Raw genomic sequence first — 47,412 nt, forward strand, 5'->3', positions numbered from 1 at the left:
TTTGTATGGAGAATCAGCCAGTATTCTAATCCCTCGACATGCTGAAGGTGTTGAGATTGTGGATGACTGGAATGGTTTTGGTCAAATTCTTACAGCAAGTGGTACTACTAAGTTCACTGATGTTGTTGTGAATCAACAAGATGTCATCGGAGACCAACAGCGCTTTAAATATTCAGCAGCATTCTATCAACTGATTCAATTGGCAATTATTTCAGGGCTTACAAGAGCAGCAAGCTATGAAGTATCAGCTGAGGTTTATAAACGTGAAAGAAATTATACGCATGCCAATGCTTCCTTCGTCCGTAATGATGCTCAAATCCTACAAGTGGTGGGTCAAATTCGTGGTGTCGCCTACACCACTGCAGCAATTATTGGAAAAAATGCACAGGCTATACAACGTGCTTTTGAAGCTGGGTTGAATGATAATGAACAACTCGAAGCAGATCAAAATGCCATAGCAGAATTAGAGGTTGCTCAATCTCAAACCATTATCACTACACTTGCATTAAATGCTTCGACCATCATTTTTGATGCTCTAGGAGCATCAGCCACTGATAAAAACTTAGCTTTAGATCGTTTCTGGCGAAATATTCGTACGCTCGCATCTCACAACCCAAGAATTTATAAAGATCGAATTGTCGGAGACTTTAGCGTAAATGGTGCATTACCCCCTTATCAATGGCGTATCGGTAAAGTTGATGAATCAGGGCTTCTGCAAACAGATAAGGCTTCTTAAGCTCGCTTTAAATCGTTAAGACACTATTCTTTAGTGTCTTTTTTAGTGTTTTTTAAAGTGATCTATCTAAATCGCTTAGGCTATTAGACTCTTATTTAAGAACCTAGTAAAAAGGTCCTTAACAGGACCTTCTTAGCAGCATCATCGAAATTACATCAATTAAGCCACTTGAGCTTTCAAGTGTTTCGCCAAAGGACTATTACCAATTTGCCATACAAATGGCAATTCAGTTTGATTCACGACAAAAGCACCCACCACTTTCTCCTTATAAATAATCGGATTATGTGAGGATACAACTCTTGCATTACGCCAGAAACGATCTAACTGCTTCGATGAAGCGCTGGTTGAAGCACCCAAACTATTGAATAGTTTAGTTGTTAAATCAAGTACAAGATCTGAAATGACTACCTGCCCTTGAGCAGATTCTAGTTCCGCAATTTGGTTAATCTCATGATCTTTTTCAGATGAAGCATTAAAGTGACTTAAATATGCATCATCCAGTGCTGCAGCTGTTTTTAAAGTAATGGATTGACTGGCAAATGCTTGGGAAGATGCCTTACCAATCACTTGTAGAATCTGAGCATCATCACGGACAAGATCAGCATTCCCGTGGCTAAAGATTCGAGTACGCTTACGCACTTCCTCACTAAAGGTCTCCACCGCAGAAAATGCGATGCCGGTCAGTGTTGCTAGATGTACAACTTGATAAAAAGCTGTTTGATATTTAAAACGCTGATCAAACGGGTAAATATGATCTCGTTCAATCGACACTTGGTTGATTTTTAGCGTCCCGCTTCCAGTGGTTTTTTGACCAAATCCATCCCAATCATCATGTACTTTAATTCCATTAGCTTTAGTTGAGACCGCTGCAATCACATGCTGATCAGTGGTCTCATCATAGGCAAAAAGATCAATCCAATCGGCAAAAATAGTACCTGTAGAATAGAACTTTTCTCCTGAAACTTCATATTCGCCTTGTTGATTTTGTTTCACTCGGGTAATGACGTCGCCTATCTCAACATTACCGACTTCTGTCCAAGCGTTTCCTGCGATTTCACCATTTACAAATCGCTTAAACCAAAACGCTTGTGATTGATCTTTATGCGCCACTAAACGGTCTTCGACAAATGCAAAATGTCCACGTAAAGCTTGCACAATATTTGAATCCGCTGTCGCCAACTCGATTAAGATTTGGAAAAGTTGCTGCTGGGTAAAACCTGCACCGCCATATTTTTTTGGCACACGTAATGCACCAAAACATGCATCGTTTAAACATTTAATTTGTTCATGAGGCAAATCACGATCGGTTTCTCGTTGAACGGCCCCTTCTGCAATCCGCTTAAAAATCGGTCGAAACTTTGCTGCAACCTCTTCATAGTTGGCACCAAGTGAAAGTTCTTCATTCTGATTTAATATAGTCATAATAAATTTCTCCTTAGCTCCATGGATGACGTGGTGGTGGGACATCATTTAGAAAATAATTTCCTACAATGTTGTATTTCCAACGCACGGGATCATGCAAAGTGTGTGTTCTGGCATTGCGCCAATAACGATCTAAATTTAATTCTGATAAGGTCGAACGCGTGCCAGAAAGCTCAAATAATTTATTCGCTGCTAAAATCGCAATGTCAGTCGTTAAGACTTTTGCTTCAGCCACGAGCAATGTTGCTTCATTAATATGATCTTCGGTCGGTTCAGCAAGTGCTAAATCAATCGCTAATCCTGCCAAATCCAGAACGGCTTCAGCAGCACGCAGCTTAATTTTCAATTCACCAATATTGGCAATGGTATATGGATCTGAACTTGCTTTATCTAAACCTGAATCAATCCATGGACGTGCAAAGTTACGAACGTAATGAATCGTTTCTTGAATCGCACCACGTGCAATCCCAGCATCTACAGCAGCTTGAATAAATTGAGAAATTGCTCCAGCTGCTGTCGGTCTTACAAAAGCTTGATAAATTGGAACGATATATTTTGCATCTACTTTAACGTTGTTTAATTCGACTGATCCACTGACCGTTGTACGCTGACCAAACCCACTCCAATCATTGGTAATTTTTACACCTTCTGTCCCTTGTGGCACGATTGCAGCAAATGGTTTTCCTTCAGCATCAATCGCAACAACTGGAATGCGGTGTGCCAGTAAAGCTCCAGTTGCAAAGAATTTTTGTCCATTCACAATCCCATTGCCAGAAGCATCAAATTCTATTTTTGTGGTGAGATCGGCAACCGTCTTAGACCCTTTTTCTGAGAAAGCATTCCCCAAACGCTCTCCACCCAGTACTGCTTTAAAAAAGAATTGTTTTTGTTCTTCGGTGGCATCTAAACGGATATGCTCTAGAAACACCCAATGATTTTGTGCGATTTGACCTAGTGATGGATCAGCGCTAGAAATGGTTTTAACAACTTCAGCGAGAGTCTTGTAGCTCGCTCCTGCACCGCCATATTGCTTTGGAATGTTAATTGCCCAAAGCCCTGATTGAGAGTACTTGTTAATTTCACTCAAAGGTAAACGGCGTTCATGATCACGAATGGAGGCTTCCTTTGCAAAATCTTCAGCGAGCTGTTGTGCGATTTGAATCGCTTCTTGATCTGTCTTAATCACATGCGCTGGCTGATGAATTTGGTAGAATTCTTTTGAAATTTCAGCTTCATGCAATTTTATATCTATTTGTGCGGTCATTTTATTCTCTTCAAAAAAATTGAATAAAATTAAATTAGCACTAATTATTTTAATTTTTTATACGATTATTTTATTTACTAATCTGATTTCAAACATAATCAAATCATTTATTTTTTTATTATGTATATTGCAGTTTTTCTCATTAAATAATAAGTATGATATTTCATATAATCAGAATATCAACATTTAATTATTTTATATTTTCATTATGAATAAACATATACGATTTAATGCTTTTGAAATGAATTGCATTGCACATCAGTCCCCAGGCTTATGGCGTCATCCGCTCGATCGCTCTACAGAATATAAAGATTTGGAATATTGGACTGATTTAGCAAAAATATTAGAAAAAGGTATTTTTGACGGTATTTTTCTTGCAGATGTTTTGGGTATTTATGATGTGTATCATCAATCGGCTCAACATGCTTTAAATGGTGCTGTTCAAGTTCCTGTGAATGATCCAATTCAGATTGTTCCAGCAATGGCAGCAGTCACCCAACATTTAGGCTTTGGCGTAACCACCTCTATTTCATTCGAACATCCTTATCCCTTCGCACGACGTATGAGCACGTTGGATCATCTCACCAAAGGTCGCGCGGGTTGGAATATTGTGACTTCATATCTAGAAAGCGGATCCAAAAACTTAGGTTTAAAAACCCAAGTAAGTCACGACAATCGTTATGATATTGCAGACGAGTATCTGGAAGTTCTATATAAACTCTGGGAAGGCTCTTGGGAAAATGATGCGGTACGACGCGACAAAGCTGCTGGTATTTTTGCGGATCACACCAAAGTTCATCCAATCCTTCATGAAGGTACATATTTTAGCGTGCCAGGTATTCATATCTGTGAACCTTCTCCGCAACGCACACCTGTATTATACCAAGCTGGTGCATCAAAGCGTGGACAGAAATTTGCCAGTCAAAATGCAGAGTGCGTATTTATATCTGCACCAACGAAAGTTGCTGTAAAAAAGTTAGCACAAGGAATTCGTCAGAATCTTATTGAGGAAGGTAAAGATCCAAATGCAGTTCTAATTTATACGATGCTTGCGATTGTGGTCGATGAAACTGATGAAAAAGCACAGGCTAAATTTGCAGAGTATCAATCTTACGGTAGTTATGATGGTGGATTAACACTCGCTTCAGGGTGGTCTGGTGTAGATTTTTCACAATTCAAAGCTACAGACCAGGTTGAATATATTCATACCAATGCCATTCAGTCTATGTTGCAATCTTACGTAGAAGCAGATCCAGATAAAGTTTGGACCATTGAAGAAATTGCAAAATGGACCAGTGTAGGTGGAAACGGCCCCGTGATTGTCGGCTCACCAAGCACAGTAGCCGATCGTCTTCAAGAATGGGTGGATGAAACTGGCATTGATGGATTCAATTTGGCTTATATTTTGGCACATCAATCTTTTGAAGACGTGGTCGAATACGTCGTTCCTGAGTTACAACGTCGCGGTGTTTACCCTACAGAATATACCAAGGGGACACTGAGAGAAAAGTTGTTTGGTCATGGACCATTACTTCCAGATGATCATCGTGGTGCTCAATACCGTAAGTCATCAACGAATGGGCTGCACACTTCAACCCAAACCGCAACACTTGAATCTGTGTAGATCAATTTAAATTCTCTATATGTAAAAAAGCGCTTTTCGGGGCTTTTTTTAATGCTGATGTTCTAGTTCATGGTGATATGCATCATCTTCTATCTGCAAGGTCATTTCAGTAATATGGTGATCATGACTTAACATTTCAAAAGCTTGTTGATGTAAACGTTTAGGATCGACATTCGGTGCAACCAAATGAACTGTGAGCATGACTTTTTTGGATGTGATCGCCCAAACTTTGAGTTGGTGAATGTCCTTAACTCCTTCAAGCGATAATAAATCTGTACGGAGCTTTTCAATATCAATCTCATCAGGTACACCTTCAAGTAGGATATTTACACTTTGCTTGGCGAGAATCCAAGCACGTGGTAAGACCCAAAATCCGATCAGGACTGCGATAATCGTGTCAATAAGTACCCAGCCTGTAAAATAAATAATCACAGCACCGATGATCACACCTACAGAACCAAGTGCATCACTTAATACTTCTAGATATGCACCTTTGACATTGAGGCTATCTTTACTACTCGAAAAAAGAATCTTCATCGAAATTAAATTAATGATTAAGCCAATGACGGCGACTATCATCATTCCAACACTCTGAATTTCAGGAGGATTACTTAATCGATGAATCGCTTCTATCAAAATATAAATTGCAACGATAAATAACATCACCGCATTAAATAGAGCTGCCAAAATTTCAAATCGCTGGTAACCAAAAGTTCGCTTATTGTCTGCAGGCTTTTGACCAATCTTAATTGCAACCAACGCGATGGCTAGAGCAGCAGCATCAGTAAACATATGTGCAGCATCTGACAGCAAAGCTAAACTTTGAGTAATAAATGCAGCAACAACTTCAATAATTAAAAATGTCGTGGTTAAGGCTAAAGCAAAAGTTAGTTTCTTTGCGTTGTCTTTACTGACTTCCACATGACTGTGATCATGATTATGCGAACTACCCATTTTATACTCCTCATCAGAAGCCTCACTTAAAATAAAGTGAGGCTTCTGATTCATATACATAATGTTATTGTTTAATTTATTGTTCTGCTTTTGCTTGATTCATCCACCTATACAATACAGGTAAAAGTAGTAGCGTCAGTATGGTGGATGAAATAATTCCACCGATAACCACTGTCGCAAGCGGTCGCTGTACTTCAGCACCCGTACCCGTAGCAAGCGCCATTGGAACAAATCCTAAAGACGCCACAAAAGCAGTCATCAGCACAGGACGTAATCGCAACATTGCACCTTGCCAAATGGCATCTTTTAAACTGTATTCACTTCTTAGCTCCTTAATAAAGGTCAACATAACCAGTCCATTCAGAACAGCGACACCTGATAAAGCGATAAAACCAATACCCGCAGACATTGAGATGGGAATATCACGTAACCATAAAAATAAGACTCCCCCCGTGAGAGCAAAGGGTACGCCCGTGAAGACCAATAAACTTTCTCTTATATTTTTGAATACAGCCATCAGCAGGATAAAAATCGTAATCAAAGCCAATGGAATCACGATAGTCATTCTAGCTTTGGCAGATGCCAAATTCTCAAACTGTCCACCATACTCAATCCAATAGCCACTCGGTAATGCATATGTCGTGAGGCTAGATTGCAACTCTTGGACAAATGAACCCAGATCTCGCCCTTCAACATTTGCCGTCACAATAATCCTACGCTTGCCATTTTCACGACTCACCTGATTCATACCATCAATATTTGAAACTGTAGCCACATCTGCCAGTCTTACTGTCCCACCATTGGGGAGTTGTATGGGTAATTGTGCAATCCCCATGACTGTCCGATCTTGATCAGTAAGTCGAATAACAAAATCAAAACGGCGGTCGCCTTGTAGAATTTCACCGACTTGTTGACCACCGATACTTGAAGCGACTAAATTTTGTATCTCACGAACCGAAAGACCATATTGCGCTGCTAAAGAACGATTTACGTCTATATTTAATAAGGGTAAACCTGAAGTCTGTTCTACTTTGACTGCGGTACTGCCACTGATTTTTTGCACAATCTTGGCAATTTTGGCAGCTTCATCGTTTAACACCTGCATATCATCGCCAAAAATTTTTATACCTATGTCACTGCGGACTCCAGAAATGAGCTCATTAAAACGCAATTCAATGGGTTGAGAAAATTCACTATTGTTGCCAGGCAAAGTCTCCAAAAAAGTTTCAATACGTGACCTTAAATCATCTAAGCTTTCTTTGGGATTCGGCCACTCTTGACGAGGTTTCAACATAATGAATCCATCTGAGATATTGGGTGGCATCACATCTGTCGCCACTTCAGCAGTACCCGTTCGTGCGAAAACATTTTTAATTTCTGGAAAATTTTGAAGCAAAAGTTTCTCAGTCATTTCCTGCATTCTTAATGATTCTTCTAAGCTGGTACTGGGTGAACGCATTTGTTGAATAGCAAAATCACCTTCGCTTAATTGCGGTGCGAATTCACTTCCTAGACGTGTCGCCAACAACCCTGTTAAAACCAAAATACTAACTGCGAGCGTTAACATGACCGTTCGATATAAATAAGTCATATCTAATGCTTTTAGATATTTTTTCTTTAACCATAACATCCATCTACTTTCAGTTTCTTTGACTTCACCTGTTACAAATAAAGCCACTGCAGCAGGAACAAAAGTAATGGATAAAATGATCGCAGCAATAAGAGCTAATACTACGGTGAGTGCCATAGGGTGAAACATTTTTGCTTCAACACCACTTAAAGCAAATATGGGCAAGTACACCACTAAAATAATCGTTTGACCAAAAATTAAAGGACGGCGCGCTTGACGAGCGGCAAGGAATACTTCTTTAAATCTCTCTGAACGTGTTAAAGGTCGTCTTAACTGTTCTTGGGCATGAGCTAATCGGCGAATACAGTTTTCGACAATTACCACTGCCCCATCTACAATAATTCCGAAATCTAGCGCACCTAAACTCATAAGGTTGGCACTAATCTTTTGCTGTGCCATACCTGATAATGTAAATAACATCGAAAGTGGAATCACGCATGCTGTAATTAAAGCCGCTCGAATATTTCCCAAGAAAATGAATAAAATCACAATCACCAAAATCGCCCCTTCGACTAAGTTCTTTTGAACTGTCTTAATGGCTTTCTCGACTAAGGTGGTACGATCGTAAACAGTTTCAATTTTTACGCTTTCGGGCAGTGTGGTTTGAATTTCTTGAATTTTTTGATCAACAGCTTGTGCAACACTACGGCTGTTTTCACCCATCATCATCATGGCGATGCCGAGTACGGTTTCTTCTCCGTTATAGGTCGCTCCGCCTGTTCTAAGATCATGTCCAATCGACACTGAAGCAATATCTGAAACACGGACAGGATTTCCATTTAAGGTAACCACCGTTGTATTTTCAATATCCTGTATCGTATTCAGTGTTCCAGGAACTCGTACTGTCAGTTGTTGACCTCCATCTTCAATAAATCCTGCTCCACGATTTTCATTGTTCTCAGTAAGAACTTGTTGAAGTTGCGTCAAACTGACTTGTAGTTGTTGCATACGATTCAAGTCTGGCGAAACAACATATGTTTTATTGAATCCTCCAATACTATTCACCTCAGCAACGCCTTTTACGCGTTGCAATTGTGGACGCACGATCCAATCTTGAATTTCGCGTAAATCCATTGCTGTGTATGAAGAACCATCAGGTTTTTTAGCCTTTGGCTCAGCTTTTAGTACCCATTGATAAATTTCACCCAGCCCCGTAGATACTGGAGACATGGTAGGTGCGATATCATCAGGTAATTCGGATTGAACCTCTTGCACACGCTGATTGATTTGTTGACGTGCCCAGTAAATATCTGTGCCATCTTTGAAGACAATAGTGACCTGAGATAAACCATACCTAGAGATCGAACGTGTTAATTCAAGATCTGGTATCCCCGCCATGGCATTTTCAATTGGATACGTAATGCGTTGCTCAACTTCGAGCGCAGTAAATCCATTAGCTTGGGTATTAATTTGAACCTGTGTATTGGTAATGTCTGGAACTGCATCAATTGGCAATTTTTGATAACTATAAACTCCAACAGCAATCCAAGCACAGGCAAACAGCATGACCCAAATCGCATGTTGAATTGAAAACTGAATAATTCGCTCAAATAGCCCTTCAGCCTTCGGCATGTCATGATTAGTGCCCATGGTCAGCTTCTCCTTTTTCTAACTCCGATTTCAGTAAGAAGCTGCCTTGATTGACATATTTTTGCCCCGCTTGAAGACCAGACTTAATTTCTGCCCATTGACCATCTGAAGACATTTCACCTACTTCAATGGGTTGTGCTTTAAAGTGGAGTTTTCCATTTTTTTGTTCTGTAACAATAAATATTGCTGATTTACCTTCGATTTGTTGCACTGCATTTTTTGCAACGCGTAATACATTGGATGCATCGGGACTTTGAAGTTCAACATTTACCATCAAATTTGGTCTTAACTCACTTGCCTTTCCTTGAACTTTAGCGCGAACAATCAAACGACCAGTCTGCGCATCTGCTTGCGACGTTAACGATTGCACAACTGCTGTATACGTCTGACCTGATTGTAAAGATTTGAATTGAATATTTTGTTGTGCACGAATTTGATTACTCGCATCTGCAGGTAGCACAAATTCGAGCCATAAATCTTCTAATTGTTCGATGATGAAAATCTGATCTGCAAGTTGCACATTTTCACCTACCACGATGTCTTTTTGGCTGATCACGCCCGAGATAGGCGAACGAATAGTAAAACGACCATTCGAACCTGCTGAAGCTCCCAAAGCTTGTAAACGTGCATTGGCACTTTGCACTGTGATTTGTGCTTGACGATATGCATTTTCAGCACGTTGCAAATCCTGTTTTGCGGAGATCCCCTGCGACCACATCCGTTGTTCACGTTGCAAATCTTGGCGTGCCAAATCTAAATTGGATTGCTCCATTCTCAAATTCGCTTGTTGGTCAATGAGCTCTGGGACACTTAATACTGCAAGTACTTGACCTTTAGTTACTTCTTGTCCCAGTGCTACATTCACTTGTTCAACATGACCAGCAAAATTAGGGGAAATATGCGCTTGTTGATCTGTATTTACCATCAATTTTGCAGGCAAGTTTGTGTATCGCGGAATTGCACCTAATTGAGCTGATTCTATTTTTATACTATGTTCGACTAGCTGTTTAGATGTGAGTTCAATCTCATCTTCTTCTGCATGCTCAGCTTCTGCGCCATTCGACGTTTCAGCTTGCTCTTCACTCTCAACAATTGCTGTTTTCTTATTATCTTTGAAAAAAATCCAAATCCCGATAACTATCGTCACCCCAATAATCAGGGCGATGAGGAATGCTTGGTTTATTTTTCCTTGTTGTATAGATCTCATTTTATTCTGCCCCTATATTGATGAAATTTTCTGACTGTGACACAGCCTCTTTGAGTAATTGGGTATAGGCATCTGAACGACTAATTTGTTCATAACTAATACCGATACTTAATGCCTCAGCAGCTAGTGCGGTTTGCCATGCCTCTCTTAAGAGCTGAATTTGACTGAGCCGAATATTTTGTAATTGTGTCGTTGCTTGTTGCACCTCAGTGATTGAAAGTTTTCCATTTTTAAAACCAAGCAAAGAGCGCATCTGTACTTTTTCAGACAAGTCTTTTTGTCTCAGTACAGCGTCATACTGCAGTTTTAAGCCACGCACCTGATGAAATGAGTTTGCAATCTCTAAAATTTGTTGTTTGAGTTCTCTTTGTTGTTGACGCTCAAGTAGAGATTGCTGACGTTGTGCAAGCGGAATTTGGTATTGCTGACGATTAAAAATATTGAACGGAATATCGACACCCACAGATAAACTCGTATCGTTTGTCTCATTGGGCGCTTTTGTTCGCGTCATCCCTACATTCAAATTTGGATTTGGTTTTGCTTTTACTTTAAGTTGCTCAATTCGTTGATTAGCCTGTACAACATTGAGTGCATAAAGCTTTTCTAAATAACCTGCAGAAATATAATTTTGAACATTCTGTTCAACTTGGTCAGGCCAATAAATCCGATTTGAATCAACCTTCACCTCTGCTTCAGTTTCTCCCCAGAGATTAGAAAGATTACGTTTTGCAATTTCCTTATTTAAAATGGCTTGCTGATAATTGCGTTCATTTTCTGCCGCTTCAATCTGCGCTCGTTCATACTCAACCAAAGCTATGCTTCCTGCCTGATATCGTTTTTTAGCGCTGTCTAAAGTTTCACGACTGACTTGCAGTTGAGACTTTTGAATTTGTGCTTCAGATTGCGAAATTAAAAACTGTGACCAAGCATACTTCACGATTAATTGGCTTTGTGCTTCCCACAACTTTTCTTGCAATTCATTTTGTTGCCCAGCCAAACGCGCTATATTTTTTTGAATCCGTCTTTGACCAAAAATGTCGATCGGCTGAATAATACCAAGACTCAATTCTTGATCTTGACTCGAACCAAAACCATCTCGAGAGAGATTGATAGTCGGGTTTTGCCAAAGTCCACTTTGCTTGACTGCAAGTTCTGACATTTGTTGTCGTTGCTGCCAAATCTGTTCTGATTGTTGATATTGAGACACTTGAACGAGTGCTTGTTCAAGCGAATTGACTGTCATTGCTTGAGCATTTGCACCCAAACTAAGCGAACCTAAAACCAGCCATAATCGAATAGAATGTTTTAATTTAAAAGACATGTGAATTTCCCACTAATTTAAAAATAAGTGGTGGGAAATTTTTAGGCTACCCCACCAATAGCGGGGTTAATTCAGGAGGCGGAGGGATTTTACCTAAATGAGGCGATTGATAGGCATTAATCCAAAGAAAGTGATTTTGGTAAATCTTTTCGATGTGTTGTGATGAAGGCAAATTCTCGTTTACAGCAAGAATAAACTGAGACATTGACGGCAGATGATCTTGATGATCCAAAACATCGATTTGCGCTTTTTCTTCTAGCGTCACGCTTTGATCATCACCAAGCACGAAGCCTTTTTCAATTTGGGACTTCGGACTTTTATTTGAAAGATCGGCTTGGCAAAGTACAGGTTGATGATGACCAAAGTGAAAACTTTGTGTCGATGTTGAGTCGCTTTCATGAACACAAAAAGCCGCCGCCACATTCCAAAGGCTTTGGAACATGAACATACATGCTAAGAATGTCACAAATTTAGCCGATCTCATTTAAGCAGGCTCTCATCATTTCTATCTGCATTTAAAACGTGATAGTGATCACCATCAAGTGAAGAGTTGTAATTCTCCATCATATTTTGATGATCGAAACCTTGATATTGAAGATATTGAAAGAATGTACATAAGAAAAATGAATGAAAACTTAAAAATTTAGCGCTTTTAAAGCACGCTTCGAAAATGGCATCGATTTTGCAACCTAATCATACGAATTTTATTTTTTGTATTACTGAGGTGGCAACGATGAGCTATGTTGCACGAGAATTGAGTCAAAAGCATAAATTTTTGCTTGGTTTTGGATCGTTTTTAATTCCAATTTTAATCTGGTGTGCAGTGAGTTATTTGCCTTTTATTTGGCATCCCCAAGTTCAAATCACAGATTCTGGTAGCACAACATTTTTACAAGTCGATAGCCGTGTCAGTAGAGAAGTTTATTATGCTGAAGCGAAATTGGCAGTCGATCAAGGACTGCCACCACCTCGGGGAATTTTGGTTAATCCCATTTACCTACCCGCACCAGATGAAGTCGCTACAGCCTTAGTGACCGCATTTACAACACCACCCGCTCAAGCGAATGCACCATGGTTTCATGAAAGTTTATGGCACAGCATTAAACTGGTGTTTACCGCATTTTTTATTTCTTCTTTGATTGGTATTCCTTTGGGTATTCTTTGCGGTTTTTCTCATAAAATTTCTCAATTAACTGAACCTTTTGTAGAGTTCTTTCGCTATCTGCCTGCACCAGCCTTTGGCGCTCTTGCTGTTGCGATTTTGGGCATTAATGACGCACCTAAAATTGCCATTATTGTGATTGGTACCTTATTCCAACAAATTCTGATTATTGCCAATACCACCCGTCTGGTCGACCGCAGTCTTATTGAAGCTGGATTCACCTTAGGAACCAACAAAATCAAAAGTTTATTTTATGTAGTCATCCCTGCTGCACTCCCAGAAATTTATCGAAACCTTCGTGTACTTTTAGGTTGGGCTTGGACCTATTTAATCGTTGCAGAACTCATAGGAAGTACATCCGGTATCACGTGGTTCATCACTCAACAAGCTCGCTATCAAAACTTTGACAATGTTTTCGCCGCAATTTTGATTATCGGTTTGATTGGTCTGATTTGCGACGTGATTTTAATGAAACTTGGACAGCAATTATTTAAATGGAAAACGGGAGTTCGCTAATGTCTTCAGCACTTCAACCCTCAGATTTTGATGCCCGCGCTTACTTTGACAAAATTTACGCTCGTCCCGTCATTTTAGAAGCAAAAAATCTCACCCAAAAGTTTAGCCACGGAAAAACTGAGCGCACCATTTTAAATGCTTTAGATTTAAAAATTCATAAACGTGAATTTATCTGTGTTATTGGTCCTTCAGGATGCGGTAAATCTACCTTTAGCCGTATTGTGGCAGGTCTTGATCCATATACCAGTGGTGAATTACTGGTAGACGGTGAAACCATCACAGGACCGAGTCCAGAGCGTGGCATGGTTTTCCAAGGCTACACACTGTTTCCATGGAAAACGGTAAAAGAAAATGTCATGTTTGGTCCACTCATGCGAGGTGCCAGCAATGCTACAGCTGAGGCGCAAGCCCGTGAATGGATCAACATTATCGGACTTGAAAAATTTGAGCAGCAATACCCTCATGAACTTTCTGGAGGGATGAAACAACGCGTTGCCATCGCTCGCGCGCTCGTGAATCAGCCAAAAATTCTCTTAATGGATGAACCCTTTGGGGCTTTAGATCCTCATACGCGTCAAAAAATGCAAAAGCATCTGATCGATCTTTGGGCCAATATTGATATCACGATTATTTTTGTGACACACGATATGGACGAGGCGATTTTACTGGCCGATCGGATTGTGGCATTGAAGGCCAATCCTGGCGAAATTAAGGAAATCATTGAGGTTGATCTACCAAGACCACGTCAGCATGAATTGATGCTCACTGAAAAATTTAAATCGTTAAGACAACGTGTAGATGCTTTGGTACATGCTGAAGAAGATGAACTTGATCCAGCACTCGCCGACTTACCTAAAATTCCAAGAATGACCAAGGTCAGTCATTCTAAATAAGTCGCTATATCCTGATCACACAAACGGTCAGGATAAAGCATACAACATCAATCCTTTTGACCACACCATTTTAAATGCAGCCTTGGTTTAATCACGACATCATTTCATCACGTTCAATTCGCCCATCTACCAATTGAATGGTTCGATCACATGTAGCGGATAATCGTGGATCATGGGTCACTAACAATACCGCACAATTTTGTTGCTCATTTACTTCACGAAACAGCTCAAAGACTTCGCTCGCTGTTTGACTGTCTAGATTACCTGTAGGTTCATCAGCGAGGAGTAAAGCAGGCTGAGTGATTAAAGCTCTGGCGATTGCGACACGTTGTTGTTGCCCACCAGAAAGTTGACTGGCTTTTCGTTGTGCAAATTGACTCAATCCTACCGCTTTTAACAAATCATGTGCCCGATCTAAAGCTTGCTGATTGGGTTTGCCATGCGCCAACATTAGAGGCATCAAAACATTCTCAATAACGGTGAACGCTTGAATCAAATGATGAAACTGAAACACAAATCCAATGCTCTTCCCACGCAATTCCGTTCTTTGTTGATCTTCCATTTGACTGGTTGGTTGACCAAGTAAATAAATTTCACCACTGGTGGGTTGATCGAGTAAACCTAAAATATTTAATAACGTACTTTTACCTGAACCTGAAGGTCCAATTAACGCAGCAAAATCTTGACGATGTATCGCAAAATCAATCCCATGCAGCACTTCAATTTCATTGGGTTGTCCAATGTTATAAGACTTTTTCAAAGCCTCTAAACGTAGTACTTCATCATGATTAGACATGACGGATTGCCTCCACAGGATCTAAACGCGCTGCACGACGGGCAGGAATCGCCGCTGCAATTAAACCGCTCAATGTTGCAAGTAATAAAGCGGATCCAATCAAATAAGGTGAAATTGGAATGTAGAATAACCCTGGGCCAAATTCATTAAATGACCAAACCAATGCATAACTGGTCAGGATTCCAACAATAGAACCAAGTAAGCCGAAAATCACACCTTGAATGAGAAAGATCATCAAAATTTGTTCTCGGCTCGCACCTGTCGCACGCAAGATTCCGATCTCACGTGTACGCTGTACCACTGTAATGGAGAGTACGCTGGCGATCGCAAATGCAACAGATATTCCAACAAATATAATTATCATATTAGTTGAAAGACTTTGCGCTGAAATCGCATTCATCAATTGCGCATTACTTTCAATCCAACTTTCAGCTTTTAATCCAGTGAGACGATGAATTTGAGTTGCGACCTGATCTGCGGAGAAAATATCAGAAATACGAAGATCAATAATGGTAACCCCACCCGGCAAACCCAATAAAGACTGTGCCCGCTTTAGATCGATATACATATAGCGTGAGTCTAGTTCTTTGACCCCGAGTTCAAAAATACCCGTTACATTCATGACGGCGTTAATATCTTGACCGTTATCAACGCGAATTTTACTGCCTACGCGCACACCAAGGTCTTTGGCCAACTCACTTCCGATGAGTACATCATCTGCTTTTAAACGAAGCTGACCAGTTTTTAGATACTCTTGCAAAGGTACAATACGTTGATACCGTGGTAAATCAATCCCCATAATCGCAACTGACTGAATCGCTTCCCCCCGTTTTACCAGTGCAGGCCCTGAAACCATGGGAGAAACGGCATTGAGCGTCTTGATATTGTCTAGATTTTCAAGAACTTCTTGCCAGTTATTGATCGACTTGAGTCTTTGAGCCCTTTGATCTTCATGGATGATGTGTGCTACGCCCTCAGGCACTTTAACGACGCGATTGACCTCATCTGGTGCATGTAAACTAATATGTGCCTGAGTACCCAACGTACGCTCAATCAAATTGGACTGAAGCCCCTGAATTAATGCACTAATAAAGACAATAACGGCAACACCAATAGCAACACCACCAATAATCATCAGTGTTTGACTGCGACCCTCGCGTAAAAACCCAACAGCGATGAGCCAATTGGTCCATAAACGCTTCATCTTCAAAGTGCTTGTACCTGCTTAGTTCTGACACGCTGATCCGCTTTTACTTGATCATGCTTTATAACGACCTGATCATTGTGATCCAACCCTGATAAGATTTCAGACATGGCAGTGCCACGCAACCCTAATTTTACAGATTGACGTTGGACCTTGCCCTCTCTTACCACCATAACTTCAGCTTGCGTGGTTGAAGGGTCAATAAGCGCGTCATTGGCTATTACTTTGGTTTTATTTCGACGTGCTGTTTCGACATTCACTGAGACTGTCATATCTTGCTTCAAAAAATTGGGTACAGAGTTCACCGCCAATTTGACTTCAACCGTACCACGTTGAGGATCAATATTAGGTGCAATAAAGTTAACTTCAGCTGGAAATGCTTGCTCTGGATAAGCATCTGCAATCACTTCCGCTTTTTGACCCAATTTCAGATAAGGTAAATTTTGCTCATCCACCGCCACTTTAATTTGCGTTGGACTATCAACAGCGACTGTAAAGAGCACCTTTCCAGGTTGAATCGCATCCCCTTTTTCGACTTCACGCGTCAAGATCGTACCCGATACTTGTGCCCGAATTTCACTTTTTGCCAATTGGGCACGTAGTGCATTTAATCTTTCACTTAAGGTTTTTTCTTCCACTTGACCTGGAGCAAGGCTTTGCGCCTTCAGTTTTGCCGCAGATAATTGATTTCTCGCTAAGCGTTCAGCTTCTAAGGCTTGTTCTTTTTCCTCTACAGAAAGCACTCCCGGTTCCGTTTGCTGACGACGTCTTGCTTCGCGACTGGCTTGTTGTAATTGGAATTCTGCCGTTTTCAATTCAACCTGCGCTTGTGGATAGCGAATTTTCCGCAATTCCTCTAGCGCAACTTCTGCTTCACGGACTTGTGCTTTTAAATCATCAGATTGAATAATTAACAGTACATCTCCTGCTGCTATTCGTTGACCTTCTTGCACGCGTCGCTCAATCACCACACCCGAAATTTCACTCCCAATTTCACTACGTGCTACATTTTCAGCACGACCTGAAGCAACCACTGTTTGAATCAGTGGTTTTTCTTCGATTAGGTAAGTTTCGACTACAGGACCTTGCCACCAACGGAAAATGAAATATATCCCACCAATCGAAATGAGCAGAATGAGAATCCACCATTTTCGTTGTTTTAAAATACGCAAAGCTTTATCTCCCAATAGGCCTACTTCAGTTTGTATTGTCGAGTACAGTAAGCTCTTAAAATATCTGGTGAGCGCTTGTGAAGATGCTTAGTATTCCGTCCCGCAACACGTTTACGCCACATTTCAAAACTACTTTTTTTTAATTGTTGTCGCATCAATCGAATAACTGCACTTTCGTTTAATCCGTATTCCAGCAGAATGGCTTCAAAGGGTGTCCGATCTTCCCAGGCCATTTCAATAATTCTAGAAATATCAGCTGTTGTATACAACGCACATGATCCTTTTTTATACGTATCAAACTTTTATGTTAATTGTTGATTCGTGAAAAATATGTGATTTTTTGTTGATTTATAGACACTTCTTACACGCTAACGCATTCATCGTATAAAACGATTGATTTTATAATTTTAATCCGTTTCCTAGTTTTTCCATTTTTATCTATTCTTAATCCATACAAGGTAGGCAACTCTGTTGCTCTACCGACCAATCATTCAGTCCAACTTTGTGCCCAGTGCAAGCCCCTCTGCACTGGGCTTTTTTTTATTTAAATGACTCAACCAATTTTGGATAAATCAGCCCATCAATATCTAGTTTTACCGTATAAACTCCATTTTCAAGATTAAACTTATTAACGTGATAAGTTGATCCATAAATAGAATCTAAAGTGGAAGAACGTTTAAATACCTTTTGATTTGCCTCAAGATCTAACAAATGTGTGCCTTGAATGAATTGTTCATATTGCTCAGGATCTACACCAACACATTTGGACATAATCATCAAAGCATCGTTTCTCGTCACAGGATCTTGAATATATTTGACGGTTCGATCCCATACTTGTAGCACTTTTTTCCACTCTGCTTGATGCCTAGATAAATGCGTCATATTTACCGTCAACGTATCATAGATTAATCCTGGTTTATCTTGAGAACTATAAATGATTTTGGACCCAGCTACGCTTTTTAAAGCTTGATTTGCTACAGGTTGCCATACAGCGATGGCATCCACATCTGGGCTGCTAAACACTTGGGGTAATTCGTTGGTTGCTGCATTAATCAGTTTGATTTCATTGGCTGATATATTTTGATCTGAAAGTGCGGTATTCAATAAATTATGATCGACTAGCCCTTTTTCGACTGCAATCGTTTTACCCTTAAGATCTGCCACACTATGAATGCCCTCTTTTGCAAGAATGACATCATTCCCTGATGAATAATCAGTTGCTAAAATCATAATGCCACGCGTTCCACCTGAGGCGATGATCAAATTATCCCCATGTGAAACAGAAACCGCATCCAATTGGTTTGCTGCAAAAGCATTCATAGAGGCTGAATAATCAAACCATTTAAACTCTACGTTTAATCCAGCTTCTTTAAACCACCCTTTCTCAATAGCAACTTGCCATGCCACCCATCCCGGCCAATCACTGTAACCAATCCGAATCGGTTGCATTGATTTTTCGGCTTGAGCATGTTGACTTGGTTCTGGAATTTTTGCGGTTTTATCACAACCCACGAATATAAGTGCAGTTCCAATGACTCCCCATACCATCGTTTTCATTGCACCACCTCACCAATGCTCGTGCACTTAAATTTAGTATTGGTAAAATTTGAGGCTTGAATATAATCACGCCATCCACCAAAGTGACTGATATCAAGTGCATCTGCTAAAGCATGGTTTTCACATATAAAGCCTTTCACCCATGTTCCATCAATGAGTTGGACATTGCCAATACCAAGTGGTGCTGGGACTTCAGCAACAATGTCACCGAACAATGCTCTTGGTACATCCCACACTTCCACTTCAATAGAATGACCTGATGTATCTCGTTGTAGCCCCGGCTTAGGTGGCTGAGTATTTTTTAAAGCAAATAGTTTGTAATACGGCGCAGTACGCGTTTTTTTAACCAAGTTGGCTTGTCTGCTCGTTAACTGAAAATTCAGCGGCATGCCTGTGAGATGTGCTCCCACCACTGCCAATTTAACGGTGTGCTCAGATCCTATTGATTTATGAATTTGATAGCCTTGCTTTGACGTTGCTAAATTTAATCCTGAAGTCGCTTGCCATTGCTGACCGAAGTGTGCCAAAGCTTGATCCATCCAAGCGCCAGCAACTAACGTGATACCACTTGGCAAACCATCATCACGGATGACATTTGGGAGTGCCAATGCTGATAAATCAGCAAAATTAACAAAATTGGTATAAGCCCCCATATGCGAATTCTTTTGGATCGGATCTGCTTCAACATCTGCAATGCGATAAATCGTAGGAGCTGTTGGCACCATCAACGCATCATAATTTTCTAATTGAAGATTGATCTTCCTAGCCCATTCTGCACGCTGATACTCATCTTGCATCACGTCTACAGCATTGAATTGATCAGCTTGATCAATAATTTGCTTAATTACCGGATAACATTGCTCACGTCGAACTTTGTGTTCGACGGCATGCGTACGCTCCGCAACCCATGAGCGGTTATACAATGCGGCAGCCAATTGATTAAATACTGTGAAATCAATCTCTTCAACTTGAAATCCGAGCGATTTCATTCGAGTAATGGCTGTTTGAAATGCTTGCTCACTTTGAGTATCACCATAAAATTCTAAGTGATCTGGGATTGCAATCTTGCCCTTCGAAAATTGTGTCGGAACTGTTCTCGGATGCTGTCTTGAATAAGCATCGGTCGCATCATAACCTTGCATCAATTGCGCTACCGTCCAAGCATCCTCTACTTGAGTTGCAAAAATTGAGATCACATCAATACTTCGACATGCAGGGATTAAACCTGTGGCTGAAAACCAGCCTTTGGTTGGTTTGAGTCCGACAATATTATTGAAACCCGCGGGAACTCTGCCAGAACCCGCTGTATCAGTACCGAGGGCGAATGGTACATACCCATTTGCTACTGCAACCGCTGAGCCAGAGCTTGATCCACCGCTAATATAATCCGGATTGAAACTGTTTTTTACAGCCCCATAGGGTGAACGCACGCCAACCAATCCCGTGGCAAATTGATCTAGATTGGTCTTGCCCACCACGATTGCACCAGCAGATTTAAGCTTAGCCACGACGGTTGCATCTTGCATTGCTAAATAAGCAGCATCTGGACACGCCGCAGTGGTATAGAATCCAGCAACATCAATATTGTCTTTGACAGCAAATGGCACGCCATATAACGGAAGATCAGCAATATCCTGATGGGCCAATGCATCAATCTGCGCCTGTATTTGCTCAGCACTGGCTATTGAAATCCAAGCGTGATCATCATTGGAGAATTCAGCAACATAACGCTTCAAATCATTCAGTTGAATAGTTTGATTTGCATAAGCCTGTTGCCAATCTTGTATAGTCCATAATGTCTGCACGACGGTGCTCCTTATACGTGTTCCAAATTTTGAGGAATAGGTGGCATGACTGCATCCATCAGCTCTAAATGCCCCTTAATTACCCCTTTTAATGCTTTAAATTGCTCACTTATGGCTTTTAGGTCACTGCTGACCCCTTGCATCAACATCACCTGCATGACTTTGTCATCATCTAATTGGATATGTAGTGAACTAATCACCTGAGTCAAAAACTGTTGCTGTAAATCAATAAGTTGTGTTCTTAATGGCTTTAAACTGACGTCATACAATAAGGTTAAAGTACCGACCATGACTTCATTGCGGCTAACAAGGTCATTGATCAAATGGTGGTTAATCATGTCAACAATGGCTTGAGATCGGCTTTCATAATGTTGATCTACAATTTTTTGATCCATAGCCTGCAATGTATTCTCAGGTAAAGTGATGCTGATCCGCGCTAGCTTCTGTTTAGGCACGTTTGAGCTCCTTAGGTTTTTGAGATTGTTGTAGGTGTAAACCCGCACGGACGCTCATCAGTTCAATGAAGAATTGAAGGATGGGATGCTTCGATTGTTTGGATTGATTTGTCGTCATCTGCAGCACCTCTAGGTATTACAAAAAAAAGAATTGGTAATACTAGGTAAATGCAGAAAACGTGCCAAAACTTTTCTTGAGATATATAAAAGAGAGCTAGGAAAAAAGTCGTCGGAAAGATTCAAAAATGTGCATGAATCGAAATTGTGCACTTGATTTGTTCAATGTTCAGAAATGCAAAAAGACCGCCTTTCTGGAGATAGACGGTCAACTCGAATAGTTATTATTTTGTCTTCTTGTTCTAATGAAATACTTTACTGGATATCAGTGACGAACTCCTCACGCGGAATACGGAATTTCTTCAATCCAATTAACCAATCTTTTTCTGGATTACGGCGACCTAGTGCCAATAGCACCACAGACTTTAAGCCTTTTTCTTTTAAACCTAATAATTCATCCAGACCATCTTTATCAAAACCTTCCATTGGCGTTGCATCTACACCTAACTCAGCTGCTGCCGCAATTGCCATACCAAAACCAATATGAGCCTGTTTTGCAGTATGGTGGTATTGCTGCTCTTCAGTAAACGTCGAGAACAGGTTCTTTAAGTTTTGCACCACATCCATGGTCGTATCTAAAGGTAAATGACGCTCACGATTCATTGCGTTATAGCGTTCATCAATACGCTCGTCTGGAATCGTATCCCAAGCCGTAAATACCAAAAGATGCGAGGACTGGGTAATTTGCGGTTGATTCAATGCAACTGGTGAAATTTTCTCTTTAAGTTCTTGGTTGCTGATCGAGATAATATGGAACGGTTGTAAGCTCGCTGAGGTCGGTGCTAAACGCGCAGCTTCAAGAATTTGATCGACTAATTCTTGCGGTAGTTTTTCACCAGTCATTTGTTTGGTTGCATAACGCCACTGTAAAGCTTCTAATAATTTCATGTATTTACCTATAATGTTTAAATGTGAATATTTTTAATTCTTTAAGCGTATAAACTCGCCAATATTGATTTGAGTGATTGGCTTGGACGACCTAAAAGTTGTTCTAAATCTTGGCTTTGAACTTCATACTGTCGATGTTTAATATCTACGACTGTGCCATGTGTTAGATAGATCAGAAATTCGGGCAAACCGATTCTTTTTAAGAACTGTTGATAGGCTTCTTCAGTGAGATCGTGATATTCCACTGGTATTGTTTTGAGTTGACTTAGCTCATCAGCAATATCTTGATAGCTATAAGTTTGGCTGCCGACTAACTCATAGACCTTGTTCTCATGATCATTTTGAATTAAGGCATTTGCTATTGCTTCTCCTAACTCTGCTCTTTGCACATAAGGCACTTTTCCCGCACCTCCAGAGAGCTGGATGCCTGTATCGATTACTCCCTCACCGATAATTTGTGGAATCGCTTCTGCATACATGGTATTGCGTAGGAGTGTATATTTCAGTCCGCTTGCTTTGAGGTAATCTTCAGTTTGAAAATGACTGATCATCAAATCCTTCACCGCTGAATTTTCAATATTTTGAATGGACAAACCTGTGTAATACACATGTTGAACACCTGCTTCACGCGCAGCATCAATGACATTCTTATGTTGTTCAAAGCGATTCATTTCCATCGTTGAAATGAGAAGTAGCTTGTCGATACCCTGAAAGGCTTTGACTAAACTTTCAGGTTGATTGAAATCTCCTTCACGGACTTCAATATGTTCATTGACATAAGGTTTGGCTTTTTCTAAGTTTCTCGCCAATACAGCAAATTCATTGTTTTGTAGCTGTTGCTTTAATTGTTGCACTACACTTCGCCCTAAATGGCCAGTAGCACCAGTAACTAAAATCATTCAATAACCTTGGATTATTTTTGCAATGATGTAATTTATAGGCGAGTTAAAAAACGAGATCACTATACTGTTGTATAGTGAATTTAGGATTTCATTTGATTAAATTTTATGACGAGATGGGAGGATAGATGGCTGATTTCATGAAAGAGAATGCAGAAACATTAAGCGAGGATGACCAATGTAATTTGATGTTTATTGTGGCGCTTAAAAATGCCATGAACGTCATTAATGGCAAATGGAAACTTGCGATTGTTGCAACCATGATTAAACAGCCACGCCGTTTTAATGAGATTGAACGTCTGCTGCAAGGCATTACACCAAGAATGATTTCTAAAGAGCTCAAAGAACTTGAATTGAACAATGTAGTTGAAAAAATTGAGTCTCTTGATGAAATTACAGGTAAAACAACTGCAATGTATGATCTGACGCCATCAGGTCGGAGATTAGAAAAGTTGATGGTACAAATGGCGGTTTGGGGACAAGAGCATAAAGAGAGTTTGAAATAATTATTATTTATAAATCGTATCACGGCTGTCTATATCTAAAACCAATACCACTATTTTTGAATCAATGCTTTGCTAAATCAAACGATAGCCTGGCGACCTGAGTTTTACCTTACACAAATCAACCGATCCTCTGAGTTTGTTTTTCGGAATCCTTAGATTGTCTAAAATTTCATCATATTATGAATAAACTGTTCCGCAATTTGCAGATTGAGTTTATCGAACTTTTTAAGCGCGGTTTTGGTGAACGCAAGCTCGTAACTCGTCTAAAGTGAGTTTAATCGTTTTTTGCCCTTTAGCTTTTTCTGCTAGTTTTGTTAAATGCACATCTTCCGAAAGACAATCGTTCAAAATTATTTTTGCATTTTCCATAATTCGCTTTTGACTTTCAGAACTACGCTCCCTGATGAGGTCTTCAAGTTTTTTACCCATCATCGAATTCTATTTTGTTGAGAGATATCGGTAAAAATAGTGACAAAGCGTGAATGAATAATATTGTTCATATTGGTAATGTCCTAGATATGCAAATAACAGACAAATAATGACCAATTTAGAGACCTGTTTCTCGGTCTTTTAAAATTTTACATTCCTGTTTTAATGTAATTATATTTTGGTTGCAGTCGTGAGATTAAATAGATTTCCAAAGCATTTGCAAGGTAAGCATAATCTTGTTCAAAACCAATAGTTACAATTGCCGCTGCTTCTTTTAGTCTTGCATCAATAGGCTCATAAATATTTTTAGATTTATCAAGCCAACGACAATATTTCATAACTCTAGCACTTAATCCATTTCCACGATACAAACCACCACCCCGAGAAGTACCGACACCTATATAAGTAATTTCATCATCTTTGACAAAAGCATAGACCCCTTGTTTATCGTAATTCGGGATTTTTCGGAAGTCTTTGTGTATAGATGACCAACTAGGAGGTAACCCCAATTTTTCTACATTCCAGTGATTTTGGAAGAAAATGTCTGTAAATGCTATTAAATTCTCAAAACGGGCTTTATGTGAAATCATTTTCTTATTGGAACTCCCCCCAAATATTGAGGCAAAATATTGGTGACGCCAACCATATCAAGAATAAAAATACTTTCGATAATAATCATAGTAGTTGGAATTAAATAGGGAAAACTAGAAAGCATTAATGCTTTGAAAATATAATATAATCTGACTAGACCTGTTATTTTAAACTCTTTTGGTCGCTCCAACATTACTTTTAGATAATCTAGTCGGATATGATTCTCTGAATCTTTAACTGCATCATTATATTTTTCTTGTATGTCACTAAAATTAGTTTGTGTTTGTGGTAATCCCCTGAGAGTTCTAATAATGTCTTTGACTTTGTCACCACAGTCGTTTAAGGCTATCGATCTAGCATCATATCTTGCTGTTGCATTAATTGTAGAATAAACCAGTACAGCAACAGCGAGAAAAACCTGCATCAAATTAAGAACTTTAGGATAAAAGTTCAGATGAATATCTGTGTTTTGAATGAGTGGTATTAATATAAGACCAAGTGATAAATATGTAGCAGTGAATAGAGAGAATGTATTTTGGAATCTCAGTCTTTCTGATGCTTTATACCTACAATTTGCAGTTGTTCGCATACTATCATGTAGCATTTCTCGAGCAGTGATATCTGCCTTAATTGTTTCAATAGGATATAAACTAAATATCCATTTTCCTGAACTCATGAAACTGTTGATAATCTTTTTTATACAAGGATGCCAACGTATACAATCCTCATTATTATTTGTCATATAATAAAGTTCATTTTTTGAAAAAGATAAAACTATTTCAATTACTTATATTTGTCAATTTAAAAAAACCGCCCTTAAGGACGGTTTTTTTTATTTCTATTTCATCAAGCCACTGGAGCCAACGTAAACAATACCTGTCCCGTTTTCACCGTTTGCCCTTTTTCAATGGTAATCGCTTCAACCTTCATACGCTCAGGCGCAATAATCGGAATCTCGATCTTCATTGCTTCAATCACCGCAAGCGTTGCACCTTCTTCCACAATATCGCCTGATTGACATTCAATTTTCCAAATTGAACCCGGCATATGCGATTCCACCGCACAGCCCCCTTCAGGCACTTCCACGCCTTCACTATCATCCACAGTATCAAGGCTTTCAGACACGTATTCTGCAAGTCCTGCCTCATGCCAACGACGACGTTCTGCATCAAAGTTGGCTTGTTGCACAGACTTAAATGCCGAAATGGACTCTTGGTTTTCAGTTAAGAAGTCGTTGTACTCTTTTAAGTTTAATACGCCTTCTTCAATACGCAGTTTTAAGCGACCAGCTTTAAAGTCCACACGCATTTGCATGAGTTCAGTTTCAGACACTTCATAGAATTTAATTTGGTCAAAGAAGCGCAATAACCACGGTTTGCCTTGCTCAAAGTCGGCATTCTTACGGTAGCGTGACCAAATTTGTGTGGTACGACCGACAAACTGATAGCCCCCCGGACCTTCCATGCCATAGACACACATATATGCACCGCCAATACCCACAGCATTTTCAGGGGTCCATGTCCGTGCAGGGTTATATTTGGTGGTGACTAAACGCTGACGTGGATCAAGTGGTGTTGCGACAGGTGCACCAAGGTACACATCGCCCAAGCCCATGACCAAATAACTTGCATCATATACCACGTCTTTCACTGCTTGTTTGTCTTTTAAGCCATTAATACGACGGATAAATTCGATATTGTCTGGACACCACGGTGCATCTGGACGAACGGTTTGCATATAGCGTTCGGTGGCAAGTTGCGTTTGTGAATCTTCCCAAGCCAGTGGTAAATATACAGTCCGTGATGGGACTTGCATCTCGGTCACATCAGGCAATTCAGCTTCAGCCACTTGTAATAAACGCAGTAAATCAAGTTGATCGATTTTTAATGAGTCAAAGTGAATTTGTAGTGAACGAATGCCCGGTGTCAGGTCGATAATGCCCTGAATATTTTGCTTTTGTACCCATTGCATCAAAGCATGAATACGGAAACGTAAGTTTAAATCCAGCACCAATTCGCCATATTCCACCAACATGTAGTTGTTGCCGGCAGGACGATACACCACATCAGGCGCACCATTTTCACCTTTTAAGGTATCGAGAACCGCATTTTTTAGAGTTGCGAGTTCAGGATAGAACGACTCATCAAATGCCACCGCTTCTGTATCTGAAGCTTCTAATTGCGCATGATATTTTTCATTTAAAAGTTTGGCTTGGTGATAGCTTACAGGGACAAATTTCACTTTGTCACCGGCTTTAAGCTGACCGAGTTTCCATAGTTCAGAATGAATCACCACTGCAGGACAAACGAAACCACCGAGACTTGGACCATCTGGACCCAAGATAATTGGCATGTCACCGGTAAAGTCGATGGCACCAATGGCATAGGCATTATCATGAATATTGGATGGATGTAGACCCGCTTCACCACCATCTTCACGTGCCCATTCTGGTTTTGGACCAATCAGGCGGATACCGGTACGGCTCGAGTTAAAGTGAATCTCAAAGGTATTGGCAAAGAAGGTATCAATATCATTTTTGGTGAAGAAATCAGGCGCACCATGTGGGCCGTACATCACCGCAATTTCCCATTCATGGCTAAATGAAGGCACTTGTTCAGGTGCAAGAGCTTTAATTTCATCGCTTGTGAATGCTGTAATTGGGAGCATATCGCCAATCAGTAAGTTACGCCCGGCATGACCACCAAACTGACCCAAGGTAAAGGTTGATTGTGAACCTAAATATTCAGGTACATTTAGCCCGCCTTTGATGCCGATATAGGTGCGGCAACCTGTTGTAATTTTGCCACATTTTAAAATCTGACCTTTACGCACATTGATGGTTTGCCACATTGGCACAGCTTCGCCATCTAGTGTTGATGGCATATCGCCACCGGCAAGCACAATTTGACTGTCACAATGGAATTTTAACGTTGGACCTTGTAGCGTACATTCTAAGCCTGCAGTGTTATACGCATTGCCAAGCAATTGGTTCGCAACATTGAGTGATAATGGATCAATCGCACCTGATGGTGGCACACCAACATCCCAGTAGCCCAAACGTCCTGTAACATCTTGCACAGCAGTTTGAATGCCAGCTTGTAACACTTCAATCTTTTGGGTTTTCCACTCAAAAGTATTTAAAAAGCGTGTAGTTTGTGTGCCGGCTTTAAATACCTCACAGTCGATAATGTTTTGTAAATATTCAAGATTGGTTTCAATCCCTGCAACTGAGGTTTTCGCCAAAGTATCGGTCATAGCTTGAATCGCAGAAGCACGATCATCCGCAGTCACAATAATCTTCGCAATCATCGGGTCATAGAATGACGATACATTGGAACCTGTTTCTACCCATGTTTCATTTCGGGCATTGTCATCAAACTCAACATGGGTGAGTAAGCCTGCACTAGGTTGGAAATTCTTGATTGGGTCTTCAGCGTACAAACGTACTTGAATCGAATGCCCTTTCGATTCGAGTTTTTCAATTGGTGCAGTCCAATCACCGCTGGCTAATGTCACCATCCATTCCACCAAGTCAACACCAAAGACTTGCTCGGTCACGCCATGTTCCACTTGTAGACGGGTATTCACTTCCAAGAAATAGAATTCTTGTGTATCGGTATCCATCACAAATTCAACCGTACCCGCAGAACGGTAATTTACCGACTGCATCAGTTGAATGGCAACATTTTGGATGTAGGCACGCTGTTCATCATTGATATGCGGTGCAGGCGTTTCCTCAATTACTTTTTGGTTACGACGCTGTACTGAACAATCACGCTCACCGAGTGCGATCACCTGACCTTGACCATCGCCAAAAATTTGCACTTCGATATGACGGGCATTTTGCACAAATTTCTCTAAGTACAAACCGGCATCTTTAAAGTTGGCTTGGGCTAAATAAGACACGGTTGCATAAGCATCTTTCAGTTCAGCTTCATTCCAGACCAAGCGCATGCCGATCCCACCGCCACCGGCCGTACTTTTCAGCATCACAGGATAACCAATACGATTCGCTTCCGTTAAGGCTTCAGCTTCATCTGCAAGTAATTGACTACCCGGTAATAATGGCACATTGGCTTGAATCGCAAGCTCACGCGCCGTGTGTTTCAGACCAAAGGCACGCATCTGCGCAGAATTTGGTCCAATAAAAGCAATACCCTGTGATTCACATAGGTCGCAGAATTCAGCATTTTCAGACAAGAAGCCATAACCCGGATGAATGGCTTGTGCTCCGGTTTGTTTAGCAACCTCTAAGATTTTTTCAACGTTTAAGTAGCTTTGGCTGGCTGGTGCTTCACCGATATACACCGCTTCATCCGCTAAAGTCACATGCAGTGAATCACGATCGGCCTCTGAATAGACTGCAACTGATTGGATACCGAGTTTTTTAAGGGTACGAATGACACGACACGCAATTGCACCACGGTTGGCGATCAAAACTTTATTCAATCCATATTTTTTAGTCATGGTTATGCGTCCTCGCCTTCACGGATGATCAATTGAATTTTGGTTGGGTTATAGGCATTACAAGGATTATTCAGTTGTGGGCAGTTGGAGATCAGCACGATTAAATCCATTTCCGCTTTAATTTCCACATATTTACCCGGTGCAGAAATACCATCATCAAACTTTAGATGCCCCTCAGAGGTCACGGGCACATTCATAAAAAAGTTAATATTTGGACCGATGTGGCGCACGTTTAAGCCATGTTTTTTGGCAATTGGATGCTGAGACAATGCAATCATGAAATTGTTACGGCAACTGTGCATTGGATATTTGTCATGTGCATAACGAACGGTGTTACTTTCACATGAACAAGCACCGCCTAAAGTGTCATGGCGACCGCAGTTATCATCATGGATGGTGGCAATTTTGTTGCCAAAGTTGGTGTATAGAGCTGTGCCTTTTTCTAAATAGATTTGTTGATTAATCGCTAAGGTATCAGTTGCGCTATAACGCTCTTCAGGGTTTGATGCCGAGATAAACAGCGTATCCACCGCTTGGTTGCCTTCTAAATCCACAATACGGAAATACTGTCCTTTTTTGACTTCGCACATCCATGCTTCACCGGCAGGACAAACTTCGCTTAAAACTGATTTTTCTAATTTCACTAATGCAGTCATGTTGTATCCCCCAATTAAGCGCTGAGTGCGTAGTAACGATTATTGTTTTGAAATGCACGCTGATTTTGCGGGCATGAATCACGACATACATCGCTGTCGCTTAAAGGAAGTGCTTTGTATAAAGACAATTGAACATCGGCAGGCGCATATTCCGTGCTGTTATCTAAAGCATGCGGTGCGGATGATAAGAACACTAAGCAATCCATTTCAAAGCGCAGTTCAATCACTTGATCAGTATTGTCAGATGCCACATAACTGAGGTTGCCATTGTCATCTGGTTGAACTTTGGAAAACAGATTTAAAGTACTGCTAAGGTCTGTTGCGGATAAGCCGAATTTGGTCATTTCAAGCAGTAAAGAATCTTTGCCGTTACGGTACATGTCGTTGCGTACATCTTGAAAGGTTTTTGAACCAAATTGTTGTTCAATTTGTTGTGCGGTACTTGGTGCACAAAATGCATCATTCCAGCCATGGTCATCTTTGACGATAGAGATCATCGCGCGACCAAGGTCAGATGCAAGGATATGTCCTGTACTTAAAAATGCCGTATGTTGCCCTTTTAAGCTGTCTGGCATGTTGTAGCGTTCGAGCTTATCTTCGCTATTGATGCAGTACAGTGCCACATTGGCATTTTTACCTAAGGCTTTGAGTTGTAATACTGCGCCACGCTGAATACGTGCTGACCAATGGTGTCCACCCGGTAAACGTTCCGTCCAAAGGACTTGATCTTCGTGATAAGTTATTGTGCTCATATGCATCCATCCCAATCTTCTACGGTTTACCTCCCGGGCTTTTATCCCTCCGTGTAGCTTGAGCTTGCAACTTAAGCCGTGAACTCTCGGTCGCAGACATACATGATTGTTCATGTATCGGAACCCTAGATCACTTTATGATGATGTAGATAGATGCAAAGGCTATGCCAAAGTAATACTTTTTTGTATTTTAGTATTACTATCGCTTGATATATAACATTTCTCTTAGAGCTGATTGTATTGAACAGAATTTAATTCAAGTAAACCTGTTGAATCAGTCGGAGTAAAGAATACTCGGTAAGCACCGAAATTAACCTGCGTGCAATTTTCTTGTGCAAAGAAAAAAGCTAACACATGATTCTATTTTGTTTGTTTTGAGCGGTTATTTTCTGATTGCTTAAGTAGGTTTAGACTCTGATTGATATCACGCACAGTGATTAACTGAAAAATCATAACTAAGCTTCCAAGTGCTACGGACAAAAGAAATACAAGTAAAATGATTAAAGTCATCCCTGTGTTTAATGCGCTATCTGAGGTATAACGAGCTAAAAACCAAGTAAAATTTGAAAATATAAAAAAAGCTAAGGAACCGGTGACGGTATATAGAGCACCATACGCTAACCCTTTAAAGACTAATTCCCGTTCTGAATAAATACATTGAATTTCTCCATTTTCAACTTTAAAAAATTTCCATGTAGTGCGAAGGGACTTCACTAAGTAAAAATAGTAATCTGCATATTTGCGTATAAGTATATCGGTTAAAAATGAAGGAATCTCGACACCGCCATTAAGTTGATCACTGGCAATTTTCTTCAAAAAAGGATCTATTGTTTTATTCGGGCTTACAGAGATAAATTCACGAATGTAAAAAGATGCAGCCTCATATAAATTTTTATTTTCATTAAAACTTTTCAGACTCACAAAATACGTTTTTCGACCGTAAAAGACAGCAACGATACCTATAAGCGTCGTACAGATAATCGAAAATAAGCTGAGATAGTCTGAAACTGAAAATGAAGGTATGAGTTGTATCATGGATATAATCTTAAATTTATAATGAATTGAGTTTTATAATTAAAAAAAACACTTAGATAAATGACCAAAATGGTGGGCAATGGGCTGAGATCAAATCGTTTACTGTCTACAAACAGATGATGAGTCCAATGTATCGATGTCAGACATCACTCTTAGTTAAAAAAGTATAATCTAAAGCAAAAAATTCGTCTTCATACAAATAATAGCGACTATCTAATTTTCATCTTAACTTTGCTCATTATTAATATGAAGATTCATTCGAGGTTCAATCTTCACTTTATTCAGAATGATTAAACTTTCTTACATGTAATAAAGTTTTCTTGATTCTGAAAATTTAGCTAATTTTTTTAAAAATGAATCGAAATAATCTTTTTCCTTATCTTCAGTTCGAAAACCTGCATATAAAGTACGCCTTAACCCCTCTGGTGCAACGCAATCTAGGCGACGTGAAGTGACCCACCCTTTGGTTTCATATTCGTTTACCACCCAATCTGGTAAAGCTGCGATTCCACGCCCACTTGCGACTAACTGAATCAGCATCTGGGTCAGATCTGTGGTTCGAATATTTTTTGGAAGAATATTTGCAGGAATGAACAACTTCGACATGATATCTAAACGATGTTTGTCTACTGGAAATGTAATCAGCGTTTCATCAGCTAAATCTTGAACAGTAATGTTTTTTGCACGTACCAAAGGATGTGTTGTAGATAAAACAAGTCGTGATTCATATTCAAATACTGGGAAATATTCAACTCCCTTTAATGCAATTGGGTCTGCAGTAATCAACAAATCAAATTCGCCATTTTGTAGCAATTCATGAGGATTTGCTTCAAACCCTGATGCGAAATCTAAATCAACATCAGGATATTGGTTTCGATACTGATTTAATATCGGCATGAGCCAATCAAAACAACTATGGCATTCTGAAGAAAATGTAATTCTGCCAGTTTGCCCATGGATAATACGCGTGATATCGCTTTGAGCAATCTGAACTTGCGGTAAAATTTCATCCGCTAACTGCAACAGTCTTAAGCCAACATTAGAAAAAGTAATTGGTCTCGTCTTGCGGTTGACGACTTCAACCCCCATCCACTGATCAAGCTCACGTAACTGATGAGATACGGCTGAAGGTGTAATGCAGAGATCACTCGCTGCAGCGACTAAAGAGCCATGCTCTCTCAAAGCCAATAGCATTTTCAAATGTTTTAGTTCGATCATATGGGAAAAAACTCAAATCATGATCCCTCTAGGGACATATTAAAATCTTCGCTTTAGCCCACATTAAGTGAGCTATCTAGGCTGATAAGACATTTGGGTGAAATTAAATCAATCCTTTTACAAGGAAGATACTTCCTATGATAACCAACAAGACAGCGAAACATTTCTTTAACATTGCTGGCGATAAGGCATGTGCAGTTTTGGCACCAAATTTTGCTGTTATAAAACTCATCACACTAATGCCAATGAAAGCATAAATATGAACATACCCGATGGTATTCGGCACATTGATCTCAGCAGTCATACCAAAAACCATAAACCCTATAGCACCAGCTAGAGCTATTGGTAATCCACAAGCAGCAGATGTACCGACAGACTTTTGCATCACCACCCCATAACGATTCAGATATGGAACGGTCAGACTACCACCACCAATTCCAAAGAGTGCCGATGCAATCCCAATGACACTACCTGCTGCAACTTGCTGACTTGATGAAGGAAGAGTCATTGTTGAATTAATTGCTTTGTTCGAGCCTGTAAACATAGTATACGCCACCCAAATCAAAAATAAGCCGACCATGATTTGAAGATGTAATCCCGATAACAAACCAGCAATTCCAGCACCTGCAAAACCGCCGATGGCCATGGGTGGAGCTAGATTTTTAAATACAGGCCATATCACAGCACCATTTTTATGGTGTGCCATTAATGAGCTAATCGAAGTGACAACGATTGTTGCTAAAGATGTACCTAGTGCCAGATGCATAATGACATCAGGATCATAACCCATTTGGGTAAAGACAATAAAAAGTAGTGGCACAATAATCGTACCACCGCCTACACCAAACAGCCCAGCCGAAAAACCAGCAAATGCACCGATGATTAAAAAGGTTATAAGTTCCACAATAGACTAACTTTTAAAAAGATGAAGGGATTAAGGGGTTGAGTTAAGCGTGTTCCAACTGACCCACTTGATGATAAGCACGGTTAAAGTACACCAAACTTTCTTCTTGATTACTTTGCTTTACTGCAGTCACACGGCATAAAAAAATACTATGTGTACCGACTTGTTGAATATTCTCAATCTCGCAATCAAAACTGACTAAAGCATCTTCTAAAATCGGCGACCCAGTTTTTAAATCAATCCAATCACCTAGTCTGAAGCGATCTTCTGAGCTGAGCTTGCTTGAAGCAAAAGCATTCGAAAGCTGTTCATGCTGAGTACTCAGTACGTTTACAGCTAAGATTTTATTTTCAACAAAATGTACATGTGAACGAGAGGACTGATTCATACAGACTAATAGTGTTGGCGGAGTATCTGTGACACTACATACCGCAGATGCAGTAAAGCCATGCATCCCTGCTTCGCCTGTGGTTGTAATCACATTTACCGCAGTTGTAAGTAAAGACATTGCATTTCTAAAGTCTGTTGCTTCAATCATCTCTTTCATCTCAAATATACATATGACGTGTCGTACATTAGACAGAACAAATGATCTTGCGACGATTTGCCCTGATTAATACAAGACTACGTTTGATTAAGCTTCTAGCTCTTTACGGACAATGGCAGCTCCAGCACTTAAAGCCTCAAGCTTGCCACGTGCCACTTGACGAGAGAGCGGCGTCATACCACAGTTCGTTGATGGATAAAGCTTATCCGCGTCCACAAATTGCAAAGCTTTACGCAGGGTATTCGCGACTTCTTCTGCGGTTTCAACTTGATTAGTTGCCACATCAATTGCACCGACCATGACTTTCTTACCACGAATCAATTCAATCAAATCCATTGGCACACGTGAGTTTTGGCATTCAAGCGAAATAATATCGAGCTTAGATTGTTGTAGCTTCGGAAATGACTCTTCGTATTGGCGCCATTCATTACCCAAAGTTTGTTTCCAGTCGGTATTGGCTTTAATACCGTAACCGTAGCAAATATGAACCGCAGTTTCACATTTTAAACCTTCAAGTGCACGCTCTAAGGTTGGTACCCCCCAATCATTTACTTCATCGAAGAATACGTTAAACGCCGGTTCATCGAATTGGATAATATCCACGCCTACTGCTTCGAGCTCTAAAGCTTCTTGGTTTAAAATTTTGGCAAATTCCCAAGCCAATTTTTCACGGCTCTTGTAGTGACCATCAAATAAAGTATCAATCATGGTCATTGGACCAGGCAACGCCCATTTAATTGGCTGATTGGTTTGGCTACGCAAGAATTTCGCATCTTCAACAAATACCGCTTGTTTACGAGAAACTTCGCCCACAACAGAAGGTACACTTGCATCATAACGATTACGAATACGCATGGTTTCACGCTTTTCGAAATCCACACCTTCAAGATGCTCAATAAATGTAGTGACGAAGTGCTGACGGGTTTGTTCACCATCACTCACGATATCAATACCAGCAGTGACTTGCTCATGTAATGATAATTTCAATGCATCACGTTTTGCCTCAAGAAGCTCTTCCCCTTCGAGTTTCCATGCAGACCATAGTTTTTCAGGCTCAGCTAACCAAGATGGTTTCGGTAAACTACCCGCAGTTGAAGTTGGGAGTAATAATTTCGGTGGTGTAAGTGCCATGTCTAATCTTCTTTCTCTAAATTCGTGAATCTGTATATCAATTGGATGTTTTAAGCAGCTGTTTCGACTTCGAAATTTTCAGCCCATTTATTTAAAATGTCTTGATAAGGCTTAATGAAATTTTCTTCTGTCCATTTACCTTGTTTGACTGCTAACTCAGCACGTTCTACACGGTCATAAACAATACGAGTTAGTGAGTAGTCGCCATAGCTTAAGCTTGGTTGATACACCACACCTGCAGGAGAGTTGGTGTTGTAGATTTCAGGTCGATAGATGCGTTGGAAACTTTCCATAGTTGCAATCGCACTGATCAATTCAAAATCAGTGTAGTCTCGGACTAAATCGCCAGCAAAATAGAATGCGAGTGGTGCGTTACCACCTTCAGGTTTGAAATAACGTACACGTAAGCCCATTTTGGCAAAATATTCATCGGTACGTGAATATTCATCATTTTTGTATTCCACACCCAAAATAGGATGTACGTTGGTGGTACGGTAATAGGTTTTAGAGGTTGAAACACTTAAGCAAATTACTGGTTCTTTATTGAATTCTGCTTTAAATACTGCTGAATTCACCAAATGTTTATACAATTTGCCATGTAGATCACCAAAATCTTCAGGTTTTTCACCCACGCCACAACCCAACTGAGGCAATACCACACTGAAGTCATAATCTCGCACATAAGATGAGAAGCTATTGCCAATCATACCTTCAATACGTTCACCTGTTTGGTGGTCAATCACCACACTTTTCAGCGTTTCAATAAATGGGAAAGTTTGTCCATTGCCTTCGATATCAAGTTCTGCAGAAATGATGTCGATCTCAAGTGAATAGCGATCACCTTTAGGATTATCGACAGTCGCCAAGCTATTAAAACGGTTGTTGATCATCGCAAGTGTACGGCGCAGATTTTCCTGACGACTTTCACCACGAGCCAAATTAGCAAAGTTTGTAGTCAAACGTGTACTTTCTGCTGGCGTATAGTTTTCATCAAAACGGATACGTTTAATTGAACACTCAAATGCTGTACTCATGGAGATTGCCACCTAAAATTTTATAAAAAGCTAATTTTCTGAATGGCTGTATTTAAACGTGAATAATAAAGTGAGTAAAACGATATAAATTCAGCTTAAGATGAGAATCCCTCATGTTAAAGCATATTCGCTATTTCAAAGCGATTTAGAATAGATGAGCTAACTTATCCATGCAGTTAATGAGTAGATCACTGGTATACGGATGCGATTCCGTTCACTCAAATGGTGCTCAAGTGAATTTATCTCAACCTAACCTTAGAAAATATCAGCTTATTAGAGGTTTAATTATCTACTCAATCTTTAAAATATAGGGTTTAAATTTAAACCTATATAACCATGTCAAACAAACTTGAACGTCAAAAACTGTCTCTCCCAGCAGGTCACGACAAACTTCTACTTCATTCCTGCTGTGCACCATGCTCGGGTGAAGTGATGGAAACCCTGATTGAATCAGGCATCAACTTTTCGATCTTTTTTTATAACCCCAATATTCATCCTGTCAAAGAATATGAAATTCGTAAAGAAGAAAATATTCGCTTTGCCGAAAAACATAACATTCCTTTTATCGACTGTGATTACGATACAGACAATTGGTTTGCACGCGCCAAAGGTATGGAAAATGAACCTGAAAAAGGCATTCGTTGTACTATGTGTTTTGACATGCGTTTTGAACGTACAGCTTTATATGCAGCTGAAAATGGCTTCAGTCTAATAAGTAGTTCGCTTGGTATTTCCCGTTGGAAAGATATGAAGCAAATCAACGACTGTGGTCATCGTTCAGCTTCACATTATGAAGGGATAACTTATTGGGATTACAACTGGCGTAAGAATGGTGGTGCTGTGCGTATGCTCGAAATCAGCAAAAAAGAGGAGTTTTACCAACAGGAATATTGTGGTTGCGTCTATTCCTTACGTGATACTAATCGTTGGCGTATGAGCCAAGGGCGTGATCGCATCAAAATAGGTGTGAAATTCTATTCAAATGCTCTGGATGATCTAGACTGATTACTTCAGTATTTAGCTATAATCTATATAAATAATTAAGCTTATGGCTAAATTTCAAAATTGTTGATCAGATTTTATAGTTTTTAACATATGAATGGTATTGTAAGTTTTTAACCACTCACGTTTAATCACGTCGAAACCTTGTAAACGCCAAAATTGCTCCGCTGCAGGTAAAAAGGGATGTGTATGCAAATACAAGGTTTCTATGCCGTGTTGCTCGGCATGTGTAAATAATAACTGACACAGTTGCGTGGCAATGCCTTGTCGACGATATTCAGGCAGTACAAAAAGTTTGACCACCTCAACAGCACCTTCAGCAATATCCAAATCAAAACGTCCGTCATAGGCACGGTAAGCAAGCGTTGCAATAATTTTGGCTTGATTTTTGACCACGATAAAACAGCCTAAAGGACTGTCCACATAGTACTGCTCAAACTGGGCAATATCTTTTGGAATACAAGCACCATACAGTTCTGGAAATAAAAGCTGCCGTGAATCTAAAGCAAATTGAATGACAGATTGATCAGCGGATTGCAGTGTTTCATAGGATAAATTCATTTTACAACCAAGAATGATCAGGGATAACAATGGTTTTATCTTGAATCATAGCTTCATGAAACTCGACATCGTAGACGCTTTTTAAAAATTTCGGATCGGTGAGACGCGCTTTTGAATCAGGACGAATCACTTCATGTTCACGCATAAAGAACAAATGATCGGCAAATAAAAATGCCAAATTCGGGTCATGCATAATAGCGATCACAGTAAAATTCTGTCGCGACAATTGACGTAGTTTTTTCATCAAATAAGATTGATAATAAACATCCAAATGATTAGTCGGCTCATCTAATAAAATCACTTTTGGTGCTTGTACCAAAATACGGGCAATCATCACCAATTGACGTTCCCCCCCTGACAGCTCGGTATAAGGACGCTCTTTTAAATGTTCGATATCGAGATCCATTAAAGCCTGATCAACCATGTCCCAATCTTGCTTGGATGGTCGAAATCGACTGAATGCAGCCCGACCTGTAATCACCACGTCTTTAACTAAAAATGGGAAAACCGTTTTATGGAACTGCGGTAAAAACCCAAGTAGCGCGGCCCTTTCCTTGCCTTTTATATGTTCTAAAGCCCGACCCGCATAAAGTACTTGCCCATCTGTGGTCTGTTCTAAACCTGCCATCAGCTTAAATAAGGTGGATTTGCCACAACCATTGCGACCTAAAATCACCGAGAACTGATGCGCTGGGAATTCAAGCTGAATATTTTTTAACACGTGTTTATGCCCATAGGCATAGTTCAACTGTTCAATATGAATCATGCCCAAGCCGTCCTTTGTGTTTTGATCAATAATAAAAAAAATGGCGCACCGAGGAGCATGGTGAAAATGCCGATTGGAATTTCAAAGCTCAGTAAAACTCGTGAAAAATTATCAATCAGCAGTAAAAAACTACCGCCTAGAATCATGTTGGCAGGAATACTGTAGCGGTGGTCAGGGCCGACCAGCATGCGCACAATATGCGGCATAAATAGTCCGTATAGACTGATAATGCCTGCGGCAGCTACTGAAGTGGAGGTGCATAGCGTCACCAATACAATCAGTATGAGTTGCTCCCACTTCGGATTCACCCCCACAGCTTGTGCTTCATCAGCTCCCAATGCCATCAGATTCAAGCGCCAACGCATGGCGTATAAGCCCATTAAAGCCACCGTAATCGGCACAATCGCATATTGGACTTTCTGCCACGATGCCTGATGTAAATTCCCCATGGTCCACTGCACGATCGCTTGTAATTTAAAAGGATCACTTAAATATTGAATAATGGTCAGTCCTGCTAAAAACAGACCTGAAACAATCATGCCGGATAAAATCACCATCACCAATGAAGTTTGGCTTTCATGCTTTTGCTGGGCAAACACATAGGTTAATGCCACTGCACATACGCCAAAAATAAACGCCGATAAATTGGGCGATAACCAACTCAAAGATAATGCTAAAGCCGCACCAAAGGCGGCACCTGAAGAAATCCCGAGTACGTATGAATCTACTAAGGGATTGCGGAATAAAGCTTGTAAACCATTGCCGGCTGTTGCCAAAGCCGCCCCGACCATAAAAGTTAATAAGATGCGTGGTAGGCGAATATTGAAGACAATATTTTGCATCAAGCTAAATTGTTGCGCATCAAAATACGCTGTACCAAATATCCACTGGATAAACCATAGTGCATAATCCCCTGCGTTTAATGTTTGACTGGGGCCGAGCAACAGCGACACAAAAATCAGCAGAATCGGCAATGGATAAAACCAAGTGTATTTCCATGAGGTATGGCTCATGACATCAACTCCTTGGCAATTTTCTGACCATAGAGCTTCTGTAAAATCTTGAGTTGCAAAGCTTCAACTGCTAAGTCTGAGGTGTCAGGATAAATGTGATGATGTAGATAAATCGCAGTCACAATAATTTTGATGGTATGTGGGTTATAGATAAATGCAGGGCTGAGATTAAACACTTTCTGTTGTTGTACTGCTTTTAGACCTTGCAATTCTTTACGCTGATAAATCAGGTTTGGGTCGGTATTCCACAGTACAATATTGTCAGGATTCCACTCAATCAACGTTTCTGGATTGACATTCGGTTGATTGGTCTCCGTTTTAACCACGTTGTAAGCCCCTGCCAATTCAATAAAATCATTGGTAATCGATTTACGGCCTGAGGTTGAATAAATTCGTCCACCTGACCATGCGTAATATATTGATTGCTTATATTTTTGCTTTGAGGTTTTGAGTGCCACTTCAGCCAGAAGCACATCTGAAAAATCCAGAATTTCTTTAGCCCGTTGCTCAGCACCTGTAAGCTGTGCAATTTCATACAGCTCTTCTTTCACCTGATCGTAAGTGCCTGATTCCATCACATAGACTGCAATACCAAATTGTCGAAGCAATTGAATGGTTTGTGTTTGCCCACTACCTAAAATCACCAAATCTGGCTTTAATAGCATTAAGCTTTCAATGTTGGTGGCATTTGAGCCTTGTGAAGGTGTAGCGAGTTGCTTATTGGCAATACGTGGATCCATTTTGGAATAAGCATTAAATAACAAGGTCTGTAAATAGACCTCAGCAGGAATCCCCACGACCTTTGCACCCTGCCCCAACATATATAGCCCGTCTAAACCTGATTCAAACAAGGACACAATACGCTGTGCTGGCTGAGCTAGGCAGACTTCGGTCTCTGAGCTATCAACCACACAGTGCGATGTTGGGCTTTGTATTTTTGCTGATATCGGTTGCTCTGTTGCCGTACAACCCAACAGTACACAGCTCAGTAAAAGGACAATAAATCTTTGCATTAGTATTGCCACTGTACCGATAACGCTGCTTTGATCGGCTCACCGGGTTGAATCCATACATGGCTATAACTGGATAGATAATATTCCTCGTTTAACAGATTATGAATATTCAGTTGATAGCGTAAATTTGGATTTGCTTGGTAATAAGCCCCAAGGTTCAATACGGTATAGGCAGGTAAGCTGAAACCATTAGCCGTATTGGTTGGGCTGTCTCCACTCCGTTGCCCGACATAATTGAGGTTGAAATTTAGACCTGCTGCATGTTGCGTATTTTGCCAAAGGTCATAACTTGCCATGACATGTGCACTATGTTTGGGTACGTTGCTCAGTGCTGAGCCTACAGGTAACACGTCATCTTTGCTGACTTTGGCATCCATATAGGCGTAGCCTGCTGACAACATCATCTGGTCATTGATACGATGGTTGAAGTCAATTTCGAGCCCTTTGCTTTTCACTTCACCAACCGCAGCTTCATAGTTTGGATCAATGGCATCCGTCATCAGGACATTTTTTTTGCTCATATCAAACAAGGCGATGCTAAGCATACTGTGATCTTGCCATTGGTATTTCGCGCCGATTTCATAGCTTTTCGCTGTTTCAGGTGCAAACGTCTCCCCTGTACGACCCATGCCATTATTCATGGAAAATGCTTCACCATAATTGCTATATACAGACAGTGCTGGTATAGGACGGTAATTAAGGCCTATGCGTGGGCTAAACTTTTGTGCTGTACTCTGATCCTTGAACTGCGTGCGATGGTTGATGAAGCGCTGTTCGACACGATCGAATCGACCTCCGAATAACACATTCCATTGGTCATTAAAAAAGACCTGATCTTGTACATTCACAGCCATGTACTGCTGACGTTCATCGGAATCGGTATGTAAAGGTAGTTCAGAGCTAAATTGCCCATAAGTGGGATTGTAAATGTTGATCCAATTTGGCTGAGCAGCCGAGTGATTAAGACGCAATTGACGTTGCATAAAGTCCAAACGCCCTGTTTCTGCACCGAGTACCCATTCATGCTGAACATGACCGAGTTGCAGTTGACCAAGTAATTCACTTTGGAGCAGCATATCCTCGGTCTGATAATCACGATGACGACGCTGACGCTCTAATGTTTCAAGGTCGGCCTGTAATTTGCGTGGTTCTGTTGAATAGCCGACCATTTGCGCATCTTTATAACTGATCGCAGCATTCATCTGCCATGCGTCATTGAGCTGATGCTTTAATCGTACTTGATAGAGATTGTCTTTGACGCGCATATCACCATCAGAAGGCTCACCCGTAAAGGTCTTTGGATCCATCAATAACTGGTTGTTGACAGCCGTGATACCACGGTCAAATGTGCCTAGATGCTGGGTAAATTCAGTATCTAAATCCACTTGGGTATTTTCAGATAATTTCCATGAGAATTGTGGCGCGACAAATAAACGTTGGCTACTGACATGATCACGGAAAGACTGGTTATCTTCCATTGCAGCGGCTATTCGATACGCCAACGCATCGCTGATTGGCGCGGTCTGTTCAAGACTTAAACGATATTCATCTTGTGTTGTCCCACGAAGATTAAGCGTTGTTTCAGACGTCCATTTTGGTTTTTTTGTGGTGACATTCAATGCCCCACCGACCTCACCACGTCCATACAGTGCGGCACTGGGACCTTTTAAAAAATCCAGTGATTCAATATTGACCATATCTTTAGGTGCAGAAATGCCACGATTGACACTCAGCCCATTACGAATGGCATCCACCCCCATATTGGGATTGCCTTGGAATCCTCGGAATGAATAGTTATCCCAAAAGCCCCCACCATAATTATTTTGATGCAATACCCCACTCACGATGCTGAGGGCTTGATCCATGCGCTGAATATCTTGCTGCTGGATAACGTCTTGCGACAAATGGCTTTTATTAAACGGGATATCCAATAGATCATGCTGAAATTTGGTAAGTGCTTGAGCGTGCTGTGTAGATTCTGAGGCTAAAGCTGTGCTGAGATAAATCGTATCTAGGGTTTTGACCTGATCTGTTGCAAACACCCCTTGATTGATGCCAGTTAAACCTATTAATAAAGTTACACGAGATCTCAAAAAAACTATCCTCATTTATACGCACAATATTGATGCGTTTACAAATATTGAATTCAAATTGGTGCACTATTCATTAAATCTATGCACTAAAACTAAGCAAATGTTGTTCTGGCATCGCTGGATTAGTTTTGTGTACATTCTTGTATACAAGATATGAATTAGAGGCAAAAAAAATGCCAATTTTTTAAAATTGGCATTTTTTTAATAATTTATCCTAAACAGTCGAAAATATTTTAAGAGTAATTTTCTTCACGTCCTCAATACTATGTAAGACATGATGTTCTGCTAAATGGATCGCCCCATCAGCATCACGAGCTAAAATACATCTAAGTATTGCAGCATGATCTTGATAAGCATGCTGGATATCGAATTCACGCATGGCGCCTAGACTGAGCACAATTCGGATTTTTTCACTGATTTCATGATGAATCTTGGCGATTTGACGATTTCCTGCAGCTCTAACCAAGGCACAATGAAAATCTTCACTTTGCAGCACCAATGCTTTGGTGTTCTGGTTATAGTCCTGTTCGTCTACAAGCCATAATCGCTTTAAATTCTGTAATTCTTCAGATTGCTCATGATCCATTACGCATAAACGTTTAACAGCCTCTTTTTCCAAGATCATACGTAAATCAAAGAGCTCCTGATAAAAGGTAAAATCTAAAGGCTTAATTTCCCAACCACTGCGGAAATGCACATTCACATAGCCTTCCTGTTCAAGACGATACAGTGCTTGCCGTGTTGGGGTACGGCTGACCTCATACTTTTCAGAAAGGTCCGTTTCAGTAAAACGTTGTCCAGGTTTGAGCTTAAAGCTAAAAATATCATCCTTTATTTGTTGATAAATCACATTAGCTAAATTGCCAGTGCCTGACTTAATGGGCGTTATGCTCATCCTTAATTCTCGTTTTACATCTATGTAATAAATAAATTATAGAGTCATCATGAGAATTTAAGAATCAGTAAATGTTGATATATAGGAAAATAGATTAAATTTTGGCTTGAAGATTTATACGATAATTTAAGCCCCTATATAACGTTAATTAATAATTGCATTTCAATACTATAAATCAACTCATACAAGAAATTGAACACACTTAAACTTTTCCCAAAAACCAATTTTTCCAAGAACTGGTTCCACGAACTTCAACGGGTACGGTTGCAATCAGGGTATCTTTTAAAACGTCAGTTTGTCCTACAGCTTTGGCTAATCGGGCTTTTACAGAGTGAATGCATTCACGATCTCCAAACTCACATCGATCAAATGTGGTGCCACCGCAAGGGCCATTTGCAAGTCCTTTAGGACATGTTTCAGGGCAAATATATAAAGTATCAGCCAATCTACATTGACCACAATTTTCGCAGCCCACAACCATATGTTTTGACTTAAATTCGCTTTTTAACAAAGTTTTTGATGCTAGCTCGTTATTCCAAAAGGACGCTTTAAAAATAAACCTACCTACACCTTTAGAGATTTTGGACTCAAAAAGGGCTTTATGCATGACATGCAAATGATGATATTTAATCAGCTGACCTAATGTCGGTTGACGTGCATCATGAGTTAATTCTGGAACAAACTCATTTCCAGTCTGAATCTGCCAAAGAGATTTCCAGCGTGCTTCTAGTTCCTCTAAATCATCATGTTGATATTGCTCAATATAATTTTGCAGAACCTTCTGTTCTTCTGAATTTTCGCATGCTGAAAGATGAACACCATTAAAACCTAAAAGCTTACACATCAATATTTGTATGGCACACCGCTTATACGCATTTTCAGCCAATCCATTCTGTTTTTCCTCAGCCAACACTCTCAACATATAAGGTGTAATCACAATACCAGTGACTTTATTTTTGACTATAAAATTGGCCCGTGCCAAGCTCAGTGGCATAACGCAAGCCAGTATTTTTTGTTTGTAATGGTAATGATTTAGAAAAGACTTTATCTCTTTTAAGGCATCCATGTCATACCCTAATTGAGTAATAATAAAATCTGCGCCGGCACTAACTTTTTTATGTAATTTTAAATATTGAGCATAATGCTCAGCCTCAGTATATTTAAAGGGATTAAATGCTACACCTATGTTAAATCCACCATAATTCTTTGCGGACATCACAGCATTAATCGATTCTAGATATCGAGTACGTTCAAATTGATCATCCCCATAACTATGCTCTTTAAGCTTATCACCAGTGATCAAAAGTAAATTTCTAATCTGAGCTGAACTAGCCTGATGAAGAAATAACTCGAAATCCTTAATATCACGACCTTTCCCTGAAAAATGCAAAACTTTATCTATTGATTTTGGATAATCCTGACTTGCTTCAAGGGGTGCCATATCGTGATCCGATTGGACACGATCGGCAATGGCTACAAAGGCTTGAAAGCCCGCTATATTACGTGTTATCTGTTGGCTTTTGGTTGAGGTTAAATACTCTACTAAAATACAGAATTTTTGAAGTTCTAAGTGTTGAAAAAAATTAAGCATGTGTCTTTATTGACCGAATTTTTTTAGACTGCAATCATTGTCTAAATCCAAATGAATAGATTTCATACACTTATTCAAAGATTTACTAAATTGGGTGTAACCCATATCCAAATTATCTATTAAATTTAAATAGCTTAGGAAAAATAGGCTTTTGAACAAGATTGTAGAACAACCATTAAATTTGATTAAATCAGGATATTCAATCTTTGAACTCTTTATGCCCTAAAGCTCATTATAAATAATTGCTGATTTAAGCTGTTACCATTTACTTACCAAAATTTAAAAAATAAAAAACCACTTACAATTAATGCATGTAAGTGGTCGTTTTATTTGGTCGGCCCAGACAGACTTGAACTGTCAACCAACGGATTATGAGTTCGTTGTTAACAGTGTTGATTACAATTGATAAATGTTTATTTATTTATAAAAAACAATAATTTACAGAAAATTTAATAAATTTAATATTTAATATTATTGAGTAAACTTTACTAAATTTACTTACATATTGCTTACACTATAGTCATAGGATGTTTGCCATGAAGATTAAATTTACATCATCTAAAGTTAAAAGTTTTCCTATACCTCCCCGAGGAAAGAATCAAATTTTTTATTGGGATACTGATACAGTCGGTTTATCAGTACGTGTCACGATTAATAATAATCGAGCATATATTTTCCAGAGCAAAGTTTTCAATAGATCAATTAGAATGACAATTGGAGATATAAAAAGCTGGAGTTTAGATGATGCTAGAAAAGAAGCTAGAAGATTACAGAATTTGTGCGATCAAGGAAAAGATCCTCGGAGAATCAAGAATGAAGAAGCAAAACTTAATCATGAAAGTATGATTAATAGAAAATTGAATAAAATAACATTAAATGAGGCCTACCAAGAATACCTTGAGTCACGTAAAAGTATATGGTCAGAACGAACATATGAAGATGCAGTTAAAATTTCCCAATCTGGAGGTAAATTAAAAAAAATTGGCGAAGGTCACACTCAACCTGGAGCTTTATTCCCTTTATTAAATATTCCTTTGGCTTCTCTTAAGTCCAATGATTTGGTGGATTGGCTTGCTAAAGAAAATCTTAAACACAAAACCATAGCTTCTCTAGCATTCAGAATATTACGAGCATTTATAAATTGGTGTAGTGAACACGATATATATAATAAATTGATATCCCCTGAAATATACAAATCAAAAAGTGTCCGTGAGTTAGTCCATAGAGTTACCCCAAAGACTAACTCACTAGAAAAGGCACAATTAAAAACATGGTTTAAAGCCGTAGATGAGATAAATAATATTGTCCATCGATCATTTTTAAAAATTTGTCTTTTAGTAGGAGCAAGATCTGAAGCTTTGAGATCTCTTAAATATTCTGATGTAGATTTTAAGTGGAAAAGTATAAAAATATGGAATAAAGGGAGCCAGAGTTTTATACAAATACCACTAACACCTTATGTTGAATATCTGATTAACAATATACCTTCTTTGAATCAAAAAAATTATATTTTCTCAAGCTCCAAATCCAAAACTGGATATATTGTAGACGTAAGAAAACAATACCATAGAGCTTTAAAAAAACACTCCTTACCACTTTTAACTATTCATGATCTCAGGAGATCATTTAGCAATCTTTCAGAGTGGGTTTCTGTACCTATTGGCGTTACGGAGAATATAATGGGGCATTCACCCAAAACTTTAATAGAAAAGCATTACAAAAATCGTCCTTTGGATCTACTTCGTTTACACCATAAGCGCATTGAAAAATGGATACTTGATACAGCCGAAGTAGACATTAGTTTTTTAAAATATTAATTTTAAAAAAAGCTAAAAAGAGTCTAATTACTTTAAGTTGTCACAATGGTTAATATCTTTTTTTATAAACAAGATAGCCCTAAAATATTAGGGTTCTTTCATAAATCATTTTTTACTCAGTTCTAAATTATAAATCCCTGCGATTAAACTGAATCTTAATCCCAATCTTTTGCCACGGT

Annotated in this window: 43 protein-coding genes and 1 riboswitch (1 of these 44 only partly in view); of the genes, 7 read left to right on the forward strand and 36 right to left on the reverse strand. The window is 39.7% G+C overall.

Annotated elements, in window-relative coordinates; translation table 11 throughout:
- Positions 1-736 carry the 3' portion of an acyl-CoA dehydrogenase family protein gene (locus AC1M9L_RS01210; protein ID WP_481591094.1) on the forward strand. 584 nt of this gene lie to the left of the window's left edge, so only the last 736 of its 1,320 coding nucleotides appear in the window; the start codon falls outside the window, past its left edge; its stop codon occupies positions 734-736.
- Positions 737-895: 159 nt separating this feature from the next.
- On the opposite strand, the gene AC1M9L_RS01215 is transcribed toward AC1M9L_RS01210, so the two are convergent.
- Both AC1M9L_RS01215 and AC1M9L_RS01220 read right to left on the reverse strand, forming a co-directional pair.
- The gene (locus AC1M9L_RS01215; RefSeq protein ID WP_481591095.1) at positions 896-2,158 is read right to left on the reverse strand and encodes an acyl-CoA dehydrogenase family protein; all 1,263 of its coding nucleotides are present in this window, start codon (positions 2,156-2,158) and stop codon (positions 896-898) included.
- A gap of 13 nt (positions 2,159-2,171) precedes the next feature.
- Positions 2,172-3,422 (reverse strand): SfnB family sulfur acquisition oxidoreductase, encoded by a 1,251-nt coding sequence (locus AC1M9L_RS01220; protein ID WP_481588244.1) that lies wholly within the window; start codon positions 3,420-3,422, stop codon positions 2,172-2,174.
- 208 nt (positions 3,423-3,630) lie between these two features.
- On the opposite strand from AC1M9L_RS01220, the gene AC1M9L_RS01225 reads away from it, so the two are divergent.
- Positions 3,631-5,046: an LLM class flavin-dependent oxidoreductase gene (locus AC1M9L_RS01225; RefSeq protein WP_481591096.1), complete on the forward strand. Its 1,416-nt coding sequence runs from the start codon at positions 3,631-3,633 to the stop codon at positions 5,044-5,046.
- A gap of 48 nt (positions 5,047-5,094) precedes the next feature.
- Here AC1M9L_RS01225 and AC1M9L_RS01230 read toward each other — a convergent pair whose 3' ends face one another.
- The 5 genes from AC1M9L_RS01230 to AC1M9L_RS01250 all read right to left on the reverse strand — a co-directional run bounded on the left by AC1M9L_RS01230 (position 5,095) and on the right by AC1M9L_RS01250 (position 12,232).
- Entirely contained in the window at positions 5,095-6,000 is a 906-nt protein-coding gene (locus tag AC1M9L_RS01230) for a cation diffusion facilitator family transporter (RefSeq protein WP_092766410.1), read from the reverse strand.
- A gap of 76 nt (positions 6,001-6,076) precedes the next feature.
- Positions 6,077-9,220, reverse strand: a complete 3,144-nt coding sequence (locus AC1M9L_RS01235) for an efflux RND transporter permease subunit (protein WP_481591097.1) — start codon at positions 9,218-9,220, stop codon at positions 6,077-6,079.
- A complete protein-coding gene (locus AC1M9L_RS01240) occupies positions 9,210-10,427 on the reverse strand; it encodes an efflux RND transporter periplasmic adaptor subunit (protein WP_481591098.1) in 1,218 nt (405 codons plus the stop codon). Before AC1M9L_RS01240 ends, AC1M9L_RS01235 begins: the two co-directional genes overlap by 11 nt.
- 1 nt (position 10,428) lies before the next feature.
- Positions 10,429-11,748, reverse strand: a complete 1,320-nt coding sequence (locus AC1M9L_RS01245) for a TolC family protein (RefSeq protein WP_481591099.1) — start codon at positions 11,746-11,748, stop codon at positions 10,429-10,431.
- A 46-nt stretch (positions 11,749-11,794) separates the two neighbouring features.
- Positions 11,795-12,232 carry a cation efflux protein, CzcI-like gene (locus AC1M9L_RS01250; RefSeq protein ID WP_481587099.1) on the reverse strand — a complete coding sequence of 146 codons (438 nt, stop codon included), beginning with the start codon at positions 12,230-12,232 and terminating at the stop codon, positions 11,795-11,797.
- A 249-nt stretch (positions 12,233-12,481) separates the two neighbouring features.
- Here AC1M9L_RS01250 and AC1M9L_RS01255 point away from each other — a divergent pair, with 249 nt between their 5' ends.
- Both AC1M9L_RS01255 and AC1M9L_RS01260 read left to right on the forward strand, forming a co-directional pair.
- Positions 12,482-13,426, forward strand: coding sequence for an ABC transporter permease (locus AC1M9L_RS01255; RefSeq protein ID WP_481591100.1), 945 nt, complete (start codon positions 12,482-12,484; stop codon positions 13,424-13,426).
- Positions 13,426-14,319 carry an ABC transporter ATP-binding protein gene (locus tag AC1M9L_RS01260; RefSeq protein ID WP_481591101.1) on the forward strand — a complete coding sequence of 298 codons (894 nt, stop codon included), beginning with the start codon at positions 13,426-13,428 and terminating at the stop codon, positions 14,317-14,319. Before AC1M9L_RS01255 ends, AC1M9L_RS01260 begins: the two co-directional genes overlap by 1 nt.
- A gap of 91 nt (positions 14,320-14,410) precedes the next feature.
- On the opposite strand, the gene AC1M9L_RS01265 is transcribed toward AC1M9L_RS01260, so the two are convergent.
- From AC1M9L_RS01265 to AC1M9L_RS01310, 10 genes are all read right to left on the reverse strand, one after another.
- Positions 14,411-15,115 (reverse strand): ABC transporter ATP-binding protein, encoded by a 705-nt coding sequence (locus AC1M9L_RS01265; protein WP_092766415.1) that lies wholly within the window; start codon positions 15,113-15,115, stop codon positions 14,411-14,413.
- Positions 15,108-16,319 carry an ABC transporter permease gene (locus tag AC1M9L_RS01270; protein WP_481591102.1) on the reverse strand — a complete coding sequence of 404 codons (1,212 nt, stop codon included), beginning with the start codon at positions 16,317-16,319 and terminating at the stop codon, positions 15,108-15,110. The genes AC1M9L_RS01265 and AC1M9L_RS01270 overlap by 8 nt, the downstream gene beginning before the upstream one ends.
- Before the next feature lie 2 nt (positions 16,320-16,321).
- On the reverse strand, positions 16,322-17,491 hold the full coding sequence (locus AC1M9L_RS01275; protein ID WP_481591103.1) for an efflux RND transporter periplasmic adaptor subunit: 1,170 nt from the start codon (positions 17,489-17,491) through the stop codon (positions 16,322-16,324).
- 20 nt (positions 17,492-17,511) lie between these two features.
- Entirely contained in the window at positions 17,512-17,760 is a 249-nt protein-coding gene (locus tag AC1M9L_RS01280) for a TIGR03643 family protein (protein ID WP_481587095.1), read from the reverse strand.
- A gap of 271 nt (positions 17,761-18,031) precedes the next feature.
- Positions 18,032-19,048: an ABC transporter substrate-binding protein gene (locus tag AC1M9L_RS01285; protein WP_481591104.1), complete on the reverse strand. Its 1,017-nt coding sequence runs from the start codon at positions 19,046-19,048 to the stop codon at positions 18,032-18,034.
- The gene (gene atzF / locus AC1M9L_RS01290; protein WP_481591105.1) at positions 19,045-20,853 is read right to left on the reverse strand and encodes an allophanate hydrolase; all 1,809 of its coding nucleotides are present in this window, start codon (positions 20,851-20,853) and stop codon (positions 19,045-19,047) included. Before atzF ends, AC1M9L_RS01285 begins: the two co-directional genes overlap by 4 nt.
- Before the next feature lie 11 nt (positions 20,854-20,864).
- On the reverse strand, positions 20,865-21,248 hold the full coding sequence (locus tag AC1M9L_RS01295; protein WP_481591131.1) for a CopG family ribbon-helix-helix protein: 384 nt from the start codon (positions 21,246-21,248) through the stop codon (positions 20,865-20,867).
- 52 nt (positions 21,249-21,300) lie between these two features.
- On the reverse strand, positions 21,301-21,426 hold the full coding sequence (locus AC1M9L_RS01300; protein WP_257219874.1) for a hypothetical protein: 126 nt from the start codon (positions 21,424-21,426) through the stop codon (positions 21,301-21,303).
- Positions 21,427-21,680: 254 nt separating this feature from the next.
- Positions 21,681-22,313: a nitroreductase family protein gene (locus AC1M9L_RS01305; RefSeq protein WP_481591106.1), complete on the reverse strand. Its 633-nt coding sequence runs from the start codon at positions 22,311-22,313 to the stop codon at positions 21,681-21,683.
- A gap of 41 nt (positions 22,314-22,354) precedes the next feature.
- Complete coding sequence (locus AC1M9L_RS01310; RefSeq protein WP_481591107.1) at positions 22,355-23,212, reverse strand: SDR family oxidoreductase; 858 nt, start codon at positions 23,210-23,212, stop codon at positions 22,355-22,357.
- Between the two features lie 128 nt (positions 23,213-23,340).
- Between AC1M9L_RS01310 and AC1M9L_RS01315 the strand changes: the two genes are divergently transcribed.
- Complete coding sequence (locus AC1M9L_RS01315) at positions 23,341-23,718, forward strand: winged helix-turn-helix transcriptional regulator (RefSeq protein WP_481588260.1); 378 nt, start codon at positions 23,341-23,343, stop codon at positions 23,716-23,718.
- Positions 23,719-23,943: 225 nt separating this feature from the next.
- Here AC1M9L_RS01315 and AC1M9L_RS01320 read toward each other — a convergent pair whose 3' ends face one another.
- From AC1M9L_RS01320 to AC1M9L_RS01375, 12 genes are all read right to left on the reverse strand, one after another.
- A complete protein-coding gene (locus tag AC1M9L_RS01320) occupies positions 23,944-24,147 on the reverse strand; it encodes a hypothetical protein (protein ID WP_481591108.1) in 204 nt (67 codons plus the stop codon).
- 149 nt (positions 24,148-24,296) lie between these two features.
- Positions 24,297-24,737 carry a GIY-YIG nuclease family protein gene (locus tag AC1M9L_RS01325; protein WP_481591109.1) on the reverse strand — a complete coding sequence of 147 codons (441 nt, stop codon included), beginning with the start codon at positions 24,735-24,737 and terminating at the stop codon, positions 24,297-24,299.
- Positions 24,734-25,480: an SLATT domain-containing protein gene (locus tag AC1M9L_RS01330; protein WP_481591110.1), complete on the reverse strand. Its 747-nt coding sequence runs from the start codon at positions 25,478-25,480 to the stop codon at positions 24,734-24,736. The genes AC1M9L_RS01325 and AC1M9L_RS01330 overlap by 4 nt, the downstream gene beginning before the upstream one ends.
- A gap of 104 nt (positions 25,481-25,584) precedes the next feature.
- A complete protein-coding gene (uca, locus tag AC1M9L_RS01335) occupies positions 25,585-29,205 on the reverse strand; it encodes an urea carboxylase (RefSeq protein ID WP_481591111.1) in 3,621 nt (1,206 codons plus the stop codon).
- Between the two features lie 2 nt (positions 29,206-29,207).
- Positions 29,208-29,861, reverse strand: coding sequence for an urea amidolyase associated protein UAAP2 (locus AC1M9L_RS01340; protein WP_179998177.1), 654 nt, complete (start codon positions 29,859-29,861; stop codon positions 29,208-29,210).
- Between the two features lie 14 nt (positions 29,862-29,875).
- Complete coding sequence (locus AC1M9L_RS01345; protein WP_481587088.1) at positions 29,876-30,613, reverse strand: urea amidolyase associated protein UAAP1; 738 nt, start codon at positions 30,611-30,613, stop codon at positions 29,876-29,878.
- A 28-nt stretch (positions 30,614-30,641) separates the two neighbouring features.
- Positions 30,642-30,753: riboswitch (guanidine-I (ykkC/yxkD leader) on the reverse strand.
- Between the two features lie 220 nt (positions 30,754-30,973).
- Entirely contained in the window at positions 30,974-31,648 is a 675-nt protein-coding gene (locus AC1M9L_RS01350; RefSeq protein WP_481591112.1) for a hypothetical protein, read from the reverse strand.
- A gap of 300 nt (positions 31,649-31,948) precedes the next feature.
- On the reverse strand, positions 31,949-32,866 hold the full coding sequence (locus AC1M9L_RS01355; protein WP_481587086.1) for a LysR family transcriptional regulator: 918 nt from the start codon (positions 32,864-32,866) through the stop codon (positions 31,949-31,951).
- A gap of 103 nt (positions 32,867-32,969) precedes the next feature.
- Positions 32,970-33,770, reverse strand: a complete 801-nt coding sequence (locus tag AC1M9L_RS01360) for a sulfite exporter TauE/SafE family protein (protein WP_481591113.1) — start codon at positions 33,768-33,770, stop codon at positions 32,970-32,972.
- Between the two features lie 43 nt (positions 33,771-33,813).
- The gene (locus AC1M9L_RS01365; protein WP_180027880.1) at positions 33,814-34,308 is read right to left on the reverse strand and encodes a flavin reductase; all 495 of its coding nucleotides are present in this window, start codon (positions 34,306-34,308) and stop codon (positions 33,814-33,816) included.
- A gap of 96 nt (positions 34,309-34,404) precedes the next feature.
- A complete protein-coding gene (locus AC1M9L_RS01370; protein ID WP_481591114.1) occupies positions 34,405-35,448 on the reverse strand; it encodes a methionine synthase in 1,044 nt (347 codons plus the stop codon).
- A 50-nt stretch (positions 35,449-35,498) separates the two neighbouring features.
- Positions 35,499-36,482 carry a putative oxygenase MesX gene (locus AC1M9L_RS01375; protein WP_481591115.1) on the reverse strand — a complete coding sequence of 328 codons (984 nt, stop codon included), beginning with the start codon at positions 36,480-36,482 and terminating at the stop codon, positions 35,499-35,501.
- A 336-nt stretch (positions 36,483-36,818) separates the two neighbouring features.
- Here AC1M9L_RS01375 and AC1M9L_RS01380 point away from each other — a divergent pair, with 336 nt between their 5' ends.
- The gene (locus tag AC1M9L_RS01380) at positions 36,819-37,487 is read left to right on the forward strand and encodes an epoxyqueuosine reductase QueH (protein WP_092766431.1); all 669 of its coding nucleotides are present in this window, start codon (positions 36,819-36,821) and stop codon (positions 37,485-37,487) included.
- A 54-nt stretch (positions 37,488-37,541) separates the two neighbouring features.
- On the opposite strand, the gene AC1M9L_RS01385 is transcribed toward AC1M9L_RS01380, so the two are convergent.
- From AC1M9L_RS01385 to AC1M9L_RS01415, 7 genes are all read right to left on the reverse strand, one after another.
- Positions 37,542-38,045 carry a GNAT family N-acetyltransferase gene (locus AC1M9L_RS01385; RefSeq protein WP_481591116.1) on the reverse strand — a complete coding sequence of 168 codons (504 nt, stop codon included), beginning with the start codon at positions 38,043-38,045 and terminating at the stop codon, positions 37,542-37,544.
- Position 38,046: 1 nt separating this feature from the next.
- On the reverse strand, positions 38,047-38,811 hold the full coding sequence (locus AC1M9L_RS01390) for an ABC transporter ATP-binding protein (protein WP_481591117.1): 765 nt from the start codon (positions 38,809-38,811) through the stop codon (positions 38,047-38,049).
- Positions 38,808-39,824 (reverse strand): FecCD family ABC transporter permease, encoded by a 1,017-nt coding sequence (locus tag AC1M9L_RS01395; protein WP_481591118.1) that lies wholly within the window; start codon positions 39,822-39,824, stop codon positions 38,808-38,810. The genes AC1M9L_RS01390 and AC1M9L_RS01395 overlap by 4 nt, the downstream gene beginning before the upstream one ends.
- The gene (locus tag AC1M9L_RS01400; protein ID WP_481591119.1) at positions 39,821-40,837 is read right to left on the reverse strand and encodes an ABC transporter substrate-binding protein; all 1,017 of its coding nucleotides are present in this window, start codon (positions 40,835-40,837) and stop codon (positions 39,821-39,823) included. The genes AC1M9L_RS01395 and AC1M9L_RS01400 overlap by 4 nt, the downstream gene beginning before the upstream one ends.
- The gene (locus AC1M9L_RS01405; RefSeq protein ID WP_481591120.1) at positions 40,837-42,930 is read right to left on the reverse strand and encodes a TonB-dependent receptor; all 2,094 of its coding nucleotides are present in this window, start codon (positions 42,928-42,930) and stop codon (positions 40,837-40,839) included. The genes AC1M9L_RS01400 and AC1M9L_RS01405 overlap by 1 nt, the downstream gene beginning before the upstream one ends.
- Before the next feature lie 214 nt (positions 42,931-43,144).
- Entirely contained in the window at positions 43,145-43,825 is a 681-nt protein-coding gene (locus AC1M9L_RS01410) for a GntR family transcriptional regulator (protein WP_481589877.1), read from the reverse strand.
- A 202-nt stretch (positions 43,826-44,027) separates the two neighbouring features.
- Complete coding sequence (locus AC1M9L_RS01415) at positions 44,028-45,416, reverse strand: methylenetetrahydrofolate reductase C-terminal domain-containing protein (RefSeq protein ID WP_481591121.1); 1,389 nt, start codon at positions 45,414-45,416, stop codon at positions 44,028-44,030.
- 536 nt (positions 45,417-45,952) lie between these two features.
- Between AC1M9L_RS01415 and AC1M9L_RS01420 the strand changes: the two genes are divergently transcribed.
- Complete coding sequence (locus AC1M9L_RS01420; RefSeq protein ID WP_481591122.1) at positions 45,953-47,233, forward strand: tyrosine-type recombinase/integrase; 1,281 nt, start codon at positions 45,953-45,955, stop codon at positions 47,231-47,233.
- Positions 47,234-47,412: the final 179 nt, after the last annotated feature.

This window comes from Acinetobacter sp. ANC_7511 (assembly GCF_056779975.1).

Excerpts from the sequence above, each read along its gene's own strand:
- AC1M9L_RS01260 (WP_481591101.1), top strand. The coding sequence starts at position 13,426 with ATGTCTTCAGCACTTCAACCCTCAGATTTTGATGCCCGCGCTTACTTT.
- AC1M9L_RS01305 (WP_481591106.1), bottom strand. The coding sequence starts at position 22,313 with ATGAAATTATTAGAAGCTTTACAGTGGCGTTATGCAACCAAACAAATG.
- AC1M9L_RS01385 (WP_481591116.1), bottom strand. The coding sequence starts at position 38,045 with ATGAATTTATCCTATGAAACACTGCAATCCGCTGATCAATCTGTCATT.
- uca (WP_481591111.1), bottom strand. The coding sequence starts at position 29,205 with ATGACTAAAAAATATGGATTGAATAAAGTTTTGATCGCCAACCGTGGT.
- AC1M9L_RS01395 (WP_481591118.1), bottom strand. The coding sequence starts at position 39,824 with ATGAGCCATACCTCATGGAAATACACTTGGTTTTATCCATTGCCGATT.
- AC1M9L_RS01225 (WP_481591096.1), top strand. The coding sequence starts at position 3,631 with ATGAATAAACATATACGATTTAATGCTTTTGAAATGAATTGCATTGCA.
- AC1M9L_RS01410 (WP_481589877.1), bottom strand. The coding sequence starts at position 43,825 with ATGAGCATAACGCCCATTAAGTCAGGCACTGGCAATTTAGCTAATGTG.
- AC1M9L_RS01240 (WP_481591098.1), bottom strand. The coding sequence starts at position 10,427 with ATGAGATCTATACAACAAGGAAAAATAAACCAAGCATTCCTCATCGCC.
- AC1M9L_RS01215 (WP_481591095.1), bottom strand. The coding sequence starts at position 2,158 with ATGACTATATTAAATCAGAATGAAGAACTTTCACTTGGTGCCAACTAT.
- AC1M9L_RS01375 (WP_481591115.1), bottom strand. The coding sequence starts at position 36,482 with ATGAGTACAGCATTTGAGTGTTCAATTAAACGTATCCGTTTTGATGAA.
- AC1M9L_RS01380 (WP_092766431.1), top strand. The coding sequence starts at position 36,819 with ATGTCAAACAAACTTGAACGTCAAAAACTGTCTCTCCCAGCAGGTCAC.
- AC1M9L_RS01255 (WP_481591100.1), top strand. The coding sequence starts at position 12,482 with ATGAGCTATGTTGCACGAGAATTGAGTCAAAAGCATAAATTTTTGCTT.
- AC1M9L_RS01250 (WP_481587099.1), bottom strand. The coding sequence starts at position 12,232 with ATGAGATCGGCTAAATTTGTGACATTCTTAGCATGTATGTTCATGTTC.
- AC1M9L_RS01420 (WP_481591122.1), top strand. The coding sequence starts at position 45,953 with ATGAAGATTAAATTTACATCATCTAAAGTTAAAAGTTTTCCTATACCT.
- AC1M9L_RS01270 (WP_481591102.1), bottom strand. The coding sequence starts at position 16,319 with ATGAAGCGTTTATGGACCAATTGGCTCATCGCTGTTGGGTTTTTACGC.
- AC1M9L_RS01265 (WP_092766415.1), bottom strand. The coding sequence starts at position 15,115 with ATGTCTAATCATGATGAAGTACTACGTTTAGAGGCTTTGAAAAAGTCT.
- AC1M9L_RS01235 (WP_481591097.1), bottom strand. The coding sequence starts at position 9,220 with ATGGGCACTAATCATGACATGCCGAAGGCTGAAGGGCTATTTGAGCGA.
- AC1M9L_RS01365 (WP_180027880.1), bottom strand. The coding sequence starts at position 34,308 with ATGATTGAAGCAACAGACTTTAGAAATGCAATGTCTTTACTTACAACT.
- AC1M9L_RS01285 (WP_481591104.1), bottom strand. The coding sequence starts at position 19,048 with ATGAAAACGATGGTATGGGGAGTCATTGGAACTGCACTTATATTCGTG.
- AC1M9L_RS01355 (WP_481587086.1), bottom strand. The coding sequence starts at position 32,866 with ATGATCGAACTAAAACATTTGAAAATGCTATTGGCTTTGAGAGAGCAT.
- AC1M9L_RS01345 (WP_481587088.1), bottom strand. The coding sequence starts at position 30,613 with ATGAGCACAATAACTTATCACGAAGATCAAGTCCTTTGGACGGAACGT.
- AC1M9L_RS01350 (WP_481591112.1), bottom strand. The coding sequence starts at position 31,648 with ATGATACAACTCATACCTTCATTTTCAGTTTCAGACTATCTCAGCTTA.
- AC1M9L_RS01245 (WP_481591099.1), bottom strand. The coding sequence starts at position 11,748 with ATGTCTTTTAAATTAAAACATTCTATTCGATTATGGCTGGTTTTAGGT.
- AC1M9L_RS01320 (WP_481591108.1), bottom strand. The coding sequence starts at position 24,147 with ATGGGTAAAAAACTTGAAGACCTCATCAGGGAGCGTAGTTCTGAAAGT.
- AC1M9L_RS01400 (WP_481591119.1), bottom strand. The coding sequence starts at position 40,837 with ATGCAAAGATTTATTGTCCTTTTACTGAGCTGTGTACTGTTGGGTTGT.
- AC1M9L_RS01330 (WP_481591110.1), bottom strand. The coding sequence starts at position 25,480 with ATGACAAATAATAATGAGGATTGTATACGTTGGCATCCTTGTATAAAA.
- AC1M9L_RS01220 (WP_481588244.1), bottom strand. The coding sequence starts at position 3,422 with ATGACCGCACAAATAGATATAAAATTGCATGAAGCTGAAATTTCAAAA.
- AC1M9L_RS01390 (WP_481591117.1), bottom strand. The coding sequence starts at position 38,811 with ATGATTCATATTGAACAGTTGAACTATGCCTATGGGCATAAACACGTG.
- AC1M9L_RS01310 (WP_481591107.1), bottom strand. The coding sequence starts at position 23,212 with ATGATTTTAGTTACTGGTGCTACTGGCCATTTAGGGCGAAGTGTAGTG.
- AC1M9L_RS01315 (WP_481588260.1), top strand. The coding sequence starts at position 23,341 with ATGGCTGATTTCATGAAAGAGAATGCAGAAACATTAAGCGAGGATGAC.
- AC1M9L_RS01340 (WP_179998177.1), bottom strand. The coding sequence starts at position 29,861 with ATGACTGCATTAGTGAAATTAGAAAAATCAGTTTTAAGCGAAGTTTGT.
- AC1M9L_RS01325 (WP_481591109.1), bottom strand. The coding sequence starts at position 24,737 with ATGATTTCACATAAAGCCCGTTTTGAGAATTTAATAGCATTTACAGAC.
- AC1M9L_RS01370 (WP_481591114.1), bottom strand. The coding sequence starts at position 35,448 with ATGGCACTTACACCACCGAAATTATTACTCCCAACTTCAACTGCGGGT.
- AC1M9L_RS01230 (WP_092766410.1), bottom strand. The coding sequence starts at position 6,000 with ATGGGTAGTTCGCATAATCATGATCACAGTCATGTGGAAGTCAGTAAA.
- AC1M9L_RS01295 (WP_481591131.1), bottom strand. The coding sequence starts at position 21,248 with ATGGATCAAAAAATTGTAGATCAACATTATGAAAGCCGATCTCAAGCC.
- AC1M9L_RS01300 (WP_257219874.1), bottom strand. The coding sequence starts at position 21,426 with ATGACGACAAATCAATCCAAACAATCGAAGCATCCCATCCTTCAATTC.
- AC1M9L_RS01415 (WP_481591121.1), bottom strand. The coding sequence starts at position 45,416 with ATGCTTAATTTTTTTCAACACTTAGAACTTCAAAAATTCTGTATTTTA.